The organism is Clostridium lamae (assembly GCF_033043255.1).
Classification (GTDB): domain Bacteria; phylum Bacillota; class Clostridia; order Clostridiales; family Clostridiaceae; genus Clostridium; species Clostridium lamae.
The window spans coordinates 1-49129 of record NZ_JASCQJ010000025.1 but is presented as its reverse complement, the minus strand read 5'-3'; the positions used below and the strand labels follow the sequence as shown (position 1 = coordinate 49129).

Annotated in this window: 44 protein-coding genes, 6 tRNA genes, 1 pseudogene and 1 riboswitch; of the genes and pseudogenes, 6 read left to right on the top strand and 45 right to left on the bottom strand. The window is 29.9% G+C overall.

Going from position 1 to position 49129, the window contains the following annotated elements; genetic code table 11:
• Both QK892_RS12355 and QK892_RS12350 read left to right on the top strand, forming a co-directional pair.
• A partial coding sequence (locus tag QK892_RS12355; protein ID WP_317273841.1) for a hypothetical protein occupies positions 1 to 292 on the top strand: 292 nt, incomplete at its 5' end.
• Between the two features lie 78 nt (positions 293 to 370).
• Positions 371 to 1726, top strand: a complete 1356-nt coding sequence (locus QK892_RS12350; RefSeq protein ID WP_317273840.1) for a M28 family metallopeptidase — start codon at positions 371 to 373, stop codon at positions 1724 to 1726.
• Between the two features lie 23 nt (positions 1727 to 1749).
• Here QK892_RS12350 and QK892_RS12345 read toward each other — a convergent pair whose 3' ends face one another.
• The 7 genes from QK892_RS12345 to recD2 form a co-directional block, all read right to left on the bottom strand.
• Positions 1750 to 3612 (bottom strand): NAD(P)/FAD-dependent oxidoreductase, encoded by a 1863-nt coding sequence (locus QK892_RS12345; RefSeq protein WP_317273839.1) that lies wholly within the window; start codon positions 3610 to 3612, stop codon positions 1750 to 1752.
• Between the two features lie 208 nt (positions 3613 to 3820).
• Positions 3821 to 4922 (bottom strand): peptide chain release factor 2 gene (prfB, locus tag QK892_RS12340; RefSeq protein WP_394855029.1). Its coding sequence is split into 2 segments (ribosomal slippage): positions 3821 to 4843 and positions 4845 to 4922, totalling 1101 coding nucleotides; the frame shifts between segments, so codons are not numbered across the junction.
• 254 nt (positions 4923 to 5176) lie between these two features.
• Complete coding sequence (gene secA, locus QK892_RS12335; RefSeq protein WP_317273837.1) at positions 5177 to 7690, bottom strand: preprotein translocase subunit SecA; 2514 nt, start codon at positions 7688 to 7690, stop codon at positions 5177 to 5179.
• A gap of 171 nt (positions 7691 to 7861) precedes the next feature.
• Positions 7862 to 8407 carry a ribosome hibernation-promoting factor, HPF/YfiA family gene (hpf, locus tag QK892_RS12330; protein ID WP_317273836.1) on the bottom strand — a complete coding sequence of 182 codons (546 nt, stop codon included), beginning with the start codon at positions 8405 to 8407 and terminating at the stop codon, positions 7862 to 7864.
• A gap of 397 nt (positions 8408 to 8804) precedes the next feature.
• Complete coding sequence (locus QK892_RS12325; RefSeq protein WP_317273835.1) at positions 8805 to 9449, bottom strand: ComF family protein; 645 nt, start codon at positions 9447 to 9449, stop codon at positions 8805 to 8807.
• A complete protein-coding gene (locus tag QK892_RS12320; RefSeq protein WP_317273834.1) occupies positions 9422 to 10444 on the bottom strand; it encodes a hypothetical protein in 1023 nt (340 codons plus the stop codon). The genes QK892_RS12325 and QK892_RS12320 overlap by 28 nt, the downstream gene beginning before the upstream one ends.
• 10 nt (positions 10445 to 10454) lie before the next feature.
• A complete protein-coding gene (gene recD2 / locus QK892_RS12315) occupies positions 10455 to 12686 on the bottom strand; it encodes an SF1B family DNA helicase RecD2 (protein WP_317273833.1) in 2232 nt (743 codons plus the stop codon).
• A 153-nt stretch (positions 12687 to 12839) separates the two neighbouring features.
• Here recD2 and nagA point away from each other — a divergent pair, with 153 nt between their 5' ends.
• Positions 12840 to 13970, top strand: coding sequence for an N-acetylglucosamine-6-phosphate deacetylase (gene nagA / locus QK892_RS12310; RefSeq protein ID WP_317273832.1), 1131 nt, complete (start codon positions 12840 to 12842; stop codon positions 13968 to 13970).
• A gap of 249 nt (positions 13971 to 14219) precedes the next feature.
• On the opposite strand, the gene metK is transcribed toward nagA, so the two are convergent.
• The 8 genes from metK to QK892_RS12270 form a co-directional block, all read right to left on the bottom strand.
• The gene (gene metK / locus QK892_RS12305; protein WP_317273831.1) at positions 14220 to 15395 is read right to left on the bottom strand and encodes a methionine adenosyltransferase; all 1176 of its coding nucleotides are present in this window, start codon (positions 15393 to 15395) and stop codon (positions 14220 to 14222) included.
• 98 nt (positions 15396 to 15493) lie between these two features.
• Positions 15494 to 15601, bottom strand: a riboswitch (SAM riboswitch).
• Positions 15602 to 15757: 156 nt separating this feature from the next.
• Positions 15758 to 15842, bottom strand: a tRNA-Tyr gene (locus QK892_RS12300).
• 7 nt (positions 15843 to 15849) lie between these two features.
• Positions 15850 to 15924 (bottom strand) — tRNA-Thr (locus tag QK892_RS12295).
• Positions 15925 to 15931: 7 nt separating this feature from the next.
• A tRNA-Val gene (locus QK892_RS12290) sits at positions 15932 to 16007 on the bottom strand.
• Positions 16008 to 16024: 17 nt separating this feature from the next.
• Positions 16025 to 16109 (bottom strand) — tRNA-Tyr (locus QK892_RS12285).
• A 7-nt stretch (positions 16110 to 16116) separates the two neighbouring features.
• Positions 16117 to 16191 (bottom strand) — tRNA-Thr (locus QK892_RS12280).
• Positions 16192 to 16211: 20 nt separating this feature from the next.
• Positions 16212 to 16296 (bottom strand) — tRNA-Tyr (locus tag QK892_RS12275).
• Between the two features lie 213 nt (positions 16297 to 16509).
• Positions 16510 to 16959, bottom strand: a complete 450-nt coding sequence (locus tag QK892_RS12270; RefSeq protein ID WP_317273830.1) for a hypothetical protein — start codon at positions 16957 to 16959, stop codon at positions 16510 to 16512.
• A 110-nt stretch (positions 16960 to 17069) separates the two neighbouring features.
• Here QK892_RS12270 and yyaC point away from each other — a divergent pair, with 110 nt between their 5' ends.
• Entirely contained in the window at positions 17070 to 17594 is a 525-nt protein-coding gene (yyaC, locus tag QK892_RS12265) for a spore protease YyaC (RefSeq protein ID WP_317273829.1), read from the top strand.
• Positions 17595 to 17670: 76 nt separating this feature from the next.
• Here yyaC and mreB read toward each other — a convergent pair whose 3' ends face one another.
• From mreB to QK892_RS12145, 25 genes are all read right to left on the bottom strand, one after another.
• Positions 17671 to 18708 carry a rod shape-determining protein MreB gene (gene mreB, locus QK892_RS12260; protein ID WP_317273828.1) on the bottom strand — a complete coding sequence of 346 codons (1038 nt, stop codon included), beginning with the start codon at positions 18706 to 18708 and terminating at the stop codon, positions 17671 to 17673.
• Between the two features lie 158 nt (positions 18709 to 18866).
• Complete coding sequence (gene spoIIID, locus QK892_RS12255) at positions 18867 to 19121, bottom strand: sporulation transcriptional regulator SpoIIID (protein WP_317273827.1); 255 nt, start codon at positions 19119 to 19121, stop codon at positions 18867 to 18869.
• A gap of 79 nt (positions 19122 to 19200) precedes the next feature.
• Positions 19201 to 19929: a M23 family metallopeptidase gene (locus QK892_RS12250; RefSeq protein WP_317273826.1), complete on the bottom strand. Its 729-nt coding sequence runs from the start codon at positions 19927 to 19929 to the stop codon at positions 19201 to 19203.
• 187 nt (positions 19930 to 20116) lie between these two features.
• Positions 20117 to 21136, bottom strand: a complete 1020-nt coding sequence (gene spoIID / locus QK892_RS12245) for a stage II sporulation protein D (protein ID WP_317273825.1) — start codon at positions 21134 to 21136, stop codon at positions 20117 to 20119.
• 331 nt (positions 21137 to 21467) lie between these two features.
• Positions 21468 to 22727, bottom strand: coding sequence for a UDP-N-acetylglucosamine 1-carboxyvinyltransferase (murA, locus tag QK892_RS12240; protein ID WP_317273824.1), 1260 nt, complete (start codon positions 22725 to 22727; stop codon positions 21468 to 21470).
• Between the two features lie 21 nt (positions 22728 to 22748).
• Complete coding sequence (locus QK892_RS12235; RefSeq protein ID WP_317273823.1) at positions 22749 to 23396, bottom strand: hypothetical protein; 648 nt, start codon at positions 23394 to 23396, stop codon at positions 22749 to 22751.
• A gap of 301 nt (positions 23397 to 23697) precedes the next feature.
• The gene (locus QK892_RS12230; RefSeq protein ID WP_317273822.1) at positions 23698 to 24102 is read right to left on the bottom strand and encodes an ATP synthase delta/epsilon chain alpha-helix domain-containing protein; all 405 of its coding nucleotides are present in this window, start codon (positions 24100 to 24102) and stop codon (positions 23698 to 23700) included.
• 11 nt (positions 24103 to 24113) lie between these two features.
• Positions 24114 to 25505, bottom strand: a complete 1392-nt coding sequence (gene atpD, locus QK892_RS12225; protein WP_317273821.1) for a F0F1 ATP synthase subunit beta — start codon at positions 25503 to 25505, stop codon at positions 24114 to 24116.
• A gap of 14 nt (positions 25506 to 25519) precedes the next feature.
• Positions 25520 to 26371 carry an ATP synthase F1 subunit gamma gene (gene atpG, locus QK892_RS12220; RefSeq protein ID WP_317273820.1) on the bottom strand — a complete coding sequence of 284 codons (852 nt, stop codon included), beginning with the start codon at positions 26369 to 26371 and terminating at the stop codon, positions 25520 to 25522.
• 37 nt (positions 26372 to 26408) lie between these two features.
• The gene (gene atpA / locus QK892_RS12215; RefSeq protein WP_317273819.1) at positions 26409 to 27923 is read right to left on the bottom strand and encodes a F0F1 ATP synthase subunit alpha; all 1515 of its coding nucleotides are present in this window, start codon (positions 27921 to 27923) and stop codon (positions 26409 to 26411) included.
• Between the two features lie 4 nt (positions 27924 to 27927).
• Positions 27928 to 28146 carry a F0F1 ATP synthase subunit delta gene (locus QK892_RS18440; protein ID WP_394855030.1) on the bottom strand — a complete coding sequence of 73 codons (219 nt, stop codon included), beginning with the start codon at positions 28144 to 28146 and terminating at the stop codon, positions 27928 to 27930.
• A complete protein-coding gene (locus tag QK892_RS12210; protein ID WP_317273818.1) occupies positions 28139 to 28726 on the bottom strand; it encodes a F0F1 ATP synthase subunit delta in 588 nt (195 codons plus the stop codon). The genes QK892_RS18440 and QK892_RS12210 overlap by 8 nt, the downstream gene beginning before the upstream one ends.
• A complete protein-coding gene (locus QK892_RS12205; protein WP_394855028.1) occupies positions 28726 to 29214 on the bottom strand; it encodes a F0F1 ATP synthase subunit B in 489 nt (162 codons plus the stop codon). Before QK892_RS12205 ends, QK892_RS12210 begins: the two co-directional genes overlap by 1 nt.
• A 33-nt stretch (positions 29215 to 29247) precedes the next feature.
• On the bottom strand, positions 29248 to 29466 hold the full coding sequence (gene atpE, locus QK892_RS12200) for an ATP synthase F0 subunit C (RefSeq protein ID WP_317273842.1): 219 nt from the start codon (positions 29464 to 29466) through the stop codon (positions 29248 to 29250).
• Positions 29467 to 29533: 67 nt separating this feature from the next.
• On the bottom strand, positions 29534 to 30232 hold the full coding sequence (locus QK892_RS12195; protein ID WP_317273817.1) for a F0F1 ATP synthase subunit A: 699 nt from the start codon (positions 30230 to 30232) through the stop codon (positions 29534 to 29536).
• A complete protein-coding gene (locus tag QK892_RS12190) occupies positions 30233 to 30595 on the bottom strand; it encodes an ATP synthase subunit I (RefSeq protein WP_317273816.1) in 363 nt (120 codons plus the stop codon).
• Between the two features lie 478 nt (positions 30596 to 31073).
• Complete coding sequence (locus QK892_RS12185) at positions 31074 to 32255, bottom strand: acetyl-CoA C-acetyltransferase (RefSeq protein ID WP_317273815.1); 1182 nt, start codon at positions 32253 to 32255, stop codon at positions 31074 to 31076.
• Between the two features lie 118 nt (positions 32256 to 32373).
• The gene (gene wecB / locus QK892_RS12180; protein ID WP_317273814.1) at positions 32374 to 33525 is read right to left on the bottom strand and encodes a non-hydrolyzing UDP-N-acetylglucosamine 2-epimerase; all 1152 of its coding nucleotides are present in this window, start codon (positions 33523 to 33525) and stop codon (positions 32374 to 32376) included.
• Between the two features lie 133 nt (positions 33526 to 33658).
• Entirely contained in the window at positions 33659 to 34288 is a 630-nt protein-coding gene (gene upp / locus QK892_RS12175; protein WP_317273813.1) for a uracil phosphoribosyltransferase, read from the bottom strand.
• Positions 34289 to 34314: 26 nt separating this feature from the next.
• Positions 34315 to 34767, bottom strand: a complete 453-nt coding sequence (gene rpiB / locus QK892_RS12170) for a ribose 5-phosphate isomerase B (RefSeq protein ID WP_317273812.1) — start codon at positions 34765 to 34767, stop codon at positions 34315 to 34317.
• Between the two features lie 165 nt (positions 34768 to 34932).
• Entirely contained in the window at positions 34933 to 35982 is a 1050-nt protein-coding gene (locus tag QK892_RS12165; protein ID WP_317273811.1) for an L-threonylcarbamoyladenylate synthase, read from the bottom strand.
• Between the two features lie 28 nt (positions 35983 to 36010).
• Entirely contained in the window at positions 36011 to 36598 is a 588-nt protein-coding gene (locus tag QK892_RS12160; RefSeq protein WP_317273810.1) for a hypothetical protein, read from the bottom strand.
• Positions 36599 to 36648: 50 nt separating this feature from the next.
• On the bottom strand, positions 36649 to 37734 hold the full coding sequence (gene prfA / locus QK892_RS12155; RefSeq protein ID WP_317273809.1) for a peptide chain release factor 1: 1086 nt from the start codon (positions 37732 to 37734) through the stop codon (positions 36649 to 36651).
• Between the two features lie 63 nt (positions 37735 to 37797).
• Positions 37798 to 39561, bottom strand: a complete 1764-nt coding sequence (prmC, locus tag QK892_RS12150; RefSeq protein ID WP_317273808.1) for a peptide chain release factor N(5)-glutamine methyltransferase — start codon at positions 39559 to 39561, stop codon at positions 37798 to 37800.
• 17 nt (positions 39562 to 39578) lie between these two features.
• Positions 39579 to 40166 carry a thymidine kinase gene (locus QK892_RS12145; RefSeq protein WP_317273807.1) on the bottom strand — a complete coding sequence of 196 codons (588 nt, stop codon included), beginning with the start codon at positions 40164 to 40166 and terminating at the stop codon, positions 39579 to 39581.
• Positions 40167 to 40315: 149 nt separating this feature from the next.
• Here QK892_RS12145 and rpmE point away from each other — a divergent pair, with 149 nt between their 5' ends.
• Positions 40316 to 40522 carry a 50S ribosomal protein L31 gene (rpmE, locus tag QK892_RS12140; protein ID WP_008676589.1) on the top strand — a complete coding sequence of 69 codons (207 nt, stop codon included), beginning with the start codon at positions 40316 to 40318 and terminating at the stop codon, positions 40520 to 40522.
• A 236-nt stretch (positions 40523 to 40758) separates the two neighbouring features.
• A complete protein-coding gene (locus QK892_RS12135; protein WP_317273806.1) occupies positions 40759 to 41862 on the top strand; it encodes an MGDG synthase family glycosyltransferase in 1104 nt (367 codons plus the stop codon).
• Between the two features lie 32 nt (positions 41863 to 41894).
• On the opposite strand, the gene rho is transcribed toward QK892_RS12135, so the two are convergent.
• The 5 genes and pseudogenes from rho to QK892_RS12110 all read right to left on the bottom strand — a co-directional run.
• Complete coding sequence (gene rho, locus QK892_RS12130) at positions 41895 to 43295, bottom strand: transcription termination factor Rho (protein WP_317273805.1); 1401 nt, start codon at positions 43293 to 43295, stop codon at positions 41895 to 41897.
• A 292-nt stretch (positions 43296 to 43587) separates the two neighbouring features.
• On the bottom strand, positions 43588 to 47079 hold the full coding sequence (locus tag QK892_RS12125; RefSeq protein ID WP_317273804.1) for a 5'-nucleotidase C-terminal domain-containing protein: 3492 nt from the start codon (positions 47077 to 47079) through the stop codon (positions 43588 to 43590).
• Positions 47080 to 47314: 235 nt separating this feature from the next.
• Entirely contained in the window at positions 47315 to 47962 is a 648-nt protein-coding gene (fsa, locus tag QK892_RS12120; protein ID WP_317273803.1) for a fructose-6-phosphate aldolase, read from the bottom strand.
• Between the two features lie 40 nt (positions 47963 to 48002).
• A complete protein-coding gene (locus QK892_RS12115) occupies positions 48003 to 48950 on the bottom strand; it encodes an ABC transporter permease (RefSeq protein WP_317273802.1) in 948 nt (315 codons plus the stop codon).
• Positions 48950 to 49129 (bottom strand): annotated as a pseudogene (locus tag QK892_RS12110) (ABC transporter permease); the annotation flags it as partial. The gene QK892_RS12115 and the pseudogene QK892_RS12110, both read right to left, overlap by 1 nt.

Sequence of the window (49129 nt, the reverse complement as noted above, 5' to 3'; positions counted from 1 at the left end):
ATTTTTCATAATATTTATAATTTTAAATCAATATTATATCATAGAGTTTTCTGATACTCTTAAGTATATAATCTATTTTTTAACTTTAATTTTGATATTAATTTCTTCTACAAAAGAAATAATAATAAGCAAATCGGGATTAACTAAATTTATAAACTGTATAATTCTGTTTAGTTTTATAGTGGGTGGAGTCTTTTCTATAGTTACTTATCAGATAAATGTATTTGTTTATATTTGTATGTTATTTGCTTTTATACATGGATTTATAGATCTTATTTATAAGAAAGCTTAAGTTTTCATAAATTATATTTGTTATATTTTAAAGCCTTGAATAATAGTATTAATTATAACTATTTTTTGAGGTATTTTTATGAAGAAAAAATTATTTTACTATTTATCCTTGGTTACTACACTTGTTTTATTATCTCTATCAATATTTTCAAATTTTACATATTCACCATTTGACGCTGATAATGTAAAGCAAAGCATAGCCATATTGTCATCTGACACATATGGAGGCAGACTTGCTGGTAGCAAGGAAAACTCACTCGTTGAAGAATTAATAAGAAAGAACTTTCAAGATAATAAACTTACTCCACTTAATGATAATTATAAGGAGAGTTTTAAAGTGATTTCTCCTATAAATAATAACACCAATCCATATTTAAAAATTTCTTATGATGATGGTTATCAGGAAAGTCTAAAGTATGGTGTTGATTTCAAAGAAGATATGATTAATTTCAAAAATACTACCTTAACTTTTTCTAATGAAGATAAAATTATTATATTTTCTAATTATATCGAAGTAGAAACTGATGATGGAAAATTTCTTTTTTACTTAGCTCCTAATAATAATTTCTCTTTCAGGAGTTCCTTTATATCTGAATTTCCTTATAATATGATGGTATTAATAAATACTGAATCTTATAATAAAATTTTGAATTCTTTAAGAGAAGGAGCAGAAATTTCAGTTAATATTCCTTTTTCAACAGAGGAAAAAGAAATCTCTAATATTGTAGGTGTTATTGAAGGAACCTCTAAAGAGCTTCCTCCACTCGTTTTAACTGCACACTTTGATCATTTAGGTAAGGATGCCCTTAAAAATGTTTATGGAGGTGCTTTAGATAATGCTTCTGGTATATCTTTTATACTTGAAATTCAAAGAGTACTTACAACCTATGGTAAGCCAAAGAGAGATATTATTTTTGTTGCGCTAAATGCTGAAGAATTTGGTTTGCTCGGCTCTAAATCCTTTGCCCAAAAAAACATTGATAAGCTAAAAGGAGCGGAAGTAATTAATTTTGATATGATTGGAAGTGATGGTTTTCCGCTTACTTTAATGATGGGTCAATCATATAAGGATAAGGAGTCAGATCTCCTTAATTCAATTACAAAGATAGCTAAAGATAATAATATTGAAACAAAGGTAGCCTACGAAAATTCAAGCGATCATGCAAGCTTTAATGAATTAGGAATAGAATCCTTAAGTTTTTGTCATAGTGATTTAAGTAAAATTCATACTCCTGAAGACACTGTTAATTATATTAGTGTAGATGCTATTGATAGTGCTTACAGTATTATAGAAGATAAAATACTTGATTCTTCTTATGGTATAGTAACTAAATTTTTCTATGGAAAAACTTCAATATTTATATTTTCTGTTCTATTTAGCTTCTTAGCATCTTCACCATTTATTACTTATCTTAAAAAGAGAAAAATAAAATAAAAGAGCTGCCTAGGCAGCTCTTTTTATATTTCTATTGCAACTTCAAATCCTTCAGCAACTGCATGTTTTATACGACGAGGTGATACTGCATCTCCAATAACTCTAATATCATTTATTTTTAAATCCGTCTTCTCTTTTAAATTTTCTAAGGATTTAAATCCCAATGCTAGTACTACTGAATCTGATTTAACTTCTTTAACATTTCCATTTGAATCAGTTAAGATAACTTTATCATCACTAACTTCAGTTAATTTACTTCCTGTAATTATTTCTACCTTATTTGCCACTAACATTGTACTAAGGGCTAATAAATTATTTGATGCCATTGGTTCCGCTAAGATACTATCTTTCATTTCAACTATAGTAACTTTTTTACCCCTTTGAGATAAATGTACTGCTGTCTCACAACCAACAAATCCACCACCAACAACGATTATATCTTCACCCAATTTGCTATCATCTACAAGTACATCGATAGCTAAGTGAACATTTCCTTTTTCAATACCATTTATCTTTGGAATAAGCGGCTCACTTCCTGTACTTATAATAAGTACATCTGGATTTTCTAACAATATCTCTTCTTCAGTTGCTTCTTTATTTAATACTACGTTTATCTTAAGTTTATTTAATTGATTTTCATAATACTTTATTAATCTCTTTAAATCATTTTTAAAGTTAGGTGATGATGCTGGAATAAGATTTCCACCTATTGATGAACCCTTTTCCCAAATAGTAACTATATGACCTCTAGTAGCAGCTGTAATTGCTGTTTGCATCCCACCAGGTCCTGCTCCTATTATAAGAACAGACTTTTTAATTTCTGCTTCTGCTATTTTTTCGCCTTCTCTTCCGCAAAGAGGATTTACACCACAGCTAACTGGATTTCCAGATAATATAGAAAACATACATTCATTACATCCTATGCAAGGAACAATTTCTTCTTCCCTATTTTCCTTAACTTTATTAGCCCACTCTGCATCAGCTAAAGAATAATGCCCTAGTGCTACAAAATCAGCTATTCCATCACTTATAATTCTTTCAGCAACCTCTGGATATCCTAATTTGCCATGACCTATTATAGGTATATCTACTTCTGACTTTATTAGTTTTATATATTTTTCATGTAGCGCTGGTTCTTGATATATAGTAGGTATTGCATTTTGCCAGCAAGCATGACACCCAATATCTACATGTAATGCACTAGCTCCTGCATTTTGTAAATACTTAGCCATCCTTATTCCTTCTTCAATTTCACGTCCACCATTAATTAAGTGTGTTGGAGTAAATTTATATATAACTGGATAATCTTCTCCACATGCTTTCTTAATTCTTTGTATTAATTCCGCACCTATTTTCATTCTACCTTCAAAGCTTCCACCATATTCATCTTCTCTAGAATTCCATAAAGCTGAATGGAATTGATCAATTAAGTATCCACCATAACCATGTATTTCTATAGCATCAACTCCAGCTTTCTTTGCTAAAAATGCTGCTTTTTCAAAAGAATTTAAAAGTCTCTCAATTTCCTCTTTAGAGTACTTAGGATTATTTTCCCCTACATATCCTATCTTCCCAATACCTAAAGAGAGTTGAATACATAATTTTGAATCAAAAGAATGTATTTTATCAGCCAATTCTTTAATTCTTCCAACCTTATTTTCATCATTTAATAAAAATGAACTTTGAGGCTGCTCAAACTCATCTGAAACTACAGTAGCTCCTGTAATTATAAGTCCAGTTCCCCCCTCTGCTCTAGCAACATAATAATTAATTGCTTTTTCTGAGAATCCAAAATCGTCATCTATATAATCGATTCCCATAGGTGCCATTGCAATTCTGTTTCTTAAAATTATTGTTCCAATACGTCCCTCATTAAATAATTTCATTTATATCTCCCACCCCTAGTTATTTTTTTAACAATAAAACAAATAATATATCTGTTATATGTCTATTTCAATTGTATATTACTTAAGTAATTAAATCAATTTGTTTTAATCACTTTGTTTTATTATTAGGTGAAAAGAAGATAGATATTATATCCTTGCGACCTCTTAGCCTCCAAATCGCCAAAATATAATATCTATCTCCTTACATTTATTTATTATTTTTTAAGTATGCAGTAATAAAATTATCTATTTCTCCATTCATTACAGCATTTAAATTTGCAGTTTCTTCTCCAGTTCTATGATCCTTCACCATATTATACGGATGAAATACATAAGATCTTATCTGGCTTCCCCATCCCATATCCTTAAGCTCACCAGTTAAGTCTTCAATTTTTTCTTTATGTGCTCTTTCTTTTAACTCAATAAGCTTAGATTTAAGCATTGACATGGCAGTGTCTTTATTTGAAAATTGACTTCTTTCACTTTGACATTGCACAACTATACCTGTAGGTAAATGTGTTATTCTTATAGCAGACTCTGTTTTATTAACATGCTGCCCACCAGCTCCACTTGCTCTATAGGTATCTATTTTTAAATCTTCATTCCTTATTTCAATGTCTTGATCCTTTGTAAGCTCTGGCAGAACTTCTACGGATGCAAATGATGTTTGCCTTTTACCGTTTGCATTAAATGGAGATATTCTTACAAGTCTATGTACTCCTTTTTCAGCCTTTAAATACCCATAAGCAAATTCACCTTTAACCTTTAATGTAACACTTTTAATTCCTGCTTCGTCACCTTCTAAATAGTCAATAGTTTCAACTTTAAAACCTTTCTTTTCACACCATCTAGTGTACATTCTTAATAACATCTCAGTCCAATCATTTGCATCACTACCACCTACACCTGCATGTAATGTTAGTATTGCATCATTTCTGTCATATTCACCAGATAATAAAAGTTCTATTCTATATTCTTCAACATCTTTTTCTACACTTCTAATTTCTCTAATTATTTCATTTATAGATTCTTCATCCTCTTCTTCTATCAAATCTGATAAAATTTCTACATCTTCCACTCTTGTAACTATAGAATCGAATCTATCAATCTTATCTTTAATTCTCTTACTTTCCTTTGTGACTTCTTCTGCCCTTTTTATATCATCCCAGAATCCTTTTTCTTGCATTTGTAAGTCTAATTCTTGTAATTGTTTTTCTAAAGCTTCCTTGTCAAAGAGAAGCCCTCATTTCTTCTATAAATTTTTTAATATCATTAAGTTTTGCTAATTCTGCTTCTAACTTAATTATCATAATATCACACCTTTTTTATAATTTATAATGCATAATGCATAATTGATAATTGTTGATGAAATTCAGTAAACTGAATTTCCTTATTTAAAGTTTTTTAGTTAATAGGTAAGAGTGAATAGTTAAAAGATAAGAGTTAAGGAAAAAAAACTCCCAAGGGAGTTTTTTAATTTATAATTTGTAATTTGGAACAAATTACTTCCTTAATTATTCACTATTACTTATTAGTTTTTACTTAGGTTGCCCTAATGCAAACACTATGCTTCTCTTCCATGGCAGTTTTTATATTTCTTTCCACTACCACAAGGACAAGCATCGTTTCTTCCAACCTTATTTTCATTTCTAGCAGGTTTCTTTTTAGCATCTCCTTCGTCGCCACCATGGCTTGCTGAAGTTTCTTCTGCTACTCTTTCTCTTTCAACTGGTTTTTGGATTTGAATGTGATATAAGAATTTAACTGTATCTAGTTTTATTCCTTCTATCATTTCTTCAAACATAGCACTACCTTCCATTTGGTATGCTTGAATTGGATCCATTTGCTTATAAGCTCTAAGTCCAATACCTTGTTTTAAGTGATCCATATTATCAATATGATCCATCCACTTTTGATCAACCACTCTTAAAAGTACAACTCTTTCAATTTCTCTAAAGTGTTCTGCACCAAATTCTTCTTCTTTTTTATGGTAAAGGTTAGTTAATATCTCTAATAACTTTTCTATAATTTGATCATTAGATAAATCAATTAAATCTTCAACTTTAACAAGTTTATGTGGTAAACATATATCTTCTAAGTAATGTATTAATTTTTCTATTTCATCATTAATACCATCAGTTATATTAGCTAAATGTAATTTAACTGCATCAGTAACTACATCCTTAATCATTTGATTAATTTGATCTCTTAAGTCTTTACCTTCAAGAACTTCTGATCTTTGCTTATAAATAACTTCTCTTTGCATATTCATAACATCATCATAGCCAATAAGGTTCTTTCTTATATCAAAGTTGTTTCCTTCAACTTTCTTTTGAGCATTTTCTAAAGCCTTACTTACCATTTTATGATCAATAGCTTCATCTTCTTCTAGCCCTAATTTATCCATTAATCCTTGAATTTTTTCTGAACCGAATATTCTCATTAAATCATCTTCAAGAGAAATATAGAATACTGATTCCCCAGCATCTCCTTGACGACCAGATCTACCTCTTAATTGGTTATCTATTCTTCTTGATTCATGTCTTTCGGTACCGATTATCTTTAATCCACCAACTTCTTTAACACCTTCACCTAACTTAATATCTGTACCTCTACCAGCCATATTAGTAGCTATAGTTACACTTCCTAATTCACCAGCATGAGATATTATTTCAGCCTCTTGTTCATGATATTTAGCATTTAATACTTGGTGTTTTACTCCTCTTTTCTTTAATAATGCAGATAAATACTCTGATTTTTCTATACTTACTGTACCAACTAATACTGGCTGACCTTTTTTATTAGATTCTATTATATCTTCAATAATAGCGTTGTATTTACCCTTAGTGTTTTTGTAAATTAAATCACTTTTATCTATTCTTGCAACTTCCTTATTAGTAGGAACAACTATAACGTCTAGAGCATAAATTTCTCTGAATTCATTTTCTTCAGTTAAAGCAGTACCTGTCATACCTGATAACTTTTGATACATTCTAAAGTAATTTTGGAATGTAATAGTAGCTAAAGTTTTAGATTCTCTTTCAATCTTAACTCCTTCTTTAGCTTCTATAGCTTGGTGAAGACCATCTGAATATCTTCTTCCTTCCATAAGTCTTCCTGTAAATTCATCAACTATTATTACCTGACCATCTTTAACCATGTAATCTTTATCTCTCTTCATTCCATAGTTAGCTTTTAAAGCCTGAGTAATATAGTGTTGTAATTCTAAATGATCTGCATCTGCATAGTTATCTATTCCAAAAGCTTTTTCAGCTTTAGCAACTCCAGAGTCAGTTAACATTACTGAATTTGCTTTTTCATCAATTGTATAATCTGTTTCAGCTAATAATTGTTTAACAAAATTATCTGCAACATTATAGAATTTTGTTGATTTTTCCCCTGCACCTGAAATTATAAGAGGTGTTCTAGCTTCGTCTATAAGAATTGAGTCAACCTCATCCACAACTGCAAAGTTTAGTTTTCTTTGAACCTTTTCTTCCTTATAGATTACCATATTATCTCTTAAGTAATCAAAACCGAACTCATTATTAGTTCCATATGTTATATCTGCTGCATAAGCTTCTCTTCTTTGATCAGAAGTTAGCCCATGAACTATACAACCTGTTGATAAACCAAGGAAATTATATAATTGTCCCATCCATTCAACGTCTCTTGTTGCTAGGTAATCATTAACTGTTATTAAGTGTACACCTTCTCCTGTAAGAGCATTTAAATATAAAGGAAGCGTTGCAACTAAAGTTTTACCTTCCCCTGTTTTCATTTCGGCAATTCTTCCTTGATGAAGAACCATTCCTCCTATAAGCTGAACTCTATAATGTTTCATTCCTAAAGTTCTCCATGCAGCTTCTCTACAAACTGCAAATGCTTCTGGTAATATATCATCTAACGTTTCACCATTTTGTAGTCTATTTTTAAATTCATCTGTCTTAGCTCGAAGCTCATCATCTGATAACTTTTGCATAGCTTCATCTAATTCTTCTATTTTATCTGCAATTTTTTGTAACTTCTTAACTTCTCTCTCACTATATGATCCGAATATTTTTTCCAAAAATCCCATTCTAATTTCCCTTCCGTTTGTATATTTAACAAATTTATCTGTTATAGAATTTCATTTATAAATTATACCATTTTATTAACAATTAATTCAACAAATATGTGACTATTTAATAAAATTATAACTAAAAAAGGAAGTGCTTATACACTTCCTTTACAATTTTAAAATAAATATCTAAATGTAATCTGGTTCTAATAAACCATAGTCTCCATCTTTTCTCTTATAAACAACATTTACTTTGTTTCCATCAAAATCTTGGAATACGAAGAAGTTATGTCCTACTAATTCCATTTGAAGTATAGCTTCTTCTACTGACATAGGTTTTATACTAAACTTCTTAGTTTTTACAACTTTTCCATTTTCTTCATCTAATGCGTCTTCTTCATTTTCAAAAGCCATTTCTTCTATTTGTGTAAATCTTAAAGATTCATTAATATTTCTAGATAGCTTAGTTCTTTGCTTTCTAATTTGTCTTTCCAACTTATTAACAACTAAATCAATTGACTTATACATGTCTTCTGTTGCTTCTTCTGCTCTAAGTATAACTCCATTAAAAGGTATTGTAACTTCTACCTTTTGTTTGTTCTTTTGAACTGATAAAGTAGCCTTTGCTTCGACATCTGGATTAAAATATCTTTTAACCTTAGATAATTTTTTTTCTACCATATCCTTTAACGCAGGTGTTGCTGTAGTATTTTTTGCTATTACTGAAACTCTCATAAAAGTTCATCCCCTCTCTATAAGCCTAAAGCTTAAACAGTAGAATTATTAATTTATTTGTTTATAAACCTATTATACTATTAGAAATCGTTTTTATCAATATAATTATCCTTAATTTTCAGAATGTTAACTTTTTTCAATTTTGTAAAAAAAAATAGCCATTAGTAATCTAATAGCTAACAATGTAAAAATAGCTGACCTGGATTTTGACCCCACACTCGCCTACTGGAGCTTTTGCTACTAGGACTTAACCCCTCACTACTAACCCTCTCAATTTCTTGGTAGGACTTACTTCTACACCGCACCATGCTCATTTAGAATTTTTCTAAACTTACGTGGATCGTTTTGCCTGCGACTAGCATCGACTTTCATCCACAGACCTATCTTTACTCTATTATTATATATAACTTTTTGCAACTGTCAATAGTTTTATTGAAACTGCACCATTAGCTTTGAGTAGTTTTTCACATTCATATAAAGTTGCACCAGTTGTCATAACATCATCAATAAGTAATAGTTTTTTATTTTTAATCTTTTTATCTGTCTTTAAACTAAATGCATCTTTAATATTTTTAAATCTATCTTCCCTTGACAAAAGCTTTTGCTCTTTAATATTATTATTTTTTATTACATCACTGCAAATATTAATATCTAAATGTTTCTTTAACTCATTAGCTAAATATTCACATTGGTTGAAGCCTCTATTCTTTATCGCACTTTTACTGCTAGGTATAAAAACTATATAATCTATATCCATGTTATTATCTATAATTATTTCACATAAAAATTCCGCTAATATAGATCCAGCAACAAAGTTTTTATTATATTTAAACTCTAATATAAGCTTTTTAAGAACTCCATTATAATACCCATAAGATAGAATATTATCTTTCTCTTTAACTCTTTTTATCCTACTTTTACAAATAGGGCATACTCCCACGAACTCACTTTCACAAATTATACAGTTATTTTTAGGAGGATAAATAATATCTAATAATTCATCCTTTAAAGAAATTAGTAGTTTAACAATCCCTTTTCCCATATATTTTTATTATATCTCCTTGTTATATCCTTGGCTAAGTCCATATTTTGAGAAATATCCTTAGCAACTAACAGAACTTCACCTATATTTTTATAATTGGTATTTTTGCCTACATCAGCACAAAAATATACTATTTTTTTATAACTATAAAAATCTTCATCTGCAAAAAGTACGACTATATCTATATCCTCTTTTTCAATTGAATATTCCCTTATAAAATTCGTAATAATAAATGTACTTTTATTTTTAAAATTATACAAATTGTCTATTTGCTTAGTAGAATCATTCTTTAATAATTTTATTACCTTTGCATCCTTGATTTTTATTTCATTAGAGTAGTAATTATATACCTTATTAGTTTTTTCTTCTGTAGGAACATAAATTATTACCCTTCTTTTATTGTTCCTAAACCACATTAGGTAATCATATAGAGTATAGGGCATATCTTCATCTAGCTTTACTCTAGTTGTTATTATTCTTGGTTCTATAAAAACCTTATTTCTTACTAAATCACTAATCTCAATAGATGTTCCCATATTTATAATCCTGTCTATTGAATAAGATATTATTCTTTTAGAATAAATATATAGATATTCTATTCCACCCCTTATTTCTTCCTTAGACATTTTAGAATACTTGCTTATATCATCAATAATACAGAGATCATAGTTATATTTTATATCTTTTATCATTTCAAAATTTATAAAAACTAAATTTTCAGTCCCATCCTCACATTTATTACAAGAATAGTTAAAATCTATATTCTCTTTTTTTAACTCTCTTAATATTTCATTATTACATTCTTCTCCATTCCATATATATAGGATCTTTTTATTCTCTTTAATTAATTCCTTTATAATATTGATAAAAATTAATGTTGTATTATATGGATTGGTTGTTATGCTTAGTATTTTTGATTGCTTGTTATACCACTTATTGATTTTAGAGACACAATTATTAAATTCTTTCAAGTTTATTAACCTACTATCTAACATTGAATTTCTCCTATTCACTGAATATTTCATTACTAGTTATATCTACAATCCTATTTTTTAAAGAGGAATATCTATTTATACTTCTATCATTAGTAATCATATATTGTAATGCTTTCGGAATTCCTACAACAACTACCAACTCTTTTGCTCTCGTTATTGCAGTATATAATAAATTTTTATTCATTAATAGTGGTGATCCCATAAATGCTGGAGTAATTATAACTTTAAATTCACTACCCTGACTTTTATGAATAGTTATTGCATAAGCTAACTCTAGCTCATCTAGATATATATAATCATAAATAACTTTTCTTTCATCATCAAATATAACAGTTAGGGTTTTCTCTTCATCATTAATACTCTCTATAAAACCCATATCTCCATTAAATACTCCTACCCCTTCATTATCTCCATTACCATTAATTCTAACCCACTTCAATGAATAATTGTTTTTGATTTGCATTACTTTATCACCTTCTCTAAAGGTGACTTCTTTTAATTCTTTTTCTTTTTTACTTGGCGACTTAGGATTTAATATATTTTGTAATTCATTATTTAAATTCTGAACTCCAAGTATTCCTTTTCTAGTAGGAGTTAATATTTGAATATCTCTATACTTATCCCAACTAGTATTAAACTTAGGAAGCCTTCTATTTATTAAATCTATTATAGTATTAAGTATTTCGTTAACATCTTCCTTATTTTCAAAGAAAAAATCTCCATCTTTTCTATTTAATATTGGCATTTCACTATTATTAATCTTATGCGCATTAGTTACTATTAAACTTTCTTTTCCTTGTCTGAATATATCTCTTAATCTAACAACTTTTATAAACTTACTCTCAATCAAGTCTTTCAATACATTTCCAGCACCTACTGAAGGAAGTTGATCTACATCACCAACTATAATTAATCTAGTTCCTAATTTTATAGCTTTAAGTAAAGTATGCATTAACATTATATCTATCATAGATGCCTCATCTATTATAATAACATCAGCTTCTAAAGGTTCACTTTCTCCTAATTTATAATAAGATTTACCTTCATCACTTACTCCCATTTCGAGTAATCTATGTATTGTCTTGGCTTCTCTTCCTGTAGATTCAGTCATTCTTTTTGCAGCTCTACCAGTAGGAGCTCCTAACACTACCTTCATATTATTATTTTCATATATTTCTATTATAGCTTTTATTATAGTAGTCTTACCTGTCCCAGGGCCTCCTGTAATTATTTCTATCCCATTATCAAAAGCACCTATTATTGCCTCTCTTTGCGAAGGTGCAAAAGTTATATTATATTTTTTTTCAAAAACACCTATTTCAAATTCAATATCAGAATTTATATTTCTAAAATTCTCCATACTTAGAGTTATAATTCTATTAGTTACACCTAATTCACAATAATAATACGGCAATGCAAAAACAGAATCTACCCCATCTATCTTTTCTACCTTTATTTTAGAATCTACAGATAAATTATATAAGCTTTCATTAACCATTTCAGCTGAAGCCCCTAATATTTTACTTGCTTCTTTAACTAAATCATCCTTTGGCATATAAGTATTTCCAGAAGCAGAAAATTGATTTAATATATATCTGATTCCACTTTGGATTCTAAAAGGAGAAGTTGGCTCAATCCCCAGACTCTTTGCGATTCTATCAGCAGTAATAAAACCAATACCACTAATTTCATCAGAAAGTATATATGGATTTTCTAAAATTATTTCTTTGGCATTCGGTCCAAAAGTCTTATAAATCTTTATACATTGATTTGTACTCATTCCATGACCTTGGAAAAACATTACTATGTCCTTTAAATCCCTTTGCTCTAAATAGGATTCCTTTATAATCTCAAACTTCTTTTCACCTATTCCTTCTACACCTTTTATTTTATCTATATCTGTATCTAAAATCTCTAAAGTTTTCTCTTTAAATCTTTCTACTAATCTTTTAGCTGTAATTGGCCCTATTCCTCTTATTATTCCAGTGGCCAAATATCTTTCTATACCCTTTGTAGAATTTGGTAGTATTTCTTCATATTCTTCAATATTAAATTGTCGTCCAAATTGCTTATGAATTATCCATTGACCTTTTAGCTTAACATGTTGACCTTCTTTTATAAAAGGAACTACTCCAACTGCATTTACTACTTCTTTTTCTATTCTTATTTTAGTTACTACATATCCTGTATCATCACTTTTAAATACAATAGATTCAACTATTCCATTTATACAATCTTCCATGTTACATTCTCCAAATCTAAAAATATTTTATTAACTACTATTTTTATTATATAATATATCTTAACTAATACATAATAAAGATTATATATTTTTTAATCCTATTGTTTTTTAGTATGCTATAATTAGTATTGTAGGAATTATGGAGGTGTTTATATGCTTATTAAAAATTGTAATATTATATATCTTAACAAGATAGAAAAAGGTTCTGTCTTAGTTGAGAATGGAAAAATAAAAGAAATAAATCCAACTAATTTTGATGAGAAGGATGTAATAGACGCTGATGGTTTATATTTATCACCAGGTTTTATAGATGTTCATATTCATGGTGCTGGCGGTCATGATACAATGGACGGAACATTTGAAGCTATTAATGAAATTTCAAAAGTAATCGTTAAATATGGAACTACATCTTTCACACCAACTACTATGACTGTTGCTGTAGAAGATATTAGAAAGTCAATGGAAGTAATAAAAGAAGCTAAAGAAAATGGAACTGATGGAGCTATAGTATTAGGTGCTCATCTTGAAGGTCCATTCATTAGTCCAAAAGCAATCGGTGCTCAAAATCCAAATTATCTAATTCCACCAACATTAGAAAATTATAATGCAATGGTTGGAGATGCTGGAGATGCTGTTGTTTCAATTACAATTGCTCCAGAAGTTCCTGGTGCTAAGGAATTAATTAAAGAATTATCCCAAAAAGGAATAGTTTGCTCTATAGGACATACTAAAGCAACTTATGATGAGGCTATGGAAGGAATTAAATGTGGTTGTGGGCATTCAACACATCTTTTCAATGCCATGACACCTTTCTCTCATAGAGAACCTGGTGTTGTAGGTGCAATATTTGATAGTGATATTACAACTGAGACTATATCAGATGGAATACACGTATCTTATCCTTCTCTTAGAATAGCTTACAAACAAAAGACATCTGATAAAGTTCTTTTAGTTACTGATGCTATGATGGCTTGTGCAATGCCTGATGGAATGTATGCTTTAGGAGGCCAAGATGTTGTAGTAAAAGATGGTGCTGCAAGATTATTAAGTGGAAGCTTAGCTGGATCAATCCTTACTTTAGATAAGGCCGTTAAGAACGTATATAAAAATGTTGGTCTTCCATTATATGAAGCTGTTAAAATGGCTAGTTATAATGCTGCAAGACATTGTAAAGTTGAAGATAGAAAGGGCCTTATAAAAGAAGGCTATGATGCAGATTTAGTATTATTTGATGAAGATATTAATATTAAAAATGTAATAGTTGGCGGAAAAGTATTAGTATAGAATAAAGGAGCTGCTTAGTGGCTCCTTTTTTGAATTTAGAATGTAAAATGTAGAATGTGGAATTGTTGATGTAATTCGAAACGAATTACTTAAAATATATATTTTTTATAAAATCCTAGTGTAGTTTCTTTTTTAATTAGTCATTTTACATTGTGAGACAGTACTTTTATTTGAAATATTTATAATAAAAAACACTTTGCATACTCAAATATAGTACACAAAGTGTCTTTTCTATTTTATATCTAGTTTTTATAGATATCTCTTTATTTCTTCTACTTTATCTAATGCTTCCCAAGGAAGGTTTAAATCATTTCTACCAAAGTGACCATAAGCTGCAGTTTGCTTATATATAGGTCTTCTTAAGTCTAAATCTCTAATTATAGCACCTGGTCTTAAATCAAATACCTTTTCTACAATTGATACTATTTCTTCTTCTGACTTCTTACCTGTTCCAAATGTTTCTATTTCTATTGATACTGGCTTAGCAACACCAATAGCATATGCTAATTGAATTTCTAACTTATCAGCAATTCCTGCTGCAACTAAGTTTTTAGCAACCCATCTAGCTGCATATGCCGCTGATCTATCAACCTTAGTTGGATCTTTTCCTGAGAAAGCACCACCACCGTGTCTTCCATATCCACCATAGGTATCTACTATTATCTTTCTTCCTGTTAATCCACTATCTCCTTGTGGACCACCAACAACAAATCTTCCAGTTGGATTTATGAAATACTTAGTTTTATCATCTAATAATTCAGCTGGAACTACAGCTTTTATTACGTGTTCCATTAAATCTTTTTGAATTTGTTCTTGAGAAACCTCTTCACTGTGTTGTGTTGATATAACAATCGTATCTATTCTTACTACTTTATTATCATCATACTCAACAGTAACTTGAGTCTTTCCATCAGGTCTTAAATATGATAAAGTTCCATTTTTTCTAACTTCTGATAATCTTCTTGATAATCTATGAGCCATAGCTATTGGTAATGGCATAAACTCTTCTGTTTCATTAGTTGCAAAACCAAACATCATACCTTGGTCTCCAGCTCCAACCGCTTCAACATTATCCTTTTCTCCAGCTCTTGACTCTAATGCCTCATCTACTCCCATAGCGATATCACTTGATTGTTCATCTATAGAAGTTAAAACTGAACATGTTTCACAGTCAAACCCATATTTAGCTCTATCATAACCGATTTCCTTAACAGTTTCTCTTACTAACTTCGGAATATCAACATAACAATTAGTTGATATTTCTCCCATAACTAAAACCATTCCTGTAGTAACAGCAGTTTCACATGCAACTCTTGCCATAGGATCTTTTGCTAAAATACTATCTAATACAGCATCTGATATTTGGTCACAAATTTTATCTGGATGCCCTTCTGTAACTGATTCTGAAGTAAATAATCTTTTCATCTTAATATCTCCTTTCTCTATATTTGATATTAATTCTAAAATAATTTATATAATAAAAAAATCTCCTCGATAAGAAGAGATGTTAAAAATCATAACCTTTCTTATCTTGCAAAATTAAATTGCAGGAATTGGCACCACACTCAAATAAATGAAGTAGGTTGCCGGGTTTCACAGGGCCCTTTTCCCTCCGCCTCTCTTGATAAGAACTAATATCAAATTTTACTTTTCAGATTATAACACCTTTATTATTACTAGTCAATAATTATAGATAAAAAATTTATCTAATTTATATGTTTTAATCTTATTTTACTTTTAAGAGCAAAAAAATAAAAGACAAGTGATAATAAATATCCTTGCCTTTGTGGTGGGGGAGGACGGATTCGAACCATCGAAACGAAACGTAACAGATTTACAGTCTGCCCCCTTTGGCCACTCGGGAACTCCCCCTTATTTATGGAGCTGGCAATAGGAATCGAACCTACAACCTGCTGATTACAAGTCAGCTGCTCTACCGTTGAGCCATGCCAGCATATATATGGTGGAAACAACAGGGATCGAACCTGTGACCCTCTGCTTGTAAGGCAGATGCTCTCCCAGCTGAGCTATGCTTCCATAATAAAAATTAAAAATGGTGGGGGAGGACGGATTCGAACCATCGAAACGAAACGTAACAGATTTACAGTCTGCCCCCTTTGGCCACTCGGGAACTCCCCCATTTTTTTGGAGCTGGCAATAGGAATCGAACCTACAACCTGCTGATTACAAGTCAGCTGCTCTACCGTTGAGCCATGCCAGCATATTCTAAATAATTTTAAATGGTGGGGGAGGACGGATTCGAACCATCGAAACGAAACGTAACAGATTTACAGTCTGCCCCCTTTGGCCACTCGGGAACTCCCCCATAAAATTATTTATTTAATTTCAGTTAAGTTAATTTCGTTCGCTCAACTGACAATGACTAGTATATATTTATTATTTCTTAATTTCAAGTGTAATTTCAGCTCATTTAACGAAATTATACCTATTTCTTTCTATTTTTCTCTTATTTTCTCTCGTTTAATTCTAATATCTTTTTAAGTTATATTTATTGTATTTATATTTATTAGATTTAATTTTATTCAAAAACACTTGAATCTACATAATTTTCTAGTATATTTTTAAATACTTCATAATCAGATACTGACATCCTCTTCTTTGCTAATTCAAATCCTCTTCTGATTCTGTCAATGTCATCTTTATTAGAAAAATAGTCATTTATCTTTATCAAATCTAAAGTAGATAATTTCTTCATTAGTGAATCTAATTTCTCATTTCTATCACTATCAATGTAGTTTAGTAAACTATTAGAAGTATCCTTTTGTCTCAATAAGAAGACTTCTGACTCAACTGAATTATTTACTAACTCCTCATTTCCATTTACATCACTCTCTTCATCTGTAATATTACTAATAGCATTACTACTTAACACTTCATCACTCTTTAATGGTTCCCAAAAAAGCAAGAAATATATTGGTATACTTGCACCTAGTACTATAGTGAACAAATAAACTAAAGCTTTTTTCATTAAGCTTCACCTCCTACATTAAATTACTATCCTTTTTATGTTTTTTTATACATTTTATTATAATTAAAAGTTTCAAAACATATATTGGTATAATCAGGAGGTGAATTCTAGTGAAGCATAAAATACACTATGATGATCATAATTCCTACATGGAAATTGCTGATAAAATAAAAAAATATAAAAAAGATGATACTATTATAATTTGTGTAGGTACTGATAAATGTATCGGAGACTGTCTCGGTCCACTTGTAGGCAGTCTTTTAATAGAGAATAATCTTCCATTGCCAGTATTCGGAACACTACAATCACCTATTCATGCTTTAAATATTGAAGAAAAATTGAAGTATATTAATAAACTCCATCCTAATTCTTTTGTTATTGGAGTCGATGCTTGTCTAGGAGAGGAAAACTCCATAGGAGAAATTCATATCCGTGATTATCCAATTCATCCTGGCAAAGGAGTAGGCAAACACCTTCCAGAGGTTGGAGATGTGTCAATAATAGGTATTGTCGATCACAGTGATAGTGCTATTTTTTTTACTAATCGAAGTATACGTTTATACTTAATTATGGAAATGGCCAAAGTAATAACAAAAGCCCTTATATTATCTTGTTCTCAGGACTCCAAACCTTAATATTCATGAACTTATAAATTTTACAAATAATAAAAAGGAGCATAACTTGCTCCTTAAATATTATGTATATTTACATTTATTCTATTAAGCTAATCTCATCTTCACTTAAATTATTATTCTCTAATTTATCTAAATATCCTAAAACCTTACCTGTTCCCTCTGCCACTGCCTCAACAGAATTATCTGCAATTTCAACACTTACACCTGTTTCAAGTTCTATTAATTTATTCAATCCAAATAATAAAGAACCTCCACCAGTCATTAAAATTCCCTTTTCAATTATATCAGAAGCAAGTTCAGGTGGTGTTTTTTCCAATACCGATTTAACGCTATCTACAATTAAGGATACAGATTCCTTTAGTGCTTCACTTATTTCATTAGAAGTAATAGAAATCTCATCTGGTAATCCTGTAATTAAATTTCTTCCCTTCATGGTTGTACTTAAGTTTCTTGAATCCTTAAATGCAGAACCAATATTTACTTTTAGCTCTTCAGCTGTCTTTTCACCTATCATTATCTTGTACTTGTTTCTAACATACTTAATAATAGCATCATCGAAGGTATCACCTGCTACTTTTATAGATGCTCTTACAACAACTCCGCCTAATGATATTACAGCTATGTCTGTAGTTCCTCCGCCAATATCTATGACCATAGACCCATTAGGTTTAGTTATGTCTAAACCTGCTCCTATAGCCGCAGCCAATGGTTCTTCAATTAAATTGACCTTTTTGGCTCCAGAATTTTTTGCCGCATCTATAACTGCTCTTTTTTCCACTTCAGTTGCTTGAGATGGAACACATACTATTACTTTAGGAGCTGTAATCTTTCCTTTTCCATACGCTTTTCTAATAAATTCTTTTAACATTTTTTCAGTTATGTCATAATCTGATATAACTCCATCTTTTAATGGCCTTACTGCTACTATATTACCAGGAGTTCTTCCTATCATTTTTCTTGCTTCTTCCCCAACAGCAAGTACCTTATTAGTATTTCTATTTATAGCTACTACTGATGGTTCTTTAAGTATGACTCCCTTACCTTCAGCATAAACTAAAACTGTAGCCGTTCCTAAGTCAATCCCTATATTACCCCTATTTTTCCAAAACCACATTCCTGTTCACTCCTAATCTCAAACTATATAATTTAATAAAACAATATCTTAACCAATTTTACAATATTTGCCCTATTTCTAATTATATATGGAATATGATAAACCTTCAATATATTTATATTCATTTATAATATTAGTAAAAGTATTATTCAATCTATTTATTGACCAGAAGTTTTATACTTAATTTTAGTAGCATTTCCACCTCTGATATGCCTTTCAGCCTTGTTTAACTCTAATATTGAATGGGTTTCTTTAGCTATAGCTGGATTAATCTTAGGTAATCTTTCTGTCATATCTTTATGAATTGTGCTTTTGCTTACACCAAATACTTTTGCAGTTTTTCTAATGGTATCTTTTGACTCTATAATGTACTTTGCTACTTCTAAAACTCTCTCTTCTATATAATCCTTCAAAAATATTACCTCCCTTTTATAAATTTTATTATTATAATTTAGTTCATCAGCCATATGTTAATGACTGATGAACTTTTAATTATTCTTCATTAAATGTGAAATAAGCTGTTGGATCTAAATCCTTACCATCAGAATCTTGAATTTGAAGATTCAAATGTTCACCAAACTCATTATTAGTAAATATCTTAGAACTATTTCCAACAGTTCCTATAACAGTTTCTTCTGTTACTCTATCACCAACATTCACTCTAATGTCGTCAGATAAATTACTATATTTTGTATATAAACCATTTGAATGAGCAATAACTACATAATTACCTTCTTCTACTTTGCTTGATATTTCCTTTACTTCTCCAATAGCGGCAGACTTAACTTCAGTTCCTATAGAAGCACTTACATTGATTCCTCTAATATTTCTACTAGATCCATCTGACATAGCTTGAGGCTTTGGATATGTATATCCTCTTGAGACTACCCCATCTATAGGATTAGAAAATATTACTTCAGTATTTGTTCCTATTGAAACATCAACATCTTCTTCTGATGCAACTTCTTCTTCGCCTTGAGCTAACTCATTACTTCCATCATCATTAACTCTTTCAGCGTTTTGTTTTTGAATTTCAGAAGTTTCTTTATCATCAATATTTAAAGTAAATTCATTGTTTGCTTTACTTTCCTCTAAAGTCCTATTTCTTCTAGTAGTTACGACTGCAACAGTAGCAATTACGCATAAACAAAGGAATAATACTAAATAAAAGCCCTCCTTTCTGAAAAAGTCTTTTACCTTATCTTTTTTGTTATTATTCATATCAACACCTCCTTTTGTATTCTTGCCTTCTGTAGTAAATTAATACAAATTCAATTAGATTTATTTGCATCAAATTTCTACAATTATCTACAAATGCCATATTTTTTTACTTAGTTATAATTCTTTTATTAAATAAAAAAAAAGGAACTTGATTAATCAAGCTCCTTAAGGTTTTCATTTCAATAAACTATTCCTTAAAAATCAAATTTTTAAGTTCAACTCCAGTATAGTAGTGCTTTAATATTTCATTATAACCAGACCCATTTTTAGCCATAACATTAGCCCCCCATTGACTCATTCCCACTCCATGACCATATCCTCTGCATTTGAATGTTACTTTATTATTATTTATGATATATTCAAAATTACTTGAACTTAATCCAAGGGTCAATCTAAAGTCTAATCCTCTAATTTTCGTTTTACCAAGTCTAATTTCTTTAATACTTCCGGCTTCACTTCTGCTTATTATTTCAATATTCTGCTCTAGATTATCAGTAGTCATATTGGCTTCAGGATATTTATCATTAATTTTATTTACAAACTCATTTATATCCAAAGAGAATTCGGTTTCAAATTTTGGAGCTATTTCTTCTCCTTTACTTTCTGTTGAAACTAAATATGGGACTTCATTTGAAAATACATCTGCTGCATTCTCAGTCATTCCTGAACTAGTTGAAAAAAACTGTGGGTATAAAACTAATTCACTATTATATGTTAATACTATCCCTTTAGTATCATCTACAGCCCTAGATATCTTATCCCAATTTTCATTAGCATTACTTTCCCAATTCTCTAATCTACTTTCCTTACTTATATAAACTTGACAGTGTGTTGTATCACATACATCACCACCATTAGCTATATCACATTTTCTTAACCTTTTCGAAGCAACATAAGTTCTTGCCGCAATTGCTTGAGCTTTTAAGGCTTCCTCACTAAAACTTGCAGGCATTTCACCTGATACAACGCTTTTTACATATTCTTCTAGAGGAACTTCTTCTATTCTATTCTCTTTTGTGATATTGACTCTAATAACGTTATTACCTTCTAATATTATACTTTTATCTTCTTCATCAGTAGTTGGTATAATAATATCCTCACTATTTGCTTTTGCTGGCATAGACTTGATAATTAACATTGGTGCAACAATCATAAGCACTAATATTAAAATACTAAATAAGATAGTAGATGCAAAATCTCTTCTCATTTTTATACCCCCTTTTCAGTAATACAATTAAATATATGTTTTTAAATAATAAATATACTTTAATTTTTATTTTTTATGTTGAGTTATATTGCTAAGTTTATTAATTCAATATATATTAAAGGAGCTGCCTAAGCAGCTCCTTAATTAAAAATGTAGAATGTAAAATGTAGAATTATTGATGTAATTCGAAACGAATTACTAATAATATATACATTTTAGAAACTCTAACGGAGTTTCTTCTTTAATTTTACATTTTTCATTATTCATTTTACATTGTGCGATAGAACCTTTAATCAGGTAATATAATTACTTGAATTTATTTAAAATCACTTTATTTTTCAACTCTATATATATTAGCTCCTAATCCTCTAAATTTTTCTTCTATATTTACATAGCCTCTATCTATATGATATAGTTCGCTAATCTCGGTCTTCCCTTGAGCTACTAATCCTGCCAAAATCATTGCGGCACCTGCTCTTAAATCTGTCGCCTTAACATCGCATCCAGTTAAAGAGCCAACGCCTTCTATTATTGCAGTTCTTCCATCTATTTTAATATTAGCTCCCATTCTAACTAACTCTGCCACGTGCATAAACCTATTTTCAAATACTGTTTCTGTAATTATACTTGACCCTTTAGTTACTGATAATAATGCCATCATCTGTGCTTGCATATCAGTTGGAAATCCTGGATATGGTAATGTCTTTATATCCACCGGTGACTTAGTTCTAGTTCCATCTACTAAAATAGTATCTTCTTTAATACTTTCAAATATTACTCCACACTCTTTTAATTTTTCTATTGTAGGTCTTAAATGATCTTCATTAGCACCATTTATTGTGATTTTACTATTTGTTATAGCTGCTGCTACTATAAATGTTCCTGCTTCAACTCTATCATAAATAGGTTTATAGGTTATTCCTTTTAATGAATCTACACCCTCAATTGTTATTTTACCAACTCCGGCTCCATGAATTTTTGCTCCCATTGAGTTTAAAAAGTTTGCTAAATCCCAAATTTCTGGCTCTTCTGCTGCATTTTCTATAATAGTCGTTCCCTCTGCCAAAACTGAGGCCATCAGAATATTTTCTGTTGCTCCAACAGATGGAAAATCTAAATATATTCTATTTCCTTTAAGCTTTTTCGCCTTAGCTTCTACATAACCATGTTCTGTGTCTATTTCAGCTCCTAATAGCTTAAATCCTTTTAAATGTAAATCTATAGGTCTACTTCCTATATTACATCCTCCAGGCATTGATATTCTACATCTGCCAAATCTAGATAACATAGGGCCCATTATTAAAAAAGAAGCCCTCATCTTTCTAATTAATTCACTACTCATATTTACGTCTTGTAAATTGGATGTATTTATTTTAAGATCACCATTTACATTACTTTCAATATTACAATTCATTCCTGATAATAAATCAGTTAATACTGTTACATCTTCTAACATAGGTGCATTTTTAATAACTACATCATTTGGACTTAGAATACTTGCAACTATTATAGGTAAAACAGAATTTTTAGCTAAACTAATATTCACTTCACCCTTTAGTTTCTTACCACCTTCAACTATAATTTTTTCCATATTATCCTCCATTATAAATTGTTAGTATGTTACGAATATCACTGGTGTTCCTAGAACTAAATATTCTTCATCATCATATGTCATAAAAGAAAAATTAATCTTACTTCCATCAATCAACCTTCCCTTAGACACTTTTCCATTAAAAACATTTAGTTCCTCCAAAGTATTCTCCTTCACATTCTTCATTAGCAAATCTAAAATATTCTGCTTTCGCTCTTCTATTATTTTTACCTTTAAGAAATTAAAATATTTTATTTTTTTAGCTGCAAAATTTTGTATTTGTTCTATTTCTTTCATTAATTGATTAGTTAATTGTTTATTGTTATAATTTACATAACTAATTTGAACTTTTGTATCCTCCATATCCTGCCATACTACTACTTTTATATCTCTATATTCATCAGTAACTGCAATAGTATTTTTATCTATGTTTACTTGTCCTTTAAATTGTTTTTCAATATTATTTTTTACTGATTGTATTTCATCTTCTATATTATTATTTGTACTGTACTCTATTCTAACTCCGTTTTCTATGAACATTCCATAGTTATTAATTTCCTCTTCTAAAAAATAAAAATCATCTGAAATTGGTTCAGATTTCACTGGAACTGTTCCAATAATTAATAAAACAAAGGTTAATATAGGTAGTAACTTTAAATATTTCCTCATTTTCCCCCCTACCTTTCCTTTATAATTATTGTCCATTTTTTATTTTTTATTCAAAAATTAATAACCATAATATAATATATAAAAATAGTTGAAATTTGTGATTAATTGTCAATACTTAAAACTCTAATACTTACAAATAATGACTTATAAAAAAAAGACTACCATATCGATAGCCATTTTAGTATTTATTCTTATATCTTAATATACTATGTTGAAACTAAAAAATTGTAATTAAAAATATTATTATAGTAGTATATAAAGCCATAGAATTTATCCTATGGCTTTATATACTACTTAAACATTAATTATTAATATCTAAAGTTCTAATTCTTGCATTTGCCCTGGCTAATGCTCTCTTAGCTCTTTCTATATCCACATTGTTATTTTCTTTTAATCTTTTTTCAGCCCTATCCTTTGATTTTAAAGCCCTATCTCTATCAATCTCTGAAGATTTTTCTGCAGCATCACAGCAAAACTTAAGCTCATTATTTTTCACATATACTATTCCAGCTGAAGTAAATAATTCTTCTTTACTATTTCCATTAATTATTGTAGTTGTTGCTGGAACTGTGCTTACAATTATAGGTGCATGATTTGATTTAAACTCAATCTGTCCATCAAAAGTAGATGTTATTAATGCTTCTCCTTCGAATTCTATAGACTTTTTACCTAGGGAAACAATAGTTATTTTGAAAGTATTACTCATAACTTCATCCCCTATCTTAAGGTCTTAGCTTTTTCTACAGCTTCTTCTATACTTCCAACTAAAAGGAAAGCTGATTCTGGTAAATCATCATATTTTCCTTCTAATATTTCTTTAAACCCTCTTACAGTTTCTTTTACTGGCACATATTTTCCTTTAATTCCTATGAATTGTTCTGCAACAGTAAATGGCTGAGATAAGAATCTTTGAACTCTTCTTGCTCTTGCAACTACTTTCTTATCTTCATCAGATAATTCATCTACCCCTAAAATTGCAATTATATCTTGTAATTCCTTATATCTTTCAAGAATATTTTTTACATCAGTAGCAACATCATAATGTTCTCTACCTACTATTCTCGGATCTAATATTCTTGATGTTGATTCAAGTGGATCAACAGCTGGATATATTCCAAGTTCAACTATGCTTCTTGATAGAACTGTTGTCGCATCTAAGTGAGTGAATGTTGTTGCTGGTGCTGGGTCAGTTAAGTCATCAGCTGGAACATAAACTGCTTGAACTGAAGTTATAGATCCATTTTTTGTTGAAGTAATTCTTTCCTGTAATGCACCCATTTCAGTAGCAAGAGTCGGTTGGTAACCAACAGCTGAAGGAATTCTTCCAAGTAACGCAGATACTTCTGATCCAGCTTGTGTAAATCTAAATATATTATCAATGAATAATAATACATCTTGGCCTTGATCTCTGAAATATTCTGCCATGGTTAACCCAGTTAATGAAACCCTCATTCTAGCTCCAGGAGATTCATTCATTTGCCCAAACACTAAGGCTGTCTTTTCTATAACTCCTGATTCCTTCATTTCATAATATAAATCATTACCTTCTCTTGATCTCTCACCAACACCTGTAAATACAGAAAGACCCCCATGCTCTTTTGCTATATTATTAATTAATTCTTGTATTAAAACAGTCTTTCCAACTCCAGCACCGCCAAAAAGTCCTATTTTACCACCCTTTTGATATGGAGCTAAAAGGTCTATTACCTTTATACCAGTTTCAAACATTTCTGGTTCCAAAGACTGATCTTTAAAACTTGGAGCTGGTCTATGAATTGGATACATTTCTCTAATTAAGACATCCCCTTCATTATCAATAGGATGACCAAGCACATTAAATACTCTTCCTAATACTTCTCTTCCAACAGGAACTGTAATACATCTTCCCATATCTAATGCCTTCATGCCTCTTTTTAATCCATCTGTTGATTCCATAGCTATAGTTCTTACTATATCATCACCCATATGTTGTTCTACTTCAACTACTAATTCCTTATTCCCCATATCTATTCTTATTTCATTATATATATTTGGTAGAGAATCTGAATTAAATTTTATATCTACTACAGGTCCAATTACTTGGACTACTTTTCCAATTTTATCAGGCACAGTATCCCTCCTTACTATTTTTGAGCTTCTGCCCCTCCTACAATTTCTGATATTTCTTGAGTTATCATTCCTTGTCTAATTCTATTATACTTGAGGTTTAATGCATGTAATATATCATTAGCATTTTGTGTTGCTCCATCCATAGCAGTCATTCTAGCACTTTGCTCGCTAACTTTCGAATGCAGCATAGCTCTTCTTATTTTACATTTGAAATATATATCTAAGCTAGAATTTAAAACTTCTTCTAAACTAGGTTCTATTAAAAATTGTTCTGAATTTTTACTTTCTATCTCTAAAGGAAATAGTTTTTCTACTCTTACTTCTTGCTTTATAGCAGATTTAAATTCAGTGAATACTAAATTTACTTCACCAACTTCACCATTTTTAAACATAAATACCGCATCATCATATATAGATCTTACTTCTTTTATAGTAGGTATATCTGGTATTTCTATATACTCTTTCATAGTATCAAATCCATATCTTCTCATATACGGAATTCCCTTACTTCCTACTACTACTATTCTACTAGAGCCTTTATTTTCTATTATTTCATTTAAGCTGTTTGCTATATTTCCATTAAATCCTCCACAAAGGCCAGTATCTGAAGTCATGACAATATATAACTTATCTAAATCATTAGAATTTGTATTGAAGAAGGAATTTTCATAATCATCCGGTAATGAAGATACTAAATTATTTACTATTTCCTCACATAGGCCATAGTAATCTTCACTATTATTTAACTCTTTCCTTACTTTTCTAAGTTTAGAAGTGGCTACAACATTCATAGCTTTTGTTATTTTTCTTGTACTTTCAACTGACTTTATTCTTCTTTTTATTTCTATAAGCCCTGCTGATCCCAAGATTCCACCTCCTAAAGAATTGCATAGCTAAAAATAGCTATGCATCTTGCAAGAATAATTTTTTGAATTCCACAATAGAATTATCTAGTTCTTCCTTTATTTCATCAGTTAATGCTTTAACTTCAAATATTTTCTTTAATAAATCTCTATTGTGAGTATCCATATATTCTAAAAGTTCTCTTTCGAATCTTCTAATATCACTAACTTTTATATCTGATAGCATATCATTGACTATAGCATAAATAATTGCTATTTGTTTCTCTACTGCCATTGGAGAATATTGTTCTTGCTTCAATACTTCTACTAATCTTTTTCCCTTTTCTAGTCTCTTTTTAGAATCTTTATCTAAATCCGATCCAAATTGAGCAAAAGATTCAAGTTCTCTATATTGAGCTAACTCTAATCTTAAAGTACCTGAAACTTGTTTCATAGCCTTTATTTGTGCATTTCCACCAACTCTCGAAACTGATATACCAGCATTTACCGCTGGTCTTTGTCCTGAGTGGAATAAATCTGATTCTAAGAATATTTGACCATCTGTAATTGATATAACATTAGTTGGTATATACGCAGTTACATCTCCAGCAAGTGTTTCAATTATAGGTAAAGCAGTTAATGATCCTCCGCCATTTTCTTTAGATAATTTTGCTGCTCTTTCTAATAGTCTTGAATGAATATAGAATACATCCCCTGGATAAGCTTCTCTACCTGGTGGTCTTCTAAGTAATAGTGACATTGTTCTATATGCAACTGCATGCTTAGAAAGATCGTCATAAATTATAAGAACATCTTTTCCTTTATGCATAAAATACTCACCCATACTACATCCAGCATATGGTGCTAGATATTGAAGTGGTGCTGATTCAGAAGCTGTCCCACTTACGACTATAGTATAATCTAAGGCTCCAAATTCTTCTAAAGTATTTACTATATTTGCAACTGTTGATTGTTTTTGTCCTATAGCAACATAAATACAAATTACATCTTTATCTTTTTGATTTAATATAGTATCTATTGCTAGAGCTGTTTTTCCTGTCTGTCTATCACCGATTATAAGTTCTCTTTGTCCCTTTCCTATAGGTATCATAGAGTCTATTGCTTTTATACCTGTTTGTAATGGTTCATTTACAGAACTTCTATCGATAATACTAGGTGCTGGAACTTCTATTGGTCTATAGCCAGAATTGTTAATTGGTCCTTTGCCATCGATAGGATCACCTAGAGAATTTACTACTCTGCCTAGCAATTCTTCTCCAACAGGAACTTCAACTATTGTATTAGTTCTCTTTACTATGTCCCCTTCTCTAATACCTTCTTCTGGCCCTAAAAGAACACACCCTACATTATCTTGTTCTAAATTTAATGCCATACCAAAAACATTATTTGGGAATTCTAATAATTCGCCTTCCATACAATCATCTAAACCATAAACTCTTGCTATACCATCACCAATTTGAATAATAGTACCTGAATCTACTGTTTTAATTTCTTTTTCATATCTTTCAATTTCTCTTTTTATTATGGAAGTTATTTCTTCAGGCTTAATATTCATACCTTCACCTCAATTCGCTTATAAACATAGATTTTTTCAGCTTACTTATTTTTCCTTCAACTGTTCCGTCTATTACATCATCATTAATTTTTATATAAATTCCACCCATAATTTCTTTATCAATAATTTGTTCTAAAATTATGCGCTTCCCGTATTTCTTTTCTAAAGAAGATATTAATCTACCATACTCTTCTTCAGTTAATGGAACCGTAGTTTTAACTATACCTTTTAAAGTATTTTTTCTCTCTAATTCTTTCTTTCTTTCTTTCGTAATTAAGCATTAATTCTTTAAGATCTTCTAATTTAGATTTAACTGTTGCATCCATAACATCATTATTAACTCTAACATAAATTCCGCCTAAAATTTCTTCATCAATGATTTGTTCTAAAATTATATGCTTATTATATTTTTTTTCTAAAGTAGATACTAAATTATTAAATTCTTCTTCAGTTAATGGAACTGTAGTCTTAACTATACCTCTAAAAGTATTTTTTCTTTCTAAGTCTATCTTTTCCATTTCCACTAATTTCTCTTTTAAGTATAGTATTCTATCTTTTTCAATAAGAATTAATAAAAATGATAATAATTCCTCATCTATATGTCCTTTAAAAATATTTATAAAGGTTCTCTTCTTCATTTTTGTACTAATTTGAGGTTGCTTAATTACTTCATAGAATTCTTTATTCGTATCTATAATATTACATATCTCATGTAAATCTTGTATATATTGTTGAACTTTGTTTTTTTCTTCTGCTACTTCATACAAAGCCAATGCATATCTACGGTCTAAATATTCATACATTATGAATTACCTACCTTAGTTATAAATTCATCTATTAGTTCCCTATTCTTACCTTCATCGATATTTTTTTCTATAACTTTTTTAGAAAGTTCAATAGCTAAATGGATTGATTCTCTCTTTAACTCATCTTGAACTTTTTCTTTTTCTCTATTAATTTCAATCTTAGCTCTCTCTATTATTTTTTTGGCTTCTTGGTTCGCATCATTAATTATTTCATCATATACCTTTTCAGCCTTTTCTTTATGCTTTTCTGTTATTAATTTTCCTTGTTCTCTAGCATTTTTTAATATTCTTTCATTTTCAATAGCTATCATTCTTGCTTTTTCAGATTCTTCTTCAGCATAGTCCAATTGTTCATTTATAAGATCTTCTCTCTCAGTGATTATTGCTTCAACCTTTTTAAAGAAAAAATGCTTCAAAATTAAAAATAGTATAAAAAAATTAATTAATGTTGCAATAAGAGTACTAGGATTTATTTCCAATAACATAGATATTCACCATCCTTCTGAAGAACCAATTCATTATTTTATTCCTACGAAAATTAAAAGAATTGATACTAATAAACCATAAATAGCTGTTGCTTCTGCAAACGCTGCTCCTAGCATTAATGCAGTAGTAATTTTACCACTTGCCTCTGGTTGTCTTGCAATTCCTTCTACAGCCTTTCCTGTTGCATTTCCTATTCCAATTGCTGCTCCTATACCTACTAATACAGCTATAGCCGCTGCTAATGCTCTCATTGATATTTCCACGATAAAATCCTCCTTAAAATAATACATTTTTTATTTACAACTAACTTTAGTAAAGTTAGTGCTCAGCATCCCCTGAGTGTTCCGCTACCATTTTTATATTAACCATAGTTAACATTATAAAAATGGCTGCTTGGATAGCCCCATCAAAAAGATCAAAGTATGCCATTATCGGTACTGGTATTCCTATTGATGCTAAAAAGCCTACATGTCCTAGTGCCTCATAACATAATTCAACTAAAAATGTTGCTGCAAGTATGTTACCAAATAATCTTAGTGCTAAAGACACTGGAAGCATTATTCTTTCTAAAATATTTATTGGCGTTATAGCTGCTAGAGGGTACGTATATCCTCTAAAATATTTCTTCAGACCGTACTTTCTTATAGTGTAATATTGAACCATATAGAAAGTTATTAAAGCCATTGCTACTGTAACGCTAAAACTTTTTGTAGGTATTGGTAGTCCAAATAAACCCGTTAAATTCATAATTATTAAGAATACTGCTAGACTTCCGATAAAAGGAATAATATCAAGAAATTCCTCCCCCATATTAGCTATTACTACCTTTTTTAAAATAGAATAAATATACTCAACCACTACTTGCTTTCTATTCGGTCTAAGTTTTAAGTTCTTAGCTGACCAAATCGCAATAATAGCAATTAAAAGAATAATTATCCATTGCATCAGTATTTCCGGAACTATATCAACTGTCAACGGTCCAATATTAAAAGACCATATTGGCTTTAATGGTTCCACTTAATCACTTCCTTTCCCATTCTTAACCCAATAAATTACAACAAATAAAAAATGGGTTAAATATCCCGAAATATATGATAAAAGTTGAAATAAATCATTTATAAATGGTACTGCTATTAAAATAATAATCATTATTCTAACAATATAACTTAGTGATAATAATATCCCCTTACCTTTTAATAAAGAATATTCAATAATTAGTCCATTTACAGAAGTATTAATGAAAGATACTATTAATCCTAAAAAAAATATAAGTGCCACTTTTAAATTAAATAATTTAGATAATATGAGTACAAAAATGAACCCAGCTACTAAATCATACTTAAGCATATTATAAATAGCATTTTTCATTTCTTTACTCATTCTATCATCACTCCCAACTAACTCTTGTTATTATAGTACTCTGAAAAAATTAATGAAAATCTCAAATAAGTTTATTTAACAGATTATTTCTTAATTTAATATGATTACAACGATTTACAGCTGATTTGCTTAAGTAAATTCTTTTTTTTTCCTATTTTCTTTAAATATAGCTTATTTTCCAAGTTCCACTTCATTTTTCAGAAAATTTATCTTCTAAAAAATTTATCCTTGTACCCCTTGATAACAATTTCACTTATTTTTTTATAACTTTTAGTTAGTTTTCTTTGGATTTATTGATAGATTAGCTCCATCTTATATTATTAAAATTTCATTTATTTTTAGAAAAATGAATAAACTCTCTTATGTATATTCACTTTTTATTTTCATTTCTTTTATATGTATTTATTATTATCTCAAACCTTATTTATAATTCATAAAAATTAAAAGCCCCCGAATACTCGAGGGCTAATAGTAAGTCCTATCTTCTTTCAACTATAAGAGCTGTACCCATTCCTCCACCTATACATAGAGTTGCTAATCCTTTTTTAGCATCTCTCTTTTGCATTTCATGAAGTAATGTAACTAATATTCTTGCACCTGATGCTCCAACTGGATGTCCTAATGCAATTGCACCACCATTTACATTGACCTTACTCATATCGAAATTCAAATCTTTAGCAACTGCTAAACTTTGTGCTGCAAAAGCTTCATTTGATTCGATTAAATCTAAGTCTTCTACTTTTAAATTAGCTACTTCTAAAGCTTTCTTTGTCGCATGGAATGGACCATATCCCATGATTGCAGGATCTAATCCTTTTTGTCCATAAGATACAATTTTAGCTAAAGGAGTAATTCCCAACTCTTCTGCTTTTTCTGCACTCATAATTACAAAAGCTGCTGCTCCATCATTTATTCCTGATGCATTACCAGCTGTTACAGTACCATCTTTTATAAATGCAGGTCTTAGTTTAGCTAAACTTTCAATAGTTGCTCCAAATCTTGGGTATTCATCTGTATCAAATACCTTTGGTTCACCTTTTCTTTGAGGTATAACAACTGGAACTATTTCTTCTTTAAATTTTCCAGACTTAATTGCTTCTTCAGCCTTTAATTGAGAATTTAAAGCAAATTGGTCTTGTTCTTCTCTTGTTAAATTCCATTCTTTAGCTATGTTTTCCGCAGTAATACCCATATGATAGTTATTAAAAGCATCCATTAATGCGTCATTAAGCATTGAGTCTACCATTTTTCCATCGCCCATTCTTTGGCCCCATCTAGCTGTTTTTAATAAATATGGTGCTTGAGACATATTTTCTGTTCCACCTGCAACGATAATATCCGCATCACCAGCTTTAATCATTTGAGCTGCTAATGAAACAGTTCTAAGACCTGATCCACATACCATATTAATAGTCATTGCAGGAACTTCATTAGGTAATCCTGCTTTAATAGTTGCTTGTCTAGCTATATTTTGTCCAAGTCCAGCTTGTATTACATTACCAATTAAAACTTCTTCAACTAATTCACCTTTTATTCCTGCTCTGTTTATAGCTTCTTTTATAACCAAAGCACCTAGATCGACTGCCGGAACATCCTTTAAAGCCCCACCAAATGTACCAATAGGAGTTCTTACTGCACTCGCAATTACAACTTCTCTCATATTCCCATCTCCTTTTAATTCAATATTTTGAATCGTTAAACAATTAACACAATTCAATTATACCACTTTATTCCTTTATTTCAACCCAATTATCTCAATTTTTGAAATTGCAAGAAAATTATCTGATGAATTCTTCTATTTTATTACTACTTATTCCAAAATAATTTTCTATAATATCAACAATTCTTTTTGATGCAAGCCCATCTCCATAAGGATTTGTAGCTTTACTCATTTTTAAATATTCTTCCGCTTCTCTTATTAATATATTTGCTTCATTAACTATATTATTAACATCTGTTCCTACTAATTTTACAGTTCCATATTCTACTGCTTCTGGTCTTTCTGTTACATCTCTTAATACTAAAACTGGTTTTCCTAAATGAGGTGCTTCTTCTTGTAATCCACCTGAATCAGTCATTACCATAAAGCACTTGTTCATTAAATTATGAGTTTCATTAGTGTCCATAGGAGGAAGTAAATGTATTCTCTCTTTGTTACCCAATTTTTTTGTTACTACATCTTTTACTACTGGATTTAAATGAACTAAATATACTAATTCAACATCATCATTTTCTTCAACTATTTTATTTAAAGCATCACAAATATTTTCTATTCCTTGACCCCAATTTTCTCTTCTATGTGCAGTTATCATAATTACTTTTTTATTTTCAAAATCTATAGTATTTAATAATTCATTTTCAAATTTATAATTATTCTTAACTGTATGAAGCATTGCATCTATCACAGTATTTCCTGTTATGAATACATCACCTTCATTAACGCCTTCCCTTAAAAGGTTTGATTTAGAGCCCTTTGTCGGAGCAAAGTGTAAATCAGCTAAAGAACCTGTAAGTTTTCTATTCATCTCTTCAGGAAAAGGAAAATACTTATCAAATGTTCTAAGACCAGCTTCTACATGACCAACTTTTATTTGTTGATAAAAAGCTGCAAGAGCGCCTGAAAATGTAGTAGTAGTATCACCATGAACTAATATCATATCAGGTTTTTCTTTAATAAAAATCTCTTCTAGTCCTTCTAAAACTTTATTGGTTATTCCAGTTAGAGTTTGTTTACTCTTCATTATATTTAAATCAAAATCTGGAGAAATATCAAATAATTCTAATACTTGATCTAACATTTCTCTATGTTGAGCTGTAACACAAACCTTAGATTCAATACCTTCTCTACTTTCTAACTCTTTTACTAAAGGAGCCATTTTTATTGCTTCTGGCCTTGTTCCAAATATCGTTATTACCTTTTTCTTTTCCATTCTAGGTTCCTCCTAATATATTTACATATTTATAATCTTATATTTATTATCTTATTTATATAATCCCATTATACACATTACATAGTAAATAAACAAATTAAGAGGCGTTTTTACACGCCTCTTTAACCCTATATTATTTAGTTCCAAATAATCTATCTCCAGCATCGCCAAGTCCTGGAACTATATATCCATGCTCATTTAATTTTTCATCTATTCCAGCCACATAAATGTCTACATCTGGATGTGCATTTTGTACAAATTCAATTCCTTCTGGAGAGCTAATTAAGCACATAAGTCTTAAATTCTTAGCTCCTCTCTTCTTTAACATGGTTATTGCATCTGCAGCTGAACCTCCTGTTGCAAGCATAGGGTCTACTACAATTACATCTCTTTCTGCTATATCTTGAGGCAATTTACAGAAATATTCTACTGGTTGAAGTGTCTCTTCATCTCTATATAGTCCAATGTGCCCAACTTTAGCTGCTGGTATAAGTTTTAGCATACCATCTACCATTCCTAATCCTGCTCTTAATATTGGAACTATAGCCATCTTCTTACCAGAAAGCATCTTGCATTTAGTTTTACATATCGGAGTCTCTATTTCCACTTCTTCAGTACTTAAATCTCTAGTTACTTCATATGCCATTAACATAGAAACTTCTTCTACTAACTCCCTAAAGTCTTTTGAACCTGTTTCCTTACTTCTAATAAAAGCTAATTTGTGTAATATTAATGGGTGATCAATTTGAGTTACTTTACTCATTCCAATTCCTCCTATAGCAATTTAATTTATTTATTATATTTTTTTTCTATTTCTGAAATTTTATCTACTCTATTCTGATGCCTTCCACCTTCAAATTCAGTATTTAAAAATGTTTTAACTATATCTAATGCTAATCCAGGTCCTACTACTCTTTGACCTAATGTTAATATATTGGCATCATTATGTTCTCTTGTTGCATGTGCACTAAACGTATCTGAACATAGTGCTGCTCTAATTCCTGGAACTTTATTAGCTGCAATTCCTATTCCTATTCCTGTACCACAAATTAAGATTCCAAAATCATATTCTTTTTGAGCTATCGCTTCTGCTACTGGTAGTGCATAATCCGGATAATCACATGAACCTGTTGAATTAGTTCCAAAATCTTTTACTTCATATCCTTCTTTTAATAAGAATTCTTTGATTTCAGCCTTAAGTTCAACGCCTCCATGATCAGAGCCAATTGCTATCTTCTTCACTGATACTCCTCCCAACTATAATATTATAAAAAATGCGCTATATAATGTTGCTTATTAAGTCACTTTGCTTCAAATCATAGCGATCTTATTATAGCACACTCAAAAACTAAATGAAGTATTATATAAATTCATAAAAAAAGGAAAGGTTTCCCCCTCCCTCCCTGATTATACTTCTAATATATCAAATCCTGCTGCTTTGTTTAATCTATTCATTATGGCAAGCCCCACACCTTTTTCTTCAAATGCTTGACATAAAATAAAATCTACTTTCATATCATCACATTCTCTAAGAGCTTCAAATAAATTTCTTGCTATATCATTTAAATTCTTTTCACTTCCTAAAGCAATAATTTCTCCTAAAGGAAATCTACTAGACAATTCTTCTGTAGACAAAATTGCAACTTTTTTTTGATTTTCTATATAATTTTGTACTATTTCATTGATTTTTTCAATAGTTTTTTCTTTATTTCCTTTTATTATTTGTAACTTTGCTTTTGGAGCATAATGTCTATACTTCATTCCAGGTGCCTTAGGCTTTAAATTAGCATCTGGTTTCCCTTGTATAGCTTTATCTATAGTAATATCACTACAAATTTCCTTAAGCATTTCTAAGGTTATTCCACCTGGTCTTAATACTACTGGTGGCATTACTGTACAATCAACTATAGTTGATTCTACCCCAACATCACTTTTTTCACCACCAATAATGTAATCTACTCTTCCTTCTAAATCTTCTATACACCTTTCTACATCTGTGGGACTTGGTCTTCCAGATATATTAGCCGATGGAGCTGCTATAGGGAATCCAGAAAGTTCTATTAATTTTAAAGCAATTTCATTATCTGGCATCCTTATTCCAACAGATTTTAAATTAGCACTAGTTCTATTAGGTATTATATCTTTCTTATTTAAAATTATTGTTAAGGGTCCTGGCCAAAATTTATCTATTAGCTCCTTCGCTATTTCAGGTACTTCTTCAACTAAATTATCTATATTTTTAGAAGCAACATGAACTATTAATGGATTATCTTGCGGTCTACCTTTCGCCTTAAATATTTTATCTACAGCCTCTTCGTTTAAAGCATTTGCTCCAAGTCCATATACAGTTTCTGTTGGAAAAGCTACAATACCACCATTATATATTATACATGCTGCTTCCCTTAAGTATTCAATATCATTATCAATATCTTTAATAATACTTATCTTTGTTTCCAAAAAGACTCCTTCTTTCTTATTTCATTTATTATAACTCTATTTGTTCCCTCGCTATTTTTATATTTTCTATAGCAGAGGCCGTATAGGAAGCTCTTACGCAATTTTTATATATAACATCCAATAAAATATATTTTTTTAAAGCTCCCCTTCTTATTATCTGAAAAAAATAATTCTCTTCAGGATTCATTTTTTTAGCTTTTATGTACTCTTCTAAAGCTTCTGGATACTTCTTTAAAAAGCTCATAGAAATTGGTTTTAAATATTTATTTCTGAATCTTACTGTACTTATAAGTATTATGTCCATTTCTTCTTTATCCTTATCAGTATGCACTACAACAACCTTATCACATAGTATAACTGACTCTTTGGTAAATATTCCACTTCTTAATTTAAGTTTATTGTTATTACAAGAAAATTTCAAAGTATGATAGTTAAATTTATTTATACATGCTATAACTATTAAAAACTCTATTGTTCCTAAATAAGCCCACAAAAATATTGATTTTATTTGTGATAGAAAAGCTATTATAGGAAGAATAAAAAAAAGTGCTACCATAAATATAAAGAAATGTTTATTTTGCTTTCTTTCCTTCTTCAAGGCTTTAAGTATCTTCATTGCCCCACCTACTTTAAAAGCCTCACATTAAAAATGCAAGGCTTTTTTTATTAAATAGCGTCTGTGTTTCCCATTTGCTTCATTTTTTCAGCTTGATCAGCTGTGATTAATGCATTTATTACTTCATCAATATCTCCATTTAAATATGATTCTAACTTATAAAGTGTTAAACCTATTCTATGATCTGTTACTCTTCCTTGTGGATAGTTATATGTTCTAATTCTTTCACTTCTATCCCCTGAACCAACTTGGCTCTTTCTATCTTCAGCTATTCCAGCGCTTCTTTCAGCTTCAGCTGCTTCATATAGTCTAGCTCTTAACATCCTCATAGCTTTTTCTTTATTTTTCAATTGTGATTTCTCATCTTGACAAGCAACAACAACACCACTAGGAATATGTGTAATTCTTACTGCTGAATCTGTTGTATTAACACTCTGTCCTCCATTACCTGAAGATCTATAAACATCTACTCTTAAATCTTTTTCATTGATTTCTATTTCAACATCATCAACTTCTGGTAATACTGCCACAGTTGCAGTAGATGTATGAATTCTACCACTTGATTCTGTATCAGGAACTCTTTGTACTCTATGAACTCCACTTTCATACTTAAGCTTTGAGTATGCGCCACTACCTTTAATCATAAATACTACTTCTTTAAAGCCACCAATATCAGTTTCATTGGCACTCATAAGTTCAACTGACCATCTTTGAGTTTCAGCATATCTTGTATACATTCTAAAAAGGTTTGCTGCAAATAAAGCTGCTTCGTCTCCACCTGCTCCTCCTCTTATTTCTACAAATACGTTCTTCTCATCATTAGGATCCTTAGGTAATAGTAAAATTTGAATATGTTTTTCTAACTCTGCTTTCCTTTCTGTTAGCATAGAAATTTCTTCAGAAAGCATTTCTCTCATTTCCTTATCACTTTCATCTGCTAACATTTCCTTATTAGCTTCTAAATCATCTATAACTGTTCTATATTCTCTATAAGCTGTAACAATAATCTCTAAATCAGCATGCTCCTTACATAGCTTTCTCCATTCGTTTTGATTAGCCATAATTGAAGGATCTGATATCTTTACTGATAATTCATCATATTTATTTTCTATGAACGCTAATTTATCTAATAACATAAATATCACTCCGTTATTTATTTTTTTACATCTCCCTATTATATCACAAGAGATATATCTTTATCAATATTTAAAGTATCCCAGTAAAACTCTATCTAATCCCGCTAAATCTTTTACCAATTTTACATTTGTGAATCCTGCTTCTTCCATTAGTATTCTTACATCAAGACCTTGATCATGGCCAATTTCAAAAGCCAAAACTCCGTTTTCATTAAGTACTAACTTACTTTGCTCAACTATCTCCTTATAAAATACTAAACCATTATCTCCACCATCTAATGCTGTATGAGGTTCATAAAGTTTAACATCATCCATAAGCTTTTCAATTTCACAAGACTTTATATATGGGGGATTTGACACAATTACATCATATTTCCTTCCTGCTTTGATTGGCTCTTCTAATAAATTACTCTTAATAAATTTAACTCTATTTTCCAAAGCATGCTTAACTATATTACTTTTAGTAACTTTTTCTGGAACTTCGAAATAATCTATTTCATCTACTTCTATATTTTTTCTATACATTGCTAAAGATATTCCTATTGCTCCACTCCCTGAGCAAAGATCACAAACTTTTAGTTTATCGTCTTCCCTAATAATAGATAATAATTCTTCTACAAGTATTTCAGTATCACCTCTAGGAATTAAAACACCTTCTTCTACATCAAAATCAAAGCCCATAAACTCTGTTTCACCTAATATATACTTTATAGGCATTTTTTCACTTCTTTTTTTAATTAAAGAAATATACTCTTGTTTATCCTTCTCTGAAACCTCTTTATCTCTATTTGTAATAAGATATATCTTGTCTTTTCCTAATACCATTCCTAACAATAATTGAGCATCTAAAATATACGTATCTATACTTCTATCTTTCAACTCTTTAGATCCCATATCTAAAAGTTCACCTATAGTTTTTTGATTTGGTTTTATTCCTTCTGCTCTCATAAGAGCTGCTATAGCTACCTCTAATTGATCATCATCAGGTTCTTTAGTAGTAAGTTCTTGAAGCTTTAGACCTGGATAAGCTATTACTTTGGATAAAACATTATCACTTTTACCAAGCCATCTTATTAACTCATATGTTATCCCTGAAACTATTGGTATAAATATTATTCTTAGTGCAAGTCTTTCAAAAAAACTTCCCCAACCAGTGAAACTAAAAATTATTATACTTACAAACATAATAAGAAATAAAAAATTAGTTCCACACCTTGGATGAAATCTAGTAAATTTTCTAACATTTTCTACAGTTAGTTCTTCTCCAGCTTCATAGCAAAATATTGATTTATGTTCAGCTCCATGATATTGAAAAACTCTATAAATATCTTCCATTTTACTTATTGAATACATATATATAAGTAAAATTGTAATTCTAATAAGCGCTTCTATTAAATTTAATAGTACTGGATTTAACTTCATTATGCTAAATAATGATGCAATCCCTGTAGGTAAAGCAACGAATAATCCGATAGCTAAGGCAAAAGATAATACCATAGTACCTCCTACTATTAAATCATTACTTTTTTCTCCAAATTTATTTTTTAACCAAAGTTCAAACTTTGATTCTTCTTCTTCATCATCCTCAAAAAAGGAAGCTGAATAATTTAAAGTATTTATTCCTGTAACTAAAGAATCAATAAGAACGAATATTCCTCTTATGAAAGGAATATTTAAAATTTTATATTTCTTAGTTATTGGAACTATCTTTTTCATATCTATTTCTATTTTACCATTAGGCTTTCTAATTGCAGTAGCTTGACCTTTGCTTCCTCTCATCATAACGCCTTCAATTACAGCTTGGCCCCCTACTTCACACTTTCTCATACTACCACACTCTCTTATTATAAATTATTTTTATATTTAAAATAACAGTGTCCACATAAAGATTCATATTCTACATTATTAACATTATCAATAGCTACTTGCTCTCCTTCAAAGACAAATCTGTTATCTATTTTTCTACCATTTAAGACTGCTTTCCTTCCACATTTACATATAGTTTTCATCTCTTCTATGCTATGTGCTAATAATAGTAATCTTATACTACCTTCAAAGCCTTGCATCCTAAAGTCTGTTCTAAGTCCATAACAAATAACTGGTATCTCTAGTCCTACAGCTATTTCAAATAAATCATCTATTTGATTTGACTTTAGAAATTGAACTTCATCCACTAAAATACAATCTATATTCCCATTATTTTCTTTATAACATTTTACTTTTTCTAATATACTATCTTCTTCATAAATAGCAAAATCTACTTTTCTTTCTACACCAAGCCTTGAAACTAATTTATCTCCACCCTTAGTATCTGTAAATGGCTTAATTAATATAACCTTCATGCCTCTTTCTTCATAATTGTATGCTACCTGCATAAGGTGCGTTGACTTTCCTGAATTCATGGCTCCATATCTAAAATATAATTTACTCATATTTATGTCTCCTTTACATTAGATATATAGATTATAGCATTTTTGTTTATAAGTAATCAAAGATATTTTTATTATGTAGAATATTGACCATAATATTAACCTGTGATATACTCTAGTAGTTATTTAAGTATTCGAAAGAGGTGAAAAATATGAGAGAAGGCATACATCCAAAATACAATCACGAAGCTGTAGTTAAGTGTGCATGTGGAAATACTTTTACAACTGGTTCTGTTAAAGACGAACTAAAAGTAGAAATATGCTCTAAATGCCACCCATTCTTCACTGGTAAACAAAAAATTATTGATGTTGGCGGAAGAGTTGACAAATTCAATAAGAGATTTAATCTTAACAAATAGAAATTATGGGAAAGATAATATCTTTCCCATTTTCTTTTTATCAAAATAATAATCATTATTTTTTAATAATTTAAATAAAAGGATATAATATGTAAAGAATATATATATATATTTATATAATAAGCATATTATATTTTTTTATTTTTTGACTTTTACTAGTAAATTTATATTATAATATGTATATTGGTATAATTTAAATTTTTTTATTATGTTATTTAGAAAAGCGAGTGTTATATATGAAGAAAATTTTAATACTAACAACTTCTACTGGTGAAGGCCATAATCAAGCTGCAAAATCTATTACAACTACCTTTGAAGAATCTGGATATGAAGTAATAACTCATGATTTTTTAAAAAATAATAGTAAATTTTTAACTAAATTATTTATTACCGGATACGAAGTGTCGGCTGCTTTCTTTCCTAAAACTTATGGTATTGCTTATAATATAACCGATAAAGAAATTACTAATAAGCTTTTATCATTTGTATTCTCAATGACTAAAAGAAAAATTAAAAGATTAGTTGACACAGCAAAACCAGATATAATTTTAGTCACTCACCCTTTTGCAGTAAGCATTATAGGTGCTCTAAAAAGGAAAGGATTAGACATTCCTACAATTGTAATAGTTACTGATTTTAAAGCACATTCTACTTATATAGATACCAATATAGATGCTTATATTACTGCAAGTGAGAATACTAAGACTGATCTTTCAATTAGGGGAATTGATTCTAGCAAAATATTTTCTTATGGTATTCCTGTCAAAGATGAGTTTTCCCATAATGAATTAGATATTAAATCTACTAAAGATGATGATTATTTTAATATTTTATTAATGAGCGGAAGCATGGGATTAAAGAATATATCTTACGTATTAAAGGAATTATTAAATAACTCAAATAAACTGAGAATCACTGTAGTCTGTGGTAAAAATGAAAGTCTTAAAGATAGTTTATTAAAAGAATATAATAATTCTATTAAAAATAAAAAACTTCATATATTAGGTTTCTCTAAGGATATCGATTATCTAATGGAATATTCAGATTTAATAATAAGCAAACCTGGTGGGTTAACTGTTACTGAGGCTATAAATAAACACTTACCTTTATTAATACCATTTGCTATTCCAGGTCAAGAAACTCAAAATGTAGAGTTCTTAACTTCTAATGGATATGCTCTCTATATAGATAATTTATTAGAAATAAATCTGATTATAGATAATTTGATTTCTAATCCTAAAGAGTTAGAAAAAATGCGATTAAATTTATCTAAATTATCATCATTATATTCTAAAAAAAATATTGTGAAGTTAGCCGATAAATTAGTACTTAAAAAGTAAAAAAACTATGGGAAAAAAATCCCATAGTTTTTTTATCTTTTTTCTATTTCGCTTTTGCTAAATATATTGATAAACTCTTTATTATTCTTAGTTTTTGAAAGCATATTTATTAATTTTTCTGTAACATTTTCTACATTTCCATCTCTATACATAACTCTTCTTATTGAATAAGCCACTTCTTTTTCTTCATTAGTTAAAATAAGATCTTCTTTTCTTGTACCTGATTTATATATATCTATAGCAGGGAAAATTCTTCTTTCTTGTAGCTTTCTATCTAAATGAACTTCCATGTTACCTGTTCCCTTAAACTCTTCAAATATCATATCATCCATTCTTGAACCAGTATCTACTAATGCTGTTGCTAAAATAGTTAAACTTCCGCCTTCCTCAACATTTCTAGCAGCACCAAAGAACTTTTTAGGCATAATTAATGCACCTGGATCTAACCCTCCAGATAAAGTTCTACCAGTTGGTGTTATAGTTAAATTATATGCCCTAGAAAGTCTAGTTAAGCTATCTAATAAAATCACTACATCTTTACCTTGCTCAACCATTCTCTTCGCTCTCTCTAGAACCATCTGTGATACTTTAGCATGGTTTTGAGGTTCTTCATCAAATGTTGAATATATTACATCACCATTTATTGATCTCTTCATGTCTGTTACTTCTTCAGGTCTTTCATCAATTAGTAATACTATTAATTTAACTTCTGGATAATTTTTAGATATGTTTTGTGCTACTTTTTTTAATAATGTAGTCTTTCCAGCCTTAGGTGGTGCTACTATTATACCTCTTTGACCTTTACCTATCGGACAAATTATGTCCATTAATCTTGATGATAAGTCATTTTCATTACTTGTTTCTAAATGAAGTCTATCTTCTGGATATATTGGAGTTAATGATTCAAAGGATTTTCTACCTACTGCTCTTTCTGGATTCTCTCCATTTACTTTTTCAACGTATAGTAATGCTTTGAATTTCTCTCCTTCTTTTGATTCCCTAACTTTTCCTTGAACCTCATCGCCGGTCCTCAGATTAAATCTTCTTATTTGTGATGGAGATACATAAATATCATTTTCTCCTGTTTGATAATTATTACATCTTAAAAATCCAAAACTGTTATTTTCTAAAATCTCTAATACACCTTTTGCTGTATCCGATTCATTTATCATAACCTTTAATCTTTCTCTTTTTTCTTCCCTAACTTCTTCTTTGTTTTCTTTAATAATACTTGAATCCTCTTCAACTTTTATCTTAGGTGTTATCTTTTCTTGTAATATAACGCCGTCCTTTTCTATGCTTTTTGGAGACTTATCTAATATTTCATCAATAATCTCACTTTTCTTTAATTTACTGATATTCTTTATGTTAAGTTCTTTTGCTATTTCCTTTAATTCTATTAAAGTCTTTTTCTCGTAATTTTCCCTATTCAAAATTACACCTCCATATTTTATTCTTAAGTTCTAATTATGGGAGTTTCATAAGATACATTAAAGATATGTATATTCGAATTTATATATGTATTTATATTATGAATTAATAATTTCAATTTATCAAGCTTATTTACTATAATAATAATATTATTTCCTAATTTCTAATTCTAATTCTTTTCTAGACAAGTGACTTAAACTTAATTATTTTATGAATTTTGATTATCTTAAATTTTATCTCTTACTTTCTACCATGAAAAGGAGCTATCTATATTATAAGATAGCCCCCCAGAAATTAACTAACCTTTTTCTCAGTTTTCTTTCTAAACATTGTATAACCAACCCCTGATATTTCAATAGCAATTATTAATAATACCATAGGGTTTCTTCCTCCAGTGTTAGGTAAATTACCTCCATTATTTGATCCTTCTTGTCCATTATTATTTTCACCTGGATTTCCTCCTGGGTTTGTATTATCTTTAGTATCATCTACTCCTGCTATTAATAGATTTGCAGTATTTGTATCTACACCATTAGCTTTCCATTCTTTAATTATTTCGTCTCTCATTACAAGCATTGTATCTTTCATATTTTTAGCATTACTGAAGTTGTAACCATCTCCACCAGTTGCCATAAAGTCATTTACTACAACTGTATAATATTTATCCATATCTAATGGAGTACCATCAGCTAATCTAATTGATGTTATTCTATTTCCAGCTTCAGCATTTTTATCATACCAAACCTTAACTCCTGAGAATTGTCCCCATCCAAAGTTTTCTGGCATAATTCCATGCTCTAATGCAGCTTTAATATCCATTCCCTTTAATTCCATTGTCACTAAAGTATTATCAAAAGGTAATATTGTATATAAATCTCCCATTGTTAATACTCCCATTGATAATGGTGCTCTAATTCCTCCACCATTAGTTATTGCAATATCTACACCTGTAACTTTTCTCATTGTCTCAGATACAACTATGCCAAGTGGTGTAAGTCCTTCATTTCTATCATGAGATAAATCCTTATCTAAATCTGCTACTCTTTCTTTTAAAATAGGTTCTAACTCAGATTCATATTTCTTTACTATATTTGCGGAAGCTTCATCTGGTACTATAGTAGAGCTTCTTTCAAATAGCATGTCTAAATTAGCATTAAGTTCAACTAATTTTCCTGTATTATCAAAATCAAAAGTTAACAATCCTAAAGCTCTTCCATTATATCCAGCCTCAATTATCTTAATTCCATTAACTTCTGCATTTGTAAATTGATGATCATGTGCAGCTATAATCGCATCAACATTTTTAACCTTATTTGCTAAATCCACAGCTTCTCCTGTAGTTTTTCCAGTCTTATCTGTTGTTGCACCTAAGTGAGATAATACAACTACTGCATTAACCTTATCTTCATTTCTTAATTTATCAGCATATTTTTGAACTGATATTGAAGGATCTTCAAAGGTTAAATCAGCTACATTTGCTGGTGTTGTCTTGTAAGCTGTTTCTGGTGTCGTAACTCCTATTAAACCAATTTTAACCCCATCTACTTCAATAATCTTATATGGATCTGCCCATGTAACAGGCTTTCCTGTATTTTTATCTATAATATTAGCAGCTAAGAAATCAAAATTACCTTGTTCTGCCCATTTAGCTATTAAATCTTTTCCCCAGTCAAATTCATGATTTCCAACTGAAGATGCAGGTATTTTTATATCTTTTAAAAATTCATTTACTGGAGCTCCCTTAGTAAGATTAGATATAGCTGTACCTTGATACAAGTCTCCTGCAGATAATGGTATAGCTTCATAATTAGAAAAACCATTTAATATAGTTTTTTCCTTTATTGCTGATGCTAACTTAGCTATTCCAACATTTTTACCACTTTCTTGTACATTTCCATGTAAATCATTAAAGCTTATTAATTCAATCCTCTTTAAATTTTTAGCAACTAAAACATCATTTATAGTTAAACTTTTTACGTTAGGAGTTCTTCCATCTTCTGATGCTGGTATTTTAATCACTCCATCATTTACTAATTTAACTGCTTCTGCTCTTAATTTTTCGTCATAATTTACTCCTGTAAGCTTCCAGTTATCATCTATATTTCTTTCTATAGTACTACCTTTAACATTTACTATATAATCTGTTATTAAGTCTCTCATATCAGAAATACTATCATTATTTGTATCATATATCTTTTCATGAGTACCTGCTTCAAATAATCCTGATAAAACTGAATCATATCTATAATTATTTACTGATAGATATACTACATCAGTGTCTTCAACAATTTTTCCATCCTTTTCAAACTTAACATTTTCAATTCTGCTTCCTGCTGCTTTAGAAATATTTATTTCATAACTTATTCCATCAAACATGTCGTATTGATATAATCGAATATTAGGATTTAGTGATACTGTTAAATCTCCATTATTAAAAGTATTATATATTGATGCTGTCCACTCCATAAAAGTCTTAAGTTGCTTTCCAGTAGTTTTTATTGTGTAAAGTTTATTATCGTATTTATAAATCTTAGATACATCTGATTTTTTTATTTCTCCAGATTTCATATTAGAATCTGCATCAAATAAAGCCGCTGCTGATACAAGATATACATCACTTGGATTTATTCCCTTATCAGTTAAATGTTTAGAACTATTATATAGCTGAACTTCATTTACAAAATCTGTTACACCTTGATCTCTAACTAATGACTCTGGAATATCTGCAATTTCATTTTTGTCTGCTAAATCATGGCCTTTAAGATTCCCTATAACTGTATTCGCATCCTCCTTAGCTCTTTCATCATATTCACTTAATTTGTTACCTAACTCAGTATCTTCTACAACTTTAGATGTACTAATGAAACTTCCTTTTTTACTAGTTATTTCATATTTACCATCTTTTTTAGTTAAGCTTATTTCAACTTTCCCTAAACTTCCAGCATTATTTGTAGGCTGAATTAAAATTGCATTACCTGCTGTCTTATTAAGATCTGCCATATGGCTATGTCCCATAATAACAATGTCTACATCTTGATTCTTCTCTGCTACTTCTTTAGCTGAATCTCCACTTCCATATTCATTTTCATAACCCATGTGAGCGGTTACAACATAGACATCTGCTCCACCTTCTGTCTTCTTTATCTCTTCAATAACTTTTGCAACTTCCTGAGCTGGATTAGTTGGTTCATATCCAACTAAGTTAGGCCCATCCCATTTGGTGATATGTGGTGTAACAACTCCTATTGTTGCAACTTTTACCCCATTCTTTAAAGTTTTCATATTATATGCTTGAAATACCCTTTTACCATCTTTATAGAGGTTAGCACATAATACGGCTATATTAGCACTCTTCGCTTGATTTGTTATTTCAAATAGTTTATCCATCCCAAAATTAAACTCATGGTTACCAAAACTATAGGAATCATATCCTATTTCACCTAAGCCTAATATCATTGGATTTACTTTATCTTTCAAGAATAAGTGATTATAGTTTCCTTGGATAGTATCTCCATTATCAACAAGAATAGTATTATCATTTTTCGCTCTTTCTTGTTCAACCAACGTGGCTATCTGAGTTAACCCTCCATCTGATTTCGTTGCTCTTGCATAATCAAACGGAGTAAACCTTCCATGCAAATCTGTTGTTGCAAGAATTTGAATTGTTTCTGTTGATAATTCTTCTCCTACAGCTTTAACTAAATTCATAGGTAAATTACCTACTATAAAAGTAAAAACTGCAACTAAAGCTAAGAACCTTTTTAGCTTTCCCATTTTAATTCTCATTTTTCCCCTCCTAATTTTATATTTATGTTATTTTAATAATAACCGAATTATTTTACTTAAATTAACATTTTATGATTATTTTACCATATGGCATTAAAAAAATAAAGTTAACTAGAATAAAAAGACACCTAAAGCATTTAAAGATATTTTTTATATCTTTGGTTAACACTTTAGATGTCTTTAATAAAAGCACTTTAAAATCAATTATTATAACCTTTAATATAGAATACTTACATTATTTTTTAGCACTATGATTCCAATCACTTAAAAATTTCTCTATGCCTATATCTGTTAAAGGATTTTTTGTCATTTGAATTAAAATATTATATGGAATTGTTGCTATATGAGCTCCTGCTAATGCTGCCTCAATACTATGAATTGGACTTCTAACACTAGCTGCTATTATTTCTGTCGCTATATTATGAATCCTAAAAACTGATGCTATTTCTTCAATAAGTTCTACTCCCTTACTGCCTATATCATCAACTCTACCTATAAAAGGACTAACATAACTTGCACCTGCTCTAGCTGCTAATAAAGCCTGAGCAGTAGAAAAAATTAATGTTACATTAGTTTTTATTCCCTTTGATGATAATATGTTTACAGCCTTCAATCCCTCTATAGTCATTGGAATTTTAATAACCACATTTGGATGGATTTTAATAAGTTCAAGAGCTTCTTCCACCATTTCATCATGGTTTAAGCTTATAACCTCAGCACTAATTGGACCATCAACAATAGATGTAATTTCCTTTATTACTTGCTTAAAATCTCTTCCTTCTTTAGCTATTAGAGATGGATTTGTAGTTACACCACAAATAACACCCATATCATTTGCAATTCTTATTTCATCTACGTTAGCTGTGTCTAGAAATATTTTCATATCTCATTCCCCCATATATAATATTTTTTATATCAATATGTTATCTCTTGCCTGTATCAAAAGGTTCTCCAGAAGCCTTAGGTGCCTGTGATGATTTAGAGAATAATACTAAAGCTATTAAAGTTACTATATAAGGGAATGTTTTTAGTATCACTCCAGGTATTTGAGCTAATGTTGGTATTACTTGTGAAACATTGGCTATAGTTGAAGCAAATCCGAAGAAGAAAGTTGCTCCTAATATTCCAAGAGGTTTCCATTGCCCAAATATTAACGCTGCTAAAGCAAGGAAGCCTAGACCTGCAACATTACCATTAAATTCTCCTGAATATGTTAATAGTATTATAGCTCCACCTAAAGCTGACATTCCTCCAGATATCATAACTCCTATATATCTCATTTTAAACACGCTAATTCCAGCTGCTTGTGCTGCTTGAGGATGTTCTCCACAAGCTCTAAGTCTTAATCCGAAACTAGTTCTATATAGTAAGAATGCACTAATTAATAGTATTAATAGTACTAACCAAGTAGTAGCATATGTTTTTGTAAAGAAAAGTGGCCCTATTACAGGTATTTCAGATAATATTGGAATATCCTTTGGAATAAATCCATTAGCTACTCTTATATTCCCACTTCCTGTGATATTTCTTGCTAAATATATTGTTAATGCTCCAGCCATCATATTAATAGCTGTACCACTTATAACTTGATCTGCATTTAAATTTATACTTGCAAAAGCATGAAGTAATGAGAATAATACTCCTATTACTACTGCTACTAATAATCCAATCCATAGAGCCCCTGGCACTCCATTTTCTTGCAATTTAGAAACTGATAAAGCCCCTGCAAATGACCCAATTATCATAAGTCCATCTAACCCTATATTTACAACCCCACTTCTTTCACAATAAAGTGCTCCTAATGCTGTAATTAATAAAGGAATTGTATAAGAAATTGCATATGGAAAAACTTGTTCAATTATACTCCACATTATTTTTCCACCACCCTTTCAGTAATATCTTTTTTATCAGATTTATCCTTTTTAGATTTTTTAAATTTCTTAATAACCTTATCCATTATCATACTAGTTGCAGCAAAGTATATTATTGTAGCCATAATAGTATCTGCAAGTTCTGGTGGTACTTTTACAGCTGCATTCATAAATCCTTT

What these genes read in the sequence shown, in the direction of transcription:
- QK892_RS12350 (WP_317273840.1), top strand. Translation starts at nt 371, where the DNA reads ATGAAGAAAAAATTATTTTACTATTTATCCTTGGTTACTACACTTGTT.
- QK892_RS12345 (WP_317273839.1), bottom strand. Translation starts at nt 3,612, where the DNA reads ATGAAATTATTTAATGAGGGACGTATTGGAACAATAATTTTAAGAAAC.
- secA (WP_317273837.1), bottom strand. Translation starts at nt 7,690, where the DNA reads ATGGGATTTTTGGAAAAAATATTCGGATCATATAGTGAGAGAGAAGTT.
- hpf (WP_317273836.1), bottom strand. Translation starts at nt 8,407, where the DNA reads ATGAGAGTTTCAGTAATAGCAAAAAATACTACAGCAACACCTGCGTTA.
- QK892_RS12325 (WP_317273835.1), bottom strand. Translation starts at nt 9,449, where the DNA reads ATGGGAAAAGGGATTGTTAAACTACTAATTTCTTTAAAGGATGAATTA.
- QK892_RS12320 (WP_317273834.1), bottom strand. Translation starts at nt 10,444, where the DNA reads ATGTTAGATAGTAGGTTAATAAACTTGAAAGAATTTAATAATTGTGTC.
- recD2 (WP_317273833.1), bottom strand. Translation starts at nt 12,686, where the DNA reads ATGGAAGATTGTATAAATGGAATAGTTGAATCTATTGTATTTAAAAGT.
- nagA (WP_317273832.1), top strand. Translation starts at nt 12,840, where the DNA reads ATGCTTATTAAAAATTGTAATATTATATATCTTAACAAGATAGAAAAA.
- metK (WP_317273831.1), bottom strand. Translation starts at nt 15,395, where the DNA reads ATGAAAAGATTATTTACTTCAGAATCAGTTACAGAAGGGCATCCAGAT.
- QK892_RS12270 (WP_317273830.1), bottom strand. Translation starts at nt 16,959, where the DNA reads ATGAAAAAAGCTTTAGTTTATTTGTTCACTATAGTACTAGGTGCAAGT.
- mreB (WP_317273828.1), bottom strand. Translation starts at nt 18,708, where the DNA reads ATGTGGTTTTGGAAAAATAGGGGTAATATAGGGATTGACTTAGGAACG.
- QK892_RS12250 (WP_317273826.1), bottom strand. Translation starts at nt 19,929, where the DNA reads ATGAATAATAACAAAAAAGATAAGGTAAAAGACTTTTTCAGAAAGGAG.
- spoIID (WP_317273825.1), bottom strand. Translation starts at nt 21,136, where the DNA reads ATGAGAAGAGATTTTGCATCTACTATCTTATTTAGTATTTTAATATTA.
- murA (WP_317273824.1), bottom strand. Translation starts at nt 22,727, where the DNA reads ATGGAAAAAATTATAGTTGAAGGTGGTAAGAAACTAAAGGGTGAAGTG.
- QK892_RS12235 (WP_317273823.1), bottom strand. Translation starts at nt 23,396, where the DNA reads ATGAGGAAATATTTAAAGTTACTACCTATATTAACCTTTGTTTTATTA.
- QK892_RS12230 (WP_317273822.1), bottom strand. Translation starts at nt 24,102, where the DNA reads ATGAGTAATACTTTCAAAATAACTATTGTTTCCCTAGGTAAAAAGTCT.
- atpA (WP_317273819.1), bottom strand. Translation starts at nt 27,923, where the DNA reads ATGAATATTAAGCCTGAAGAAATAACTTCCATAATAAAAAGAGAAATT.
- QK892_RS12210 (WP_317273818.1), bottom strand. Translation starts at nt 28,726, where the DNA reads ATGTATGAATATTTAGACCGTAGATATGCATTGGCTTTGTATGAAGTA.
- QK892_RS12205 (WP_394855028.1), bottom strand. Translation starts at nt 29,214, where the DNA reads ATGTTATTGGAAATAAATCCTAGTACTCTTATTGCAACATTAATTAAT.
- atpE (WP_317273842.1), bottom strand. Translation starts at nt 29,466, where the DNA reads ATGAGAGCATTAGCAGCGGCTATAGCTGTATTAGTAGGTATAGGAGCA.
- QK892_RS12190 (WP_317273816.1), bottom strand. Translation starts at nt 30,595, where the DNA reads ATGAGTAAAGAAATGAAAAATGCTATTTATAATATGCTTAAGTATGAT.
- QK892_RS12185 (WP_317273815.1), bottom strand. Translation starts at nt 32,255, where the DNA reads ATGAGAGAAGTTGTAATTGCGAGTGCAGTAAGAACTCCTATTGGTACA.
- wecB (WP_317273814.1), bottom strand. Translation starts at nt 33,525, where the DNA reads ATGGAAAAGAAAAAGGTAATAACGATATTTGGAACAAGGCCAGAAGCA.
- upp (WP_317273813.1), bottom strand. Translation starts at nt 34,288, where the DNA reads ATGAGTAAAGTAACTCAAATTGATCACCCATTAATATTACACAAATTA.
- QK892_RS12160 (WP_317273810.1), bottom strand. Translation starts at nt 36,598, where the DNA reads ATGAAGATACTTAAAGCCTTGAAGAAGGAAAGAAAGCAAAATAAACAT.
- prfA (WP_317273809.1), bottom strand. Translation starts at nt 37,734, where the DNA reads ATGTTATTAGATAAATTAGCGTTCATAGAAAATAAATATGATGAATTA.
- prmC (WP_317273808.1), bottom strand. Translation starts at nt 39,561, where the DNA reads ATGAGAAAGTGTGAAGTAGGGGGCCAAGCTGTAATTGAAGGCGTTATG.
- QK892_RS12145 (WP_317273807.1), bottom strand. Translation starts at nt 40,166, where the DNA reads ATGAGTAAATTATATTTTAGATATGGAGCCATGAATTCAGGAAAGTCA.
- rpmE (WP_008676589.1), top strand. Translation starts at nt 40,316, where the DNA reads ATGAGAGAAGGCATACATCCAAAATACAATCACGAAGCTGTAGTTAAG.
- QK892_RS12135 (WP_317273806.1), top strand. Translation starts at nt 40,759, where the DNA reads ATGAAGAAAATTTTAATACTAACAACTTCTACTGGTGAAGGCCATAAT.
- QK892_RS12125 (WP_317273804.1), bottom strand. Translation starts at nt 47,079, where the DNA reads ATGAGAATTAAAATGGGAAAGCTAAAAAGGTTCTTAGCTTTAGTTGCA.
- fsa (WP_317273803.1), bottom strand. Translation starts at nt 47,962, where the DNA reads ATGAAAATATTTCTAGACACAGCTAACGTAGATGAAATAAGAATTGCA.
- QK892_RS12115 (WP_317273802.1), bottom strand. Translation starts at nt 48,950, where the DNA reads ATGTGGAGTATAATTGAACAAGTTTTTCCATATGCAATTTCTTATACA.